Source organism: Brevibacillus sp. AY1 (genome assembly GCF_029870785.1).
In the GTDB taxonomy this organism is placed as follows: domain Bacteria; phylum Bacillota; class Bacilli; order Brevibacillales; family Brevibacillaceae; genus Brevibacillus; species Brevibacillus invocatus.
The window spans coordinates 1-47280 of sequence record NZ_JAFLPN010000029.1; the positions used below are offsets into that span (position 1 = coordinate 1).

43 protein-coding genes are annotated in these 47280 nt (G+C 49.6%); 5 read left to right on the forward strand and 38 right to left on the reverse strand.

Features of this window, described 5'->3' with window-relative positions:
• Positions 1-849 precede the first annotated feature (849 nt).
• From JZI27_RS18795 to JZI27_RS18820, 6 genes are all read right to left on the reverse strand, one after another.
• Complete coding sequence (locus tag JZI27_RS18795; protein ID WP_280208701.1) at positions 850-1614, reverse strand: type III pantothenate kinase; 765 nt, start codon at positions 1612-1614, stop codon at positions 850-852.
• A gap of 13 nt (positions 1615-1627) precedes the next feature.
• Entirely contained in the window at positions 1628-2473 is an 846-nt protein-coding gene (gene nadC / locus JZI27_RS18800; RefSeq protein WP_280208703.1) for a carboxylating nicotinate-nucleotide diphosphorylase, read from the reverse strand.
• A 51-nt stretch (positions 2474-2524) separates the two neighbouring features.
• Positions 2525-2950, reverse strand: a complete 426-nt coding sequence (locus tag JZI27_RS18805; RefSeq protein ID WP_122907008.1) for a Fur family transcriptional regulator — start codon at positions 2948-2950, stop codon at positions 2525-2527.
• A 36-nt stretch (positions 2951-2986) separates the two neighbouring features.
• Positions 2987-3826, reverse strand: a complete 840-nt coding sequence (locus JZI27_RS18810) for a metal ABC transporter permease (protein WP_122907009.1) — start codon at positions 3824-3826, stop codon at positions 2987-2989.
• A gap of 31 nt (positions 3827-3857) precedes the next feature.
• Positions 3858-4628 carry a metal ABC transporter ATP-binding protein gene (locus JZI27_RS18815; protein ID WP_280208705.1) on the reverse strand — a complete coding sequence of 257 codons (771 nt, stop codon included), beginning with the start codon at positions 4626-4628 and terminating at the stop codon, positions 3858-3860.
• A gap of 143 nt (positions 4629-4771) precedes the next feature.
• Positions 4772-5782, reverse strand: a complete 1011-nt coding sequence (locus tag JZI27_RS18820; protein WP_280208706.1) for a metal ABC transporter substrate-binding protein — start codon at positions 5780-5782, stop codon at positions 4772-4774.
• A gap of 179 nt (positions 5783-5961) precedes the next feature.
• Between JZI27_RS18820 and JZI27_RS18825 the strand changes: the two genes are divergently transcribed.
• The 3 genes from JZI27_RS18825 to JZI27_RS18835 all read left to right on the forward strand — a co-directional run bounded on the left by JZI27_RS18825 (position 5962) and on the right by JZI27_RS18835 (position 8297).
• Positions 5962-6465: a PCYCGC domain-containing protein gene (locus JZI27_RS18825; RefSeq protein ID WP_251244987.1), complete on the forward strand. Its 504-nt coding sequence runs from the start codon at positions 5962-5964 to the stop codon at positions 6463-6465.
• 171 nt (positions 6466-6636) lie between these two features.
• The gene (locus JZI27_RS18830) at positions 6637-6972 is read left to right on the forward strand and encodes a PadR family transcriptional regulator (RefSeq protein WP_251244986.1); all 336 of its coding nucleotides are present in this window, start codon (positions 6637-6639) and stop codon (positions 6970-6972) included.
• Entirely contained in the window at positions 6969-8297 is a 1329-nt protein-coding gene (locus tag JZI27_RS18835; RefSeq protein WP_251244985.1) for an FtsW/RodA/SpoVE family cell cycle protein, read from the forward strand. The genes JZI27_RS18830 and JZI27_RS18835 overlap by 4 nt, the downstream gene beginning before the upstream one ends.
• A gap of 49 nt (positions 8298-8346) precedes the next feature.
• Here the strand turns inward: JZI27_RS18835 and nadA are convergent, their stop codons facing one another.
• The 16 genes from nadA to JZI27_RS18915 form a co-directional block, all read right to left on the reverse strand.
• The gene (gene nadA / locus JZI27_RS18840; protein WP_251244984.1) at positions 8347-9294 is read right to left on the reverse strand and encodes a quinolinate synthase NadA; all 948 of its coding nucleotides are present in this window, start codon (positions 9292-9294) and stop codon (positions 8347-8349) included.
• Between the two features lie 90 nt (positions 9295-9384).
• A complete protein-coding gene (locus JZI27_RS18845; protein ID WP_280208707.1) occupies positions 9385-10248 on the reverse strand; it encodes an HAD family hydrolase in 864 nt (287 codons plus the stop codon).
• 81 nt (positions 10249-10329) lie between these two features.
• A complete protein-coding gene (gene ftsH / locus JZI27_RS18850) occupies positions 10330-12306 on the reverse strand; it encodes an ATP-dependent zinc metalloprotease FtsH (protein ID WP_122907017.1) in 1977 nt (658 codons plus the stop codon).
• Positions 12307-12375: 69 nt separating this feature from the next.
• Positions 12376-12915, reverse strand: a complete 540-nt coding sequence (hpt, locus tag JZI27_RS18855) for a hypoxanthine phosphoribosyltransferase (protein ID WP_122907018.1) — start codon at positions 12913-12915, stop codon at positions 12376-12378.
• Positions 12912-14342 carry a tRNA lysidine(34) synthetase TilS gene (gene tilS, locus JZI27_RS18860; protein ID WP_122907019.1) on the reverse strand — a complete coding sequence of 477 codons (1431 nt, stop codon included), beginning with the start codon at positions 14340-14342 and terminating at the stop codon, positions 12912-12914. Before tilS ends, hpt begins: the two co-directional genes overlap by 4 nt.
• Positions 14314-14766: a threonine/serine exporter family protein gene (locus JZI27_RS18865; protein ID WP_122907020.1), complete on the reverse strand. Its 453-nt coding sequence runs from the start codon at positions 14764-14766 to the stop codon at positions 14314-14316. The genes tilS and JZI27_RS18865 overlap by 29 nt, the downstream gene beginning before the upstream one ends.
• Positions 14767-14771: 5 nt before the next feature.
• Positions 14772-15521 (reverse strand): threonine/serine exporter family protein, encoded by a 750-nt coding sequence (locus JZI27_RS18870; protein ID WP_122907021.1) that lies wholly within the window; start codon positions 15519-15521, stop codon positions 14772-14774.
• A gap of 15 nt (positions 15522-15536) precedes the next feature.
• Complete coding sequence (locus JZI27_RS18875) at positions 15537-16472, reverse strand: serine/threonine protein kinase (protein ID WP_122907022.1); 936 nt, start codon at positions 16470-16472, stop codon at positions 15537-15539.
• Positions 16462-17220 (reverse strand): vWA domain-containing protein, encoded by a 759-nt coding sequence (locus tag JZI27_RS18880; RefSeq protein ID WP_251244981.1) that lies wholly within the window; start codon positions 17218-17220, stop codon positions 16462-16464. Before JZI27_RS18880 ends, JZI27_RS18875 begins: the two co-directional genes overlap by 11 nt.
• A gap of 66 nt (positions 17221-17286) precedes the next feature.
• The gene (spoIIE, locus tag JZI27_RS18885; protein ID WP_251244980.1) at positions 17287-19761 is read right to left on the reverse strand and encodes a stage II sporulation protein E; all 2475 of its coding nucleotides are present in this window, start codon (positions 19759-19761) and stop codon (positions 17287-17289) included.
• Positions 19762-20139: 378 nt separating this feature from the next.
• Positions 20140-20505: a S1 RNA-binding domain-containing protein gene (locus JZI27_RS18890; RefSeq protein WP_057134183.1), complete on the reverse strand. Its 366-nt coding sequence runs from the start codon at positions 20503-20505 to the stop codon at positions 20140-20142.
• Positions 20506-20547: 42 nt separating this feature from the next.
• Complete coding sequence (locus JZI27_RS18895; protein ID WP_183184731.1) at positions 20548-20859, reverse strand: septum formation initiator family protein; 312 nt, start codon at positions 20857-20859, stop codon at positions 20548-20550.
• Positions 20860-20879: 20 nt separating this feature from the next.
• Positions 20880-21452, reverse strand: a complete 573-nt coding sequence (yabQ, locus tag JZI27_RS18900) for a spore cortex biosynthesis protein YabQ (RefSeq protein ID WP_122907025.1) — start codon at positions 21450-21452, stop codon at positions 20880-20882.
• Complete coding sequence (yabP, locus tag JZI27_RS18905; protein ID WP_023558893.1) at positions 21449-21733, reverse strand: sporulation protein YabP; 285 nt, start codon at positions 21731-21733, stop codon at positions 21449-21451. Before yabP ends, yabQ begins: the two co-directional genes overlap by 4 nt.
• Before the next feature lie 160 nt (positions 21734-21893).
• Positions 21894-23936, reverse strand: coding sequence for a copper amine oxidase N-terminal domain-containing protein (locus tag JZI27_RS18910; protein WP_280208712.1), 2043 nt, complete (start codon positions 23934-23936; stop codon positions 21894-21896).
• A gap of 101 nt (positions 23937-24037) precedes the next feature.
• On the reverse strand, positions 24038-25819 hold the full coding sequence (locus JZI27_RS18915) for an SgrR family transcriptional regulator (protein ID WP_280208715.1): 1782 nt from the start codon (positions 25817-25819) through the stop codon (positions 24038-24040).
• 106 nt (positions 25820-25925) lie between these two features.
• On the opposite strand from JZI27_RS18915, the gene JZI27_RS18920 reads away from it, so the two are divergent.
• Positions 25926-27206 carry an MDR family MFS transporter gene (locus tag JZI27_RS18920; protein WP_280208717.1) on the forward strand — a complete coding sequence of 427 codons (1281 nt, stop codon included), beginning with the start codon at positions 25926-25928 and terminating at the stop codon, positions 27204-27206.
• Positions 27207-27276: 70 nt separating this feature from the next.
• Here JZI27_RS18920 and JZI27_RS18925 read toward each other — a convergent pair whose 3' ends face one another.
• The 12 genes from JZI27_RS18925 to glmU all read right to left on the reverse strand — a co-directional run bounded on the left by JZI27_RS18925 (position 27277) and on the right by glmU (position 42887).
• Entirely contained in the window at positions 27277-29409 is a 2133-nt protein-coding gene (locus JZI27_RS18925; RefSeq protein ID WP_280208718.1) for a GDYXXLXY domain-containing protein, read from the reverse strand.
• A 103-nt stretch (positions 29410-29512) separates the two neighbouring features.
• Positions 29513-29806, reverse strand: a complete 294-nt coding sequence (locus JZI27_RS18930) for an RNA-binding S4 domain-containing protein (protein ID WP_122907030.1) — start codon at positions 29804-29806, stop codon at positions 29513-29515.
• Positions 29803-31290: a bifunctional methyltransferase/pyrophosphohydrolase YabN gene (yabN, locus tag JZI27_RS18935; RefSeq protein WP_251244993.1), complete on the reverse strand. Its 1488-nt coding sequence runs from the start codon at positions 31288-31290 to the stop codon at positions 29803-29805. Before yabN ends, JZI27_RS18930 begins: the two co-directional genes overlap by 4 nt.
• Before the next feature lie 19 nt (positions 31291-31309).
• Positions 31310-32971 carry a putative polysaccharide biosynthesis protein gene (locus JZI27_RS18940; protein WP_280208721.1) on the reverse strand — a complete coding sequence of 554 codons (1662 nt, stop codon included), beginning with the start codon at positions 32969-32971 and terminating at the stop codon, positions 31310-31312.
• 227 nt (positions 32972-33198) lie between these two features.
• Entirely contained in the window at positions 33199-33741 is a 543-nt protein-coding gene (gene spoVT / locus JZI27_RS18945) for a stage V sporulation protein T (RefSeq protein WP_122907033.1), read from the reverse strand.
• A 240-nt stretch (positions 33742-33981) separates the two neighbouring features.
• Positions 33982-35064, reverse strand: a complete 1083-nt coding sequence (locus tag JZI27_RS18950; RefSeq protein ID WP_280208728.1) for a peptidylprolyl isomerase — start codon at positions 35062-35064, stop codon at positions 33982-33984.
• A 45-nt stretch (positions 35065-35109) separates the two neighbouring features.
• Entirely contained in the window at positions 35110-38658 is a 3549-nt protein-coding gene (gene mfd / locus JZI27_RS18955; protein WP_280208722.1) for a transcription-repair coupling factor, read from the reverse strand.
• Positions 38659-38821: 163 nt separating this feature from the next.
• Positions 38822-39052: an anti-sigma-F factor Fin gene (locus JZI27_RS18960; RefSeq protein ID WP_122907035.1), complete on the reverse strand. Its 231-nt coding sequence runs from the start codon at positions 39050-39052 to the stop codon at positions 38822-38824.
• Positions 39053-39124: 72 nt separating this feature from the next.
• Positions 39125-39691, reverse strand: a complete 567-nt coding sequence (gene pth, locus JZI27_RS18965; protein WP_122907036.1) for an aminoacyl-tRNA hydrolase — start codon at positions 39689-39691, stop codon at positions 39125-39127.
• Positions 39692-39814: 123 nt separating this feature from the next.
• Complete coding sequence (locus tag JZI27_RS18970; RefSeq protein WP_122907037.1) at positions 39815-40435, reverse strand: 50S ribosomal protein L25; 621 nt, start codon at positions 40433-40435, stop codon at positions 39815-39817.
• Positions 40436-40529: 94 nt separating this feature from the next.
• Positions 40530-41480 carry a ribose-phosphate diphosphokinase gene (locus JZI27_RS18975; protein ID WP_122907038.1) on the reverse strand — a complete coding sequence of 317 codons (951 nt, stop codon included), beginning with the start codon at positions 41478-41480 and terminating at the stop codon, positions 40530-40532.
• Between the two features lie 21 nt (positions 41481-41501).
• On the reverse strand, positions 41502-42887 hold the full coding sequence (gene glmU / locus JZI27_RS18980) for a bifunctional UDP-N-acetylglucosamine diphosphorylase/glucosamine-1-phosphate N-acetyltransferase GlmU (protein ID WP_280208724.1): 1386 nt from the start codon (positions 42885-42887) through the stop codon (positions 41502-41504).
• A 185-nt stretch (positions 42888-43072) separates the two neighbouring features.
• On the opposite strand from glmU, the gene JZI27_RS18985 reads away from it, so the two are divergent.
• On the forward strand, positions 43073-44086 hold the full coding sequence (locus JZI27_RS18985) for a CobW family GTP-binding protein (RefSeq protein ID WP_280208726.1): 1014 nt from the start codon (positions 43073-43075) through the stop codon (positions 44084-44086).
• 83 nt (positions 44087-44169) lie between these two features.
• On the opposite strand, the gene spoVG is transcribed toward JZI27_RS18985, so the two are convergent.
• The 4 genes from spoVG to ispE form a co-directional block, all read right to left on the reverse strand.
• The gene (gene spoVG / locus JZI27_RS18990) at positions 44170-44457 is read right to left on the reverse strand and encodes a septation regulator SpoVG (RefSeq protein WP_023558909.1); all 288 of its coding nucleotides are present in this window, start codon (positions 44455-44457) and stop codon (positions 44170-44172) included.
• A 184-nt stretch (positions 44458-44641) separates the two neighbouring features.
• Positions 44642-45028, reverse strand: coding sequence for a RidA family protein (locus JZI27_RS18995; protein ID WP_122907041.1), 387 nt, complete (start codon positions 45026-45028; stop codon positions 44642-44644).
• Between the two features lies 1 nt (position 45029).
• Entirely contained in the window at positions 45030-45878 is an 849-nt protein-coding gene (gene purR / locus JZI27_RS19000; protein WP_122907042.1) for a pur operon repressor, read from the reverse strand.
• 55 nt (positions 45879-45933) lie between these two features.
• Positions 45934-46821, reverse strand: a complete 888-nt coding sequence (gene ispE, locus JZI27_RS19005; RefSeq protein WP_280208727.1) for a 4-(cytidine 5'-diphospho)-2-C-methyl-D-erythritol kinase — start codon at positions 46819-46821, stop codon at positions 45934-45936.
• Positions 46822-47280 lie beyond the last annotated feature (459 nt).

A 47280-nucleotide genomic window follows, 5' to 3' on the forward strand; every position in this document is an offset into this window, starting at 1 on the left:
GAACCCACGAGACGAGTTGACCCCGCCTACACGATTTCCAATCGTGCTCCTTCGGCCGCTCGGACATCCATCCATTATGCGAGTTATGGGCCAATGCCCAATCACTACCCTGCAGAATCAAAATTCTATCACGATTCACCATAAAGCGCAATAGCTTTTTTAGTAAAGATGAAAAAGTTTAATTCTAAAACACAAAGTTCATCAGGCACAATAGCCATTCTAGCGCCCTGATTGGATAATGTCAAGATCAAGAATGAAATTATCTCGAAACAAATTACGCAATTATCAATTCCCAACGAAAGAAAATTAACCACTCTGCTAAACTAGGGCTCTTTCATGCTTTTCAACAGTAGCAAAACGAAAAGTTGTTTCTGTAAAAGGGATCAGACAAAAAGAATGCAGGCACCACACCGCGAATGGTATACTTTTCCTTAAGGCAAGATTGGCGGTGGTCGGCCACGGCGTAGCTCCTGAAAAAGGGGGTGACGCTGATGGTCACGCTCGGCACGCTCTACTTTTTCCTGAAAGTACTGGCAACTTTGCTCAGTCTTTGGTTTAGCAGCAGAAAGCTATACCGCTTATGGAAAAGAAGGCGTAACAAGCGAAAACCCACCGCCTAAGGTTGACCGCCCGACGGTGGATTCGCTGGTTTTCTAATCAAGCGCGCCGTGGGTGTTCCACAGCTATCTTGTCTCGGGGAGCCTGCCGCTGCAACGGCGGCTCCTTTATTTGTATGTCGAAATCAGCAATTGTTATACACCCATCTTATCACGCTGGTTTGTTTCATACAAGAAAGAAGGTCTTTCGTTCCCAGTACTCCCTAAGGAACACTGCGACTCCCCATTCCAATCATTGATTGCGCTCATAAATCAAGCGAAGCCCTTTCAGAGTCAGGTCGGGGTCAACGACGTGGATACATTCAGTCTCATTGGCTACCAACGAAGCTAATCCACCCGTCGCCACTACCTGTGGCTCCGCACCACTTTCCGCCATAATCCGGCGCACAATCCCCTCGACCTGACCCACAAAACCGTAGTAAATGCCCGACTGCATGGCGGCAACCGTATTACGCCCCACGACACTGGCTGGCTTGGCCATCTCGATGCGTGGCAATTTGGCAGTACGGCTCACCAAAGCTTCTGTGGAAATGCGAATACCAGGGGCAATCGCTCCCCCCCAGTACTGCCCCCGCTCATCAATATAGCAAAACGTCGTCGCCGTCCCAAAATCCACTACGATCAGCGGCGTGCCGTAATCGCGAATGGCTGCAACCGCATTGACGATCCGATCCGACCCTACCTCGCGCGGGTATTCATACTTGATATTGAGGCCTGTTTTAATTCCGGGCCCCACGATGAGCGCTTTACGAAGCAAATACTTTTCGCACATGCGTTCAATGGTAAAGTTCATCGGCGGGACGACCGAGGAAAAAATGACCCCACGCACTTGATGCAGAGCAAGCCCAACGCTGTCAAACAAACTCTTTACCAACATCCCGTATTCGTCTTCTGTCTTGTTGCGATCGGTGGAAAAACGCCAGTGATAGCGCAGATTTTCCCCTTCATACACACCCATGACGATATTGGAATTTCCGATGTTCATGACCACGATCATACATAGCCGCTCCTTATCGTTTACGCGTGTTCAAATCAAGGCTGATGTCAAACGCTTTGACCGAATGGGTCAAGGCCCCTACGGAAATGACATCCACACCTGTCATCGCAATAGAACGAATCGTCTCCAGATTGACACCACCCGAAGCTTCTACGATGGCCCTTCCCTGAATAAGCGCAACAGCTTGGGTCATATCCGCATTCGACATGTTGTCCAGCATGATGATGTCTGCACCGGCATCCAGCGCCTCCTGCACTTGCTCCAGAGTCTCTGCCTCCACTTCAATCGTCATGGTATGCGGAATTTGAGCCCGTGCAGCCGCTACTGCCTGAGCGATCCCGCCTGCTCCTTTAATGTGGTTGTCCTTGATCATCACCGCATCGTACAGGGCAAAACGGTGGTTGTGCCCGCCACCCACACGAACCGCGTATTTTTCCAAAAAGCGCAGGCCTGGTGTGGTTTTGCGTGTATCCACAACACGAGCCTTGGTACTGGATACAGCTTGTACATATGCGTTCGTCTGTGTAGCAATACCCGACAGCCGCTGCATCAGATTCAATGCCAGCCGCTCGCCGCTCAGGATCGACCGGACCGAGCCGCTCACTTCTGCCAGCTGATCCCCTTTTTTCACATGAGCCCCTTCTTCTACACTTGCGGTAAAGACCAAGGCGGGGTCCACCGTCTCAAAAACCTGCTGCGCGATGGACAAACCTGCGATCACACCACTTTCCTTGGCGTAAAGAATCCCGACTCCGTGCTCATCTGCTGGGATGGTACTCATCGTCGTTACGTCACCCGAGCCTACATCCTCTTGCAGCCATTCTTCTATTTTTCTTTGCAGTTCATGTCTATTCCACATTGGTCCCAGCCACGCTCCCCATCGACTGCTGTTTGAATCTTCGAATGCTCATTAATTGGCGTGACTGACACATTCCTTGCACATGCCATACACCTCGAATTTATGACCAGTCACTTGAAAATCCTCAGGCACGGACGCCATGACATTCATGGGACAGCCCGGCAATGAAGATGTTTTCCCACACTCGGTACAGATCACGTGATGATGGTGATGTCCGTCAGCCGAGCATGCGAGTCGAAATTTTCCTTCGCCGTCCAGCTCCGTCTCTTCCAGAATCCCCAGCTGTACAAAAGTGGAGATGTTGCGATAAACGGTATCAAAGCTAAGAGTGGGATATAGTTCTTTAATGCGTTCCATGATATCCTTCGCCGAGAGGTAGCGCTTTTCTTCCGCGCAGATGCGAATCATCTCCTCCCGTTTGCCGGTGTACTTGTATCCATGCTCCTTCAGGATTTGCAGCGCTTCTTCTACTTTCATCGTCAAACACTCCTTCCCTTTTGTCTCTTCGCCTCGTTATCGGAAAAGGACTTTCAGCTTTTTCACACCCAAAACCACCAGCAGGATAAGAACAGCCATCAAGACAATTGTACCACCAGATGCCCAGTCTAGCAGATAGGCAAAATACAGTCCTCCGAGCACGGACGTTTGGGCAAACACAATGGCATAGAGTATCGTCTGGCGAAAACTCCCCGAAATCTGCAAACTGGCTGCCACTGGCAAGGTAATCAGTGCCGAGATTAGCAGCACCCCTACGATCCGCATAGAAGCTGCAATCGTAAGTGCCACCAGCACCATGAACCACAGATTGATCGCTCGTCGTGAGACACCGGATACACGCGCGAACTCTTCGTCAAAGGAAACGGCGAACAGTTCTTTATAAATCAATAATACCGTTCCCAGTACGACAACAGCTACCCCTACGAGGGCATACAAATCTTCAATCGTAACCGTCACAATTTTACCGAAGAGATACGAGTACAGATCCGCATTAAACCCATCAGCAATACTGATCAGGACCGTAAACAGACCGAGACCGCCTGATAAGATAATCGGTATAGCCAAGTCCTGCTGTGAACGAAAAACCTTTCGAAGCCGTTCAATAAACAATGAACCGATCACCGAAAAGATCATGCCGAAAAACAGAGGATTGATCGCAGCAAAAAACGCCACCTTCTTCGATAACAGCATCCCTGCTGCCACACCGGACAAGGTCACATGAGACAAGCCATCCGCCATCATCGACAAGCGGCGAACAATCAAAAACGTACCCAGAATCGGGCAAATCAGCCCAATCAATATACCGGAAAACAAGGTATATCGCAAAAAGTCATACTGCCACCAATCAGCAAGCATGTTCATACTCCCTCTTTACCCTTTTGCCAGCTTAATGATGATGGGATAAAAGCTTCATCGACCCACCATACATTTGCTGCAAAATTTGTTCTTGGTTATGCTCAAAATCATGTGCTGTTCCGTGGAAGTGAATTTTCTTCTGCACACAGGCTACCTTGTTCACCCACTGTGTCATGACGCCTACATCGTGACTGACAATCATCATCGTGAGACTGTTTTCTTCCTTCAGGGAACGCAATAGACTGTAGAATTGCTCGATGGATTCCTGATCCACCCCAACGGTCGGCTCATCCAGAATCAACAGCTCCGGCTCGGCCACGAGTGCACGCGCAATGAATACTCGCTGCAGCTGACCGCCTGACAAACTGCCGATCCGCTGATCCAGCTTAGCAGTCAACCCGACTCGATCTACGGCCTCTTGCACACTGAAATGGTGATAGGCTTTCAATCGTCTAAACATCCCCACCTTGCCCACCAGACCAGATGCCACGACTTCCCTAACTGTTGCGGGAAAACCGCCAGCACCGTGTGCGACCTGCTGTGCTACATAACCAATTCGATTCCATTCGCGGAATTTCTGCAAAGGCTGCCCAAACAGCTCAACCTTACCCTTGGTCGGAGTCAGCAAGCCAAGAATCAGCTTCATCAACGTCGATTTTCCAGATCCATTCGGGCCGACGATGCCAACAAAATCCCCGCGATCCAAGGCAAAGTTGACGCCATCGAGCACCACTTTGTCTACATATTGGAAGGAAACGTCCGTGAGTTTCACCACGGCTTCTCCTTGTATCTTGTGTTCCATCCTAACCATCCTTTAAATCGGATTTGTTCTGATTTGTCATTCTCCATCCTACTACGATTTGGCCTACTTCACAAGGGCTGGAGTATACGAAAATCATTGAAAAAAAGATGCCGCACATGGGAAGCGACATCTCTTAGCATTTCCTATTTTAACGCCTCACGCAGCGTTTCCAGATTCTCACGCATGATCGACATGTAGTCCTTACCAGCCTGCACATCTTCCTGTGTCAAACCCTCCAGTGGATTCAAGGTAGCTGTTTTCACACCGGCTTCCTTGGCAATCACTTCTGCTACTTTTGGCGATACGAGTGTTTCGAACAAGACGTATGGGAGCTGATGCTCTTTTACGTGCTCCACGAGCTTCTTCATTTCTGCCGGAGACGGTTCATCTGCTGGGTTGACCCCAGAAATCGCTACCTGCTCCAGACCATACTGGTGTGCCAGGTAGTAAAAAGCACTATGAGAAACCATGAATTCCTTTCGCGAGGCTTGCGCAACCATCTCTTTGAATTCCTTGTCGAGCTGATCCAAATCAGTTGCCAGCTGCTCATAATTCTTTTCAAAATCTGCTGCATGAGCCTGGTCCTTTGACACCAACGCCTGCTTTACTTTGTCAGCCTGTTCCTTTAACAGAGTGGGATCAAGCCATACATGTGGGTCAAATTCTCCATGATCGTGATCATGCCCGTGATCATCGGCATGTTCTTCCATATGCTCATCAGCATGCTCATCGGCGTGGTCATCCCCATGCTCGCCAGCCTTCAACAGATTTAATCCTTCTGTCGTGTTGATGATTTGGGTACGATTCTTATCGAGGTTCTCCACGGCTTTATCTACCCAAAGCTCCAAACCACTTCCGTTATAGACAAAGAAGTCTGCTTCAGTCAAGGCAACCATATTTTTCGCTGTCGGTTCGAAGTCATGCGGTTCTACACCTGGCGGAACGATGTTGATCACTTCCACATGTTCACCGCCAATTCTCTTGGTCACATACTCCAGCGGATAAATTGTCGTAAATACTTTTGGCTTTTCACTCGCCGACGCTGCTTGTTCGGCTGGTTGCGGCGTACCCGTCGTTGCTGTCGGTGCTGCACCGCATCCGGCCAAAGCTGCTGCCGTTACTACACTTACCATAGCCAGTAGGCTTTTTCTCATTCTATTTCATCTCCCATCTCAATTCAAAATCATTCCGATTTACTTCCCGTCACCCATTATACGGACAGCTGCCCAGAATGTAAATAGGATTTATTACGATTTATTGGGTATAACTGCACATCGTCTTTTTTCTGCTCATTCCCCTATGCTACTATAGGTGGGAGGGGGTTAGTCCGAAAATGAAATGGAATCGAAAATCATGGTTGCCTATCGCGTTCCTTACAGCAGCCTTGCTCACAGGTTGCGCCTCTACCGATAACGCCAACTCGGGCGCAGAGGGTCACGATCATACCCAACACGCGCCAAATGGCGATTTGCAGGAAACAACAGCATCTGCCGATATTCTGCCGAGCTTCCTCGACAACCAGGACCCGGTCATTATCGAATCTTACAAAATCGCAGGTGCTAACCGCGAGCTGCTCAAATCCATTCCGTGCTTCTGTGGCTGTGGCGAAAGCGCAGGTCATCTGCATAACGGAAACTGCTTTATCAAAGAAGAACTGGAAGACGGTTCGATTGTTTGGGATGATCACGGAACTCGCTGCGGCGTTTGCATGGAGATCGCCGTTATTTCTTCCAAGCTGAAAGAAGCCGGAAAAACACCGTTGGAAATCCGCGAATACATCGATAGCGCCTATAAAGAAGGGTACGGAAAGCCTACACCTACCCCGATGCCTTCTTAATCTCACGTACATCACATACCACTCGAAGTCTGGCATGTTCATCCTGCCAGGCTTTTTTTCTCGTCCTGCCTGCCATAGTAAATCATACTTGCAAACTGACGAGCTAATGACTATATTTATACATAGATATCCAATGTATCGATTATCAAGGTAAAAGGAGGTCCAGTCCACTTGAAGATTAACAAAGAGCTCATGAAGGGAAGCACAGTCATCCTGATCCTCACCCTTCTGGATCGCAAGACGATGTATGGCTATGAAATGAGCAAAGAGATGGAAAAATGCTCAAACGGTGTGCTTTCTCTGAAAGAAGGAACGCTCTACCCCATCCTGCACACATTGGAGTCAGAGGGCATGGTCGAATCATACTGGAGCACAGGCGAAGGAGAGCGAAAACGGAAATATTATCAGATAACGAAAAAAGGGCAAGGACATTTAAAAGAAAAACAGCAGGAATGGGTCTCCTTTCGCACGGCTGTCGATCAAGTCTTGGGAGGTGGGCAAGCATGAGCAGACAAAATCGTATCGATGAATACATACAGCAAGTATGCCGTCATATTCGCAATAAGAACGTTCATGCCTCCATCTCACTCGAGCTGGAATGTCATCTGGCTGACAAAATGGAGGATTACGAATCGCAAGGCTACGACGAAGAGAACGCGATCAAACAGGCGATAGCCGATATGGGCGATCCCGAACAAGTGGGTAAGCAGCTCCATCACGCGCACAAGCCGCGTATGGAATGGAGCATCATCGCAATTGTTGCCGTCCTGATTGGTTTTGGGCTTCTCGTCATGTACTCGCTTAGCGGCACTCAGTCTGCCAATCACTTATCTGGATGGTCTTTCTTTGAAAATAAAGTTATCGGAACGCTCTTGGGGCTCAGTCTTTTCATTGCCGTTCTTTTTGGTGATTATCGCAAGTTGAAGCCTTACAGCAAGCATCTCTATCTGGGCGCGCTTTTGATTACGTTTCTTGCATTGTTTCAAGGCGGAACCGTAAACGGTTCAGCTTCTTATCTAGATCTTGGAATCATTCGCTTTGATGTAATGGGTATCACTACTCTGCTCACCATCATCGCGCTTGCCGGAATGTTTTCAGAGTGGAATTGGGAAAGTCGTGGGACATATGTTAAAGCCTTCGCAGCCTTCACTGCACCGTTTCTGATGATCTTGTCGGCTCCTGATATGCAATCCGCTTTTCTGTTGTTTGCTGGCTTCTTTGTCCTGATGATGACATCATCTGCTAAGAAAAAGGTGACCTTTACCCTGTTTGGTTTGATCACTGGTTCTATCGCTTGTCTCGCCTTTCTCTTCATCAGGCCATACCAGACTGGCCGAATTGCTGCGTTTCTCGATCCCTATGCCGATCCGAATGGAGCAGGCTATATGATCGTTCAATCGTTAAAGCTCGTACAGTCAGCCGGACTCTGGGGGAATGGCTTTGGAGCACGTGTCGACTCCCTTCCTACAGTAGAGTCGGAGTTCATTTTCACCTACATCGTTTATAGCTTTGGAATTGTCACCGGCTCAGTCATCCTGCTTCTAGGTATCGCCCTGTTGATCCGTCTTCTAAAAGCTGTAAAGGGTGTGCGGGATTCTTATGGATTCATGCTGATGGCAGGGCTGATGACACTCTTCTTCATCCCGTACTTCTGGAACATCCTGATGGTCGTTGGCCTTATGCCGATCACTTCCGTGAACCTGCCATTCATCAGTCATGGAAATGTACAATTCGTTCTGCAAATGCTGCTCATGGGACTTGTTTTGAATGTATACCGCAACAAAGACATTCAGCCCTGGACAGACAAAAGTATCCTGACCAAGAACCGCTAGTATGCAAAAAAAGGAGTAAAGCCCACTCAGGCTTTACTCCTTTTACGTTTTATGAACCAGGCGCCACTTCCAGCATGCGCTCCAAGGAAGCGCGTGCGGCATCGGCCACGTCCTTTGGCACGAAAATTTCCGGTTTCATGTTCTCCAGCGCTTCTACGCACTTCTTTAGGTTGTTTACCTTCATGTTGGGACAAACCAGATATTTGGATGCGAAAATGAATGTTTTGTCCGGGCTATCCTTTTCCAGCATGTAGCGCGTTCCATCTTCCGTTCCGATGATGAATTCCTTGTGCTCGGACTCGCGGCAGTACTTGAGAATACCGGTAGTTGAACCGACGTAGTCAGCGAGCGCGACCACCTCAGGGCGACATTCCGGATGTACGACCACGACAGCGTTTGGATGCTGCTGCTTCAGTGTGACGATATCTTCGACAGACAGCTGGTCATGCGTATTGCAGTAGCCCTCCCAGATAATCATCTTCTTGTCGGTAAATTGCGATACATAGTGGCCCAGGTTTTTATCTGGAACCCAAATAATCTCATCACTGTCTACCGACTCAATGACTCTCTTGGCATTGGAGGACGTACAGCAAATATGCGTCTCAGCCTTCACATCAGCAGACGTGTTGATATAGGCGACGACCTTTGCGTTAGGATGCTCTGCTTTCAGCTTGCGCAGACCGTCCACATTGACCATGTCCGCCATCGGACAGCCAGCGCGTTCATCCGGAATGATCACGGTTTTTTGGGGATTGAGAATTTTTGCACTTTCTCCCATGAAGTGAACTCCGCAGAAGAGGATGACATCTGCATCTGTTTCCTTTGCTTTTTGCGCCAGTCCGAACGAATCTCCGATATAATCAGCCACTTCCTGGATCTCAGGGCGTTGATAAAAATGAGCAAGAATAATAGCGTTTCTCTCTTTTTTCAGTTGAAGCAACCGTTCACGTAACTCAGCGTTGCGCTGGGCTTTTTTTTCAAGCGCTAAAGCGTCCATGTGAAAAGTCCCCCTACTAGGTGTCTTAATTTACGGTCATTGTAAGCGGATAACCGAGCAATGTCAATGAATGGAGTCTGGATGAAACAGCTACTCGCATTCCGTGATCTGTTGGCGAATAAATTGAGCCACGCCATCGTCATCGTGATGAGGTGCGATGTATTTCGCCAGTTCCTTGATTTCCGGGGACGCGTTTTCCATTGCTACAGCGTAGCCCGCTGCACTCAGAGCCTCCCGATCATTCTCTGCATCGCCAAAGACCATGACTTCCTCTGGACGAATCCTCCATTTGTTGCAAAAGTAAAGAAGACCTTCCCACTTGGACACGCCTTGGGGCAGCATCTCTACATTGTGTCTGCCGGATGAAGTAATGTTTACCTGGCTGTTCCAAGGCACCAGCTTCTCCCTGACCCATTCCAGCAGCTCAGGATTGCTATGCCAGATAAACAGCTTAACGATTTTGGTTTCTGCCTTGCTCAGCATCTCTAGCATTTCTTGCAGAGGAATTACTCTTGCTAGCTTGTAAAAGGCGAACTTGCGGATCGAGATCCCTTCCAGCGAAGTATCCTCCTCCAACATGGCCTCCAAACGTTCCCGATCCTCCTGAATCATCCAGCGATTGCTCGCGGTGTCGTGAAGCTCGTAGTAAAGAACCTCCTGACGCAGCGTAAGAATGGCATCGGCAACCAGGTCATTGGGTAGAAGCGTTTGGTGTACCATCTTTCCGTCGCTTTCAAATACAGTCGCTCCGTTGCTGCACACAAAACCGTCAAACGGAAAGGCATCAATCGGGATTTGTGCTGATCCAAAGGTACGTCCCGTCGAAAGCACCAGCTTGCACCCCTGCTGTTGCAGCTCCAGACATGCCTTTTTGGTAGTCTCCGTCATTTGGGATTCTTTGTTCAACAAAGTTCCATCCATATCAAAAGCAGCAAGGCGAGGTTTGAGTCCCATCCTATTTCCCCCTTAACAGGCATCTTGTACAGCAAGCGACGTATTCAAATAGTAGAAGAAAAGGAGCACCAGAGGCGCTCCTTATTGTTTCGGTTCATCGTTTTTAGCTTCGTCTACTGTGGTTTCCGCAGCGTCTGTCGCTTCTTTCACTTCTTCTTTTCCTTCATCTTTCTTCGGTTGAATGTTCACGACCACGTCTTGGTTGTTCGCTGGGTCATTGTCCATTTTACCGGTTTCGATCAGTTGTTTGATTTGCCCGGAGTCCAGTGTTTCCACACGGAGCAACGTAGTAGCAATCAGGTCGAGCTGATCACGGTGCTTGGTCAGCAAATCTCTACACTTCTCATAGCACTCGTTAATGATATTTTGCATCTCTTGGTCGATCTCATAAGCGATCTTATCGGAGTAGTTACGTTCAGTGCCGTAGTCACGCCCCAGGAAGACCTGACCTTGGGCTTTACCGAATTGCATCGGACCTAGACGACTCATACCGTACTCTGTAATCATGCTACGCGCAATAGCTGTAGCACGTTGGAAGTCGTTGTGTGCACCGGTACTGATATCACCGAGAACCAATTCTTCCGCCACACGCCCACCCAAAAGACCTGTTATCTTGTCAAGCAAGTCTGTTTTGGTAGCAAAGAAACGGTCTTCCTTCGGCAAGAACACGGTGTATCCACCTGCTTGGCCGCGTGGAATAATAGTGACCTTATGTACCATCTCAGCATTTTTCAAGTGGTAGCCGATGATCGTATGACCAGCTTCGTGGAAAGCAACCAGACGTCTTTCGTCCTCGCTGACGACGCGGGATTTTTTCGCCGGACCGGCAATCACACGGTCAATCGCTTCGTCCACTTCCACCATATTGATCATCTTTTTGTTTTTACGCGCAGTCATGAGCGCTGCTTCGTTCAACAGGTTTTCCAAGTCAGCACCTGTGAAGCCCGATGTACCGCGAGCAATCACGTCCAGCTTCACGTCGTCACCAAGCGGCTTGTTGCGGGCATGAACCTTGAGCACCGCTTCGCGACCCTTGATATCCGGGCGATCTACTGTAATTTGACGGTCAAAACGACCTGGGCGCAACAATGCCGGATCGAGAATGTCAGGGCGGTTCGTCGCAGCCACCATGATGATACCTTCGTTTCCGCCAAAGCCGTCCATCTCTACGAGCAATTGGTTCAACGTCTGCTCGCGCTCATCGTGACCGCCGCCGAGTCCAGCTCCACGCTGACGACCCACTGCGTCGATCTCGTCAATGAAGATAATGCACGGAGCATTTTTCTTCGCGTTTTCGAACAAATCGCGGACGCGGGAAGCACCCACACCGACGAACATCTCTACGAAATCGGAACCGGAGATACTGAAGAATGGAACTCCTGCCTCACCCGCAACAGCACGTGCCAGCAAGGTTTTACCTGTACCTGGAGGTCCGACAAGCAGTACCCCTTTTGGAATCCGGGCTCCCACCGCATTGAACTTGCGTGGGTCTTTCAGGAAGTCAACCACTTCCTCCAGTTCTGCTTTCTCTTCGTCTGCACCCGCCACATCGTCGAATGTGACGCGTTTCTTCTCTTCGTTGTACAGCTTCGCACGGCTTTTGCCGAAGTTCATCACTCGGCTGCCTCCGCCCTGCGCGTTGTTCAACAGGAAGAAGAACAAGATGAAGATGATCACGAACGGAATGATCGAGGTCAGGAACGTGAGCCAGATGCTGTTGCCCTCGGCTGGATTGACCTCTACAATTTTCACCTTTTGCTCATCGATCTTTTGTTCGATCAACGAGATAATATCGGATTGAGTCAGTGGAACGTTGGTAAAAAACTTGTTACTTTCCTGTCCCGGGGCTGGATTGGCCAGAACACCATCTACCCTGTATGTACCATTCTCAGGACGAATGGCCATCTCGGTGATGTTGTCGGCTTTCAAATGCACCCGGAAATCCTGATATGTAAGTTTCCCAACCTTATCAGTACCGGAGAGGATGAAATTTACGATCCCGACCGTGACAAGAAAAATAAGTAGGTAGAACCCGGTATTACGAAAAAAGCGATTCATTCCTTACCTCCTCTCACGAACAGACACTTTTGACATTTTACCATATTAAGCAAGGTCTTCACAACAAAGCTACTTGGTGTAAACCTCAGGCTTCAGCACACCAATGAACGGCAGATTCCGATACTTTTCGGAGTAGTCCAGACCGTACCCCACCACGAATTCGTCAGGAATATCGTAGCCGCTGTAATCCGGAGAGATATCCACCTTGCGACGCTCCGGCTTGTTCAGCAGTGTAACTACTTTCACTGACGCCGCTTCGCGATGACGCAAAAGCTCAACCAGTCGGCTCAAGGTCAAACCGCTGTCCATGATGTCTTCTACAACCAGTACATGCCTGTTTTGCACAGAGGTATCCAGGTCCTTCAGGATTTTTACCATACCCGAGGACTCTGTACCGCTTCCGTAGCTGGAAACTGCCATAAAGTCCATTTCACATGGAATATCCATATGACGGATCAGGTCAGCCATGAATACAACGGCACCTTTCAATACGCAGATGACCAGAGGGTTTTTATCTCTGTATTCTGCTGCCAGTGTTGCACCCAGTTCTTTTACCTTTTCCGCGATCTGCTCCTCAGAAAGCAAAATCTTCTCGATGTCTTGATTCATTCAAAAACCTCCCGCCAATCTTCTCCAAACTCTACCCGCACGTGCAAAAAACGCCTAGTCTGTTCTCGTATCGGCGCTACGGCGGAACGACGCACACCCGGCACCCAAATAACCTGATCTTCGGCAGTCAAAAGAGGGAGTTTGTCGCGCCAGTCTCTTGGAACCTTGGCATCGATCAACAGCTCTTTCAGCTTTTTCTCCGATTGAAAGCCCATCATCGAGAGACGATCACCCGGTTTTCGGTTGCGCACATATAGCGTATCAGGCAGACAATCCGCATCAAAAATCGCTTCATTGTCTAAAAGCAGCTTCCAGTCCACTGGACCATTCAGGTAAGACGTATGTACAGCAGCCTTTCCTTCCGCTATCCAAGTAACCCCCGGAACAGCGAGCTTATAACAATAAGTATGTATGTCCTCTGTACGTCCATTACACCGAAAATGAATTTGTCCATAAACCCTTTTTACCACTAGGTTTTTAGGCAAATGCAGCTCCGAAGAAGGACGCGTCCCCCTTGACATGTACAAAACGGTCTCCACATGCTGCGAAGACCACTCGGTTTGCTTTGAGAGATAACTTAATATTAGAGTAATCATTCTCCTTTGTAAAGCAACGTCACAACTTTGAAACTTGTCGTTGTCGATTCCAATCCAATTCGAATTTTGCCCGATTATCAACTGTTTCAGCTGTTCCTTGGCGAGTCGTTCCAGCAGCGATTCGTCTTGTCGAATCGCCTCGGCTGCCTGAAGAATATGCTCCCTGTAACGACTGTTGACCTCCTCCAAAAGAGGCATGACCTCCAACCGAAGCAGGTTTCGCTTGTACTTTCTGGATTGGTTGCTGCTGTCTTCTCGTGGCTGCAAGCCATGATCCCGACAATATCGTTCCAGTTCTTTCCTCGTTTTATGCAAAAGAGGACGGATTAGCTCGACATGATTCGTTCTTTCCATCGGACGCTTTTTGGGCATGCCTGCAAGTCCGTGAAGCCGCGTTCCGCGAATCATGCGAAACAAGATCGTCTCCACCTGGTCATCCGCATGGTGGGCCAGCGCCACTTTGGTCGCGTGGACCTTCTCCGCAACCTCCCGATACAGGCGATAACGGAGCTCTCGACTCGCCTCCTGAGCGCCCATCCCCGTCTCCTCCATGTAAGCCGGGACATCGCGTTCAAAAAGATGAAAGGCAACGCCCAGCTGATGACACAATTCTTCAGCAAACAAAGCGTCTTGTCGGGCCTCTTCACCTCGAAAGCCGTGATTCAAATGAACCGCATGCAGCTTCCAGCCGTATTGATAGTTTTGATTTAGTGTCACCAAGATATGCAGGAGAGCTGTCGAATCATTCCCCCCCGACAATCCGGTCACAATCGTCTCACCTGGGAGGAGCAATGCGTGTTGTTCAATCTCGTTGTGTACGCTTTCCAGCATAACGGGCTCCTTTCCAGATCGTCAGGACCGAGATCCCAAATATCAAGCCCGAAGCAATCGCCCCTGCTACCAGCAAGGTTTGTGTAGCCAGCGTGATGCCTCCCACATAATCATTATTGACAAAGGCAAGCATGGATTTGTAAGCCAACGATCCAGGAACAAGGGGGATGACGCCTGCTACACTGAAGTTGGTCGAAGGTACACGAAGCAGGACGGAAAGGAGCTGACTCAGCAACGAGACGACGGATGCTGACACCAGCGTAGAGAGCAACACCTCTGCCCCAAGCATAGGGAGAAACGAGAAGACCAGCCATCCGACCATTCCTGCCATACCACCTGCCAAAATCGTCCGAACTGGGACATTAAACAAAATGCACCAGGCAGTAGAAGAGATCAAGCTAAGTGCCAATCCTTTTATTAACATCGTACTCACCTCATAAACCAGAGAATAATCGCAGTGGCCACCGCTACGGAGACAGCAGTCAGCATCGCCTCCACTCCACGCGATACACCAGCGACCAAATCACCCGCCATCAGATCGCGAAGTGAATTTGTGATCGCGATACCTGGAAATAAAGGAAGCATGGCACCAATGATCAGAATGCTCATGTGCAGCTGAGGAAAAAAGGTGACAAATAATAAGGCAACAAGACCACCCAAGAGGGCGGCTGAAAACTCGGTGAAAAATTTCATGTGAACAAACCTTTCGAAATATTCCATGCTCAGATTCACAGTCAATCCGGCTAGGGCGCTAGGGCCAAGATCCAGCCAAGTGCCTCCAGCCAGCATGGAAAAGGCGCCGCTGGCAGTAGCGGCTGCCATATGCTGCATCCACTTCGGATAAACCGGCTTCTTTTGATCAATCTCGCGAAGTGTACGATATGCTTCAGACAACGTAATGCCTCCGCTGACAAAACGTCGGGAAACATCATTGACCAACGTAATCTTGTTCAGGTTGGTCGTCCGCTTGGGAGTGCGAACCATGCGTGTATGGTCCTGTCCTTGGCAGCGAAACGAAAGAATCACACTCGTCGGCGTAGCAGAGCTGTTCACGTCGTCCATCCCTGCCGCTTGCGCGATACGAGTCATCGTCTCTTCCGTTCGATAAGTCTCTCCCCCGCTTTTCAAAATCATGGTCCCTGCCAACAGACATGTATCCATCACCAAATCTGCGGACACTCATCGTCACACCCTTCATAAAAACCATGCATAGTAAAGTGTGCCAGCCAGCAGCAGCATCGATGCAACGAACAAACTGCTGATCCACTTGCCTCCTGTACCCGATCCTTGTTGCTTTGTCGGTGCTGGGGAAGCAGGTGCTACTGTCGATTCACGCAAAATAGCCAGCATTTCTGCCCTCATCTCATGGGCAGTGGCATATTTCCCGTGAAATGCCTTGATCAAAGGCACTCGATAGGGGTACAAGCTGTCACTTTTTCGTATTATATCACAGAGTATCTGGGTCTGACGCGGTTCGCCCAAGCTCATGTGCCAAGTCTGTGAATCCACGACGAGCCTGACCATCATAACTGCTGTCGAAAACAGATCGTAGCTGACCTCGGAACGTCTGTCTCCGGCATGCCAATAAGCGCGGTCATACTCTTCCGTAAACTGGCGGACAGCGTTGCCGAGCTTGGTCACTCCACCAAAGTCGATCAGACTTACCTGCTTGTCCTGGCGGGTGACGATCACGTTCTCTGGCTTCAAATCGCCAAAGGTCCAACCATGCTTATGAAGGATGTCAAGGCGGGCCAAAAGCTGAACGATCAGTACAGGAACCCACTCCACCCCTGCCTTTTGGATATAGTCATCCAGCTGATCGCCATCCAGGTACTCCATGGCGTAAAAAGTACACGGTCTTCCGTTTAAAACGAGATCGTCTACGTCACACAGGAGCGGTCCCACTCGGGAATCCCGCCCCTGTTGCAAGCTTTTTAACACATTTACTTCCATCAATATATCCATGCCCTCGAAACCAACCTTGACCGCTCTCTTGACGCCACCTTGTGTGGTCAAATAGACGGCCCCGTTTGCACCACGCCCCAACTCCCGCAGAACGTGGTAAACGTTTTTGTTCCACTTCCCATGAAATTGGCGGGGCAGGTCGGGTGTGGCCACTTTAAAAGACATGGTCACGCAAATCTCCTTCACCGTCTTCAACATTCGACTCGCGATAACGCTCAGATAGTGCTTGAGGGAGTTTGATGTGTTCGAATAAAGCGATCGCTTCGACAATCGCTGGGCCTGTAGGTGTGATTCCGCTCATCGCCAAATCAGGTGTTAGCTGGTGCGCCTGCTCGACTTTATCCGTCCAAGGAATTCGCACATCGAGATGCTGATGTTTCCCAGGAAATGAGCAGACCGCCATACGGCTTTGCCCACTCCGCGAACGAAGGCTGATGCTGAAATCGTGAATGGCTTGCTGTACAGCGGATATTTTCGGCTTCATACTCCCCGAGGTATCCACCAGCATCACGACATTCAGATTGCTTTTCTCGCCCAGTTCGTCCACCATTCCGGCTACCTGTACGCGTTTGGAAGGCGCTAGTTCTTCGATTCCTGAATCACCGAGGATTTCTTGCAATTCTTTATTTACGACCTGATGAATCGTTCGGGTCATCGCTTTGCGCGTCAGCATCTGCACCGTTTGGGCCAACTGCTGCGGATAGACGATATCACATAATCCGCCCCCTGCTTCCGCAATGTCGCGGATCTCCGTTTCCCCCTTTTCACCAAGCTCACTTTTGTCAATAACGCCAATCACATTCACCGTGATTCCCTGTTCTCTCGCCAGCGCTGCAGCTGCCACCGGACTCATACCGGAATTGGAGCAGCCATCTGTTACAACCAGAATCTGTCGAAGTGTCGCTTCTTTCACAAATAATCTCCCCATTCTGCCTGTTTTAGCAACAGTATCGACGCGCAGAAGGGAAAACATACCTTCCTAACTCACAATCCTCGGTCGTTCCAGCTTTTGCATGCCGTGAACCTGGATAGCCGACCATTGTGGCACAAAACGATCGATGCGCGCCACAAGCACGGTCATGTCGTCTACGATCTGTCCGGAATGCTGCCGGATGACCTTTTCCAAAAGCAGGTCCGCCACCTCCTGGGGGTTGTCTGTCTCCAGCTCTGCGATGATTCGCTTCATCCATGCCTGCCGATTTTCGATATGGCGCGGCGCCTCATAAATGCCATCCGACATCATGATCAGTAGATCTCCCGGCTTTAGCATGCGGGATACGACATCCACCTCGATTTCCTCCAAGATCCCTACCGGCAAATTGTTCGCGGTAATGGTGATTACATCCGGTCCGCGCTTTACAAAGCTGGGCGTCGAACCGATCTTCACAAAGCGTGTATGCGCCGTCTGCAGGTCGATCAGGGCCAGGTCCACCGTAGCGAACATCTCGTCCGTAGAACGAAGGGCAAGGACCGAATTGACGGTCTTGATCGAGAGCTTCTCGTCAATACCGGAGCGCAGCAGCTGCTGCAGCATGTCCAATGCGGACTGGCTCTCGAGGAAAGCGCGTTCACCATTGCCCATGCCATCACTGATTGCCAAGGCCATCTTGCCATTGCCCAGATCCATCGTGCGGAAGCTGTCTCCAGAAAGCAGCTTCCCATCCTTTGCCGCACCAGCGATGCCTATGTCGATTTCAAACGTTTTGGCTGAAGCCAGGCACATCGTGCAGGAACCATCTTTCTGCGCTTCGCAATGCCGCTCCCGGACGATGATGTTCTCACCCAGAATCTCTGTCAGCATCGGGGCCACAATTTTGGCGCATTCATCTCGTCCGTAGCAGGATGGCTGGCTGATCTCGATATCTACCTTTCCTTCCTCCAAGCTGTGTATATCCACGCGGCGCACAGAGAGTCCCAACCCTTCCAGCGCCTTCGATACCTGTTTCTCCTGAAAGCTCAGCTCCATGCCTTCACGCTGGATCTCCTGGGCAAAATCGCTCATCACCCGGGAGACACCCGAAAGCTGATCTGCCACCAGCTTGCGGCTCTCCTTCACTTGTTTTTTCAATAGCTCAAACGATTGCTGACGGTCGTATTCCTGCTCCATGACAGTGAACACCTTGTCTGTCTTGACGCATTTGCGCTCCCAATCCCGAGGTGGCGTAACCCCCGCCAGCGTGCCGTTTTCATGTACTTTTTCCGCCAGCCAACGCATCCCCTCGTAGGTCGATTGCATGTCCTTCTCCCAGCACTGCTCCTTCTTAAAGCACTTCTGGCAGGTGAACTCGGTGACTCTGCTGAGAAAAGCATCAGCCTGCTCTTCGATTTCCTCCGGATCAGCTGTTTGGGCAAAGCTGTGTGACAGCTGAGTAAACAGATCTGAGAACTGCTGAATTTTCCCCGCCGTCACATCGCGCACCCTGCGCATGTACTCCTGATGAGACTGCTGATTTTCCGGAGTGCCCGGAATAAAGCGGGCGACTTTTTTCCATAGGACTGCTGGCGTCAGGATGAATAGGACGATCGCCAGTGACGTTTCTACCAGTGAAAGATAGAGGGTTTCCTCTGCCCCTCCGTATATAGCTAAAATCGCAGTACCGATCAGCAGCCCCGCCGATACGCCGACTTTTCCGCCTTCCTTCAGCAACCCAGCCAACAGCCCGGAGAAAGCAAGCAGATTGATCTGCTGCAAGGCTCCTACATTCGCGAGACTGAGAATGAGGCCGGTCACCACACCGACTGCAGCCCCAACCGTGCCGCCACCGACGAATGCAAAGAGGAGCAACAGGTACCGCGACAAGACGTGTTCCATCGAGATTCCTTCTATAACCCAATCCACTGTGCCCGTCATCAAAGAGGCCAGCAGAATAACCAATGAGACAATTTCCTCGGTCTTCAGCGGTTCATAAGGCTTGGCCATATAGATGATCGACAGCGATTGGATGAAAATCAGGGTCAGCACAAAACCCAGTACGGCTTCAACCCCGACCATCACCAATTCAAAGGTATTGACCTGATTAGTCAGCACCTGATAGAGCAAATGGCTGATAAATACGGTCACCATCACGAGCAAGGGAGTTCGGGAAAAGTCCTTTTGCCTGAATCGCTCGCTTAGCTTGCAGGCAATCAACGCCAGCACGATACCGAGTGTCGCCTGCAGACCCACTGGCACGGATTGCGTGAACGCACCTGCGATCAGGGCAAGCCCCGTGGCCATCATACAATCACGACGCAAGTAGAACATGACCATAAAATACGGAATGACAAACGGCGTCAATTCTTCTAGGATCAACGCACGACCCAACAAAAATCCCATCAACAAGGGAAGCACATTCCACTTCTGTACGGTTTGGGCCACTTTTTCAGTCCACGTAGTTGCTGTTGTATTCACTTGTTCGGATACTTGACGAGTCCATACCTGACCCGTTCCTGATACATTCTTGTTTGCGATCATTTGCGCACCACCCCGTTCTTGTTCATTTCGGTTTTCTCATTATACGAAGGGGGTTATGTAAAATTTGTCAAAATACCAAGTCGTATTCCTAGAATCGTGCGACAAAAACATTGACATGTTTGGACATGAAAGCACGAAAAAACCTCTTTGCGCGCGTCTCTGGTCTTGGCAGACACGGCAAAGAGGTTGGTTGAGGCCTTCCTATCTCAGAATAGAAAAAAGCCGACGTTATGGCGGACAACGTCGGCTGACAGGTGATTCGCGCTTAGCGAAACGGGCTTATATTACCTATTCGTCATTTCCACCAAATGACCTTCCTCGTTTATTAGAGAAAATACATAATCTATAAAGAAAGAAAAGTCAAAATTTTTAGATTTATTAACGGTGACGTCCTCGCTTCTCCGCATTTTTTTTGCGCGTTGACTGACGTTCTTCGCTCTCTTTTAGAAACCGGTTCAGCTTATCTTCAAAGCCCTCTCCACGCTCCCGCGGACTGCGCGGAGGACGCTCCTGTTCCTTGGCTTTTTTGATCGACAAACCAATTTTTCCTTCACGCAGACTTAGAACTTTGACTGTCACCACGTCCCCTACCTTCAGAAACTGGTGAATGTCTTTGACGAACGTGTCTGCGATTTCGCTAATGTGAACCAGACCGGTTGCTCCCCCTGGCAGTTCCACAAATGCGCCGAATTTCGTGATACCCGTCACTTTTCCTTCAAGTTTGCTCCCGATCTCGACTCCCATGAGCTGGAAAGCCTCCCTCTGCTTGAAGATCCGATGCACACTCTATTCTTCTGGAATCACGTATATGCTTTCCCCTGGTTTTGTAAAGTAAATACGTTTGCGTGCCAGCTCGGCCAGGTAATCCTGATCGTTCAACCGACTCGCCTCGTATGTAAGCTCCTCCCGCTTTTGCTGAAGCACTGCTGTCTCCTGCTGCAGCGTCTCCAACTCTGACTTCTTCTGGGCAAGCACCCCGCTTTGGAGGTACAACGTATAGCCAGTCCAGATGAAGCAGCATAGGATCACAAAGAAAAACAGCCGAATCCTACGCTTCTGTCCTTTTCTGTTTGATGGAGAGGAAACTGCTTTGCTCACTTTGCTCACCTCAGAACTTCTTAATCCTGCTTTTTCTTCGAGTGAAACCAATTCTTCCAATTCTTCCAAAATCCTGTTGTTTTGCCGAACATTTTTTTCCCCAAATGTTGACCCCATCTGGCAAAAGGTGATGTGACAAATCGCGTCACCTTCCACACAAAACCTATGATGGCCAGCAACACCGAATAGAGAAACACGAGCAGCATCAGGATCACTCGATAGAAAAACAGAATGGGCCGCACTACAATCGTGTCGATCACAAGTACAGTGGTACGATATAACCACTGTGAAAATTTTATCATGCGGTTCAGGAAATGAATATACTTCTTACTACCTAGTAAAAAATACATCCACGCGCCTATAATCACGGCAAAAAAGATAGGGAAACGGATGAGTCCGTCGTTTACTTTGACTAAAATCAAGAAGACTAGGGCCATACTCCCGACCCAAAACAAGAGATCGAAAATAAATACGATCCAACCAGGCATCCTGCTTCTGCCCTTGAAAACGTGATACGTGTCAAACCCCATTCCCATCAATGCTCCACACGTCAACATGGCCATCACCGTCTGAAGCTGAACACCGATACTCACTTGAACAGCTTGCCGAAGAATCCTCTCGAACGATCCCCGACCTGTCCTTGCTCCAGATAGGCCATCTCGTGTACGAGACCCTCGATAGCCACTTCTCCGGTTTCTAGGCTTAAATTTTTCATGTGCAGATTTTGGCCACGTATGGTTAAAAAGCCGCCTTCCGTCTCCAAGAGGAATTCCTCGCTGTCAAAGCTTTCGACGTTTTTTACTCCTGAAATCGCCAAACTGCGTCGATTGATCATCACGACTTCGTGCCGAGGTCGTTTTATGTGCTCGTTCATGATAACTCCCCCCTAAACGTACCCTTCTTGTACCATCGTATGGGAGGGGATGTCCTTTTATGATTTTCATTTGCAAAAAAGAAAGGAAAAGACCCGCGAGATGAGCACTTGGTACAAGCGTTCATCCTGCGGGCCGCAGCTTTAGTACTGCCTTTGTCGATTATTTATACACAATGTAGTTTCCATTGACATACACGATTTGATAGCCGGAACGATCCATGACAAAGCGCAGCGGAATCGTCGGGATGTTGTTTTTCAGTTGAACGGCAGTAGGCAATGTAATGTTTTGATTGTTCACAGTCGCCACATTGGAGCCTACTTTAAACTGCATGGTGGTATTTCCGCTTACGATGCGAGCTGATGTGTTGTTCCAAGTCACAGACAGACCCAGTCCATCGCGGTAGAAGGAAGCTGGCATCAGCGTATGTCCATTGACCGTATACGGTGCCACCGCCAATGCAGTCGTCTTGCCGTCTTTCGTAAAGGACGCCACATTTGCTTTAAATCCTACTCCATTCAGAGCCACGATGTTAATGGGACGCGCAAACAGCAACCCTTGCTCCTCAGAGGTGTATACCGAAATGCTGTACACACCGGTCGTCGCTGGATTCACAATACTTGCAGACTCCAGAACATTCACATTTACGGCTGTTTTTGCCGGAATATCCTGTGCTGGGAAGATGACCAGGTTTTGTCCACGTACGCCAACGTAATTGGCTGCCACGCCATTCACCGTCACAGCATTTTGCGGGATGTAAGCAGGTACGCGGAAACCGGCAGGCATGACGACCTCAATGAAGTCTTTTCCTTTGGTTAACGGCAGGCCCAATCCCTTGATTCCTACTTGCAGACCAGCAGGCGTAGAAGCGGTCGCTCTGGTCAGTGCGATGGTTGCAGTCGTGTTGTCCACTACCGCTGGTGGAACTACGCTAGCATTACCTACCTCGAACTTTTTGGAGCGATAGGTTTTGCCATCCACCTTGACGACCATTTCGTAAGAACCTGCTGTACGCGGGTTGATCAGGTACGCTTCATGAGCAAATTTGATGGTAAGAGAGTTCGTGCTGGAAAAACCGCTTGGCGTGCGGAAGGAGACTCTGTTTCCATTTACAGCAAGGCCGGATACCTGATCTCCATTCACGGTTACGTTGTAGCTGGAAATGACCGGCGGAACCATCTCGATGCTCGGGAATTCTACCGAGATATCTGTACCCGAATAGAACTTGGTGGATAGATCCAGATCCATCGTATAGCTTGTGCGTGCTCCGGCACTGCGGTCGGACAGCGCGACATCAAACGTTGCGGAGGAGCTGGAAGAGGAGGAAGAATCCTTGATCTCAAAGGTTTCCGATCTGTATGTCTTTTTGTCGTACTCTACTTCATACGTGTAAGATTTGCCAGCGGAAGACGGGTTCTCGATGCCAGCAGAAGAGGAGAACTCCAGCTTCAGCTTTTTGTCGCCGTCTACATCTTCTGGGATTTCAATTCTCAGAATCGTGTTGCTTGATATGGATACGCTCTCCGCTCTTTCTCCATTCACTTTCACATCCGAGCGACTGATGCTCTTCGGCAGCATATCCTTGGCCGGCATGGTCACGTAGATGTATTTGCCTTCTTTTAGGGCGGAGCTTAGATTGAATTGTCCGAGTGTTACGGATGTGTTGTCTCCAGCTGTTGTTTTGCCGAGGGACACGTCAAAACGGCTGCTGCTACTACTGCTACTCGACGACTTTCCAATCGTGATTTCTTCGGTATCGCCTTTGGACTCACTCGAAGTGACGATGGTGATATCGTAATCGCCTTTGCTCTTCGGATTGGTGACGTAGTCGATGGTCAGAACCAGTACAGTGTTCTTGCTGATCCTTTCACCCAGCTCGATCGTCACATTACGACCACTTACGCTTACATCGTCGATCTCAATTTCATCCCCGTCATCATTTTCCAGGGATACGTCCCGCGTTCTCAGATTCTTGTCCACTGTAAACCCAGAAGGGAATCTTACGGTGATTTCATCGCCGGACGAGAGTGCTTTTTCAATTTCAAATTCAAACGTATATTCAGTTTCTTCTTCGGTATCCGTATCGTCAGCCGATACATCTTCGATTTCAAGAGCATACGCGGCTTGGGGCAACACTACGATTGGACTGGCAAGTACAGATGTTGCCAGCAGTACAGACATTCCAGTTTTTAAGCTTTTGCGCAAGATAAACGCCTCCTTTTCCCTGCAATCTCCACTATGATAAAGAAAAGCTTGCGGGAAAGGGTTACAGACTGGTAACGAATGGGGAATTGGTGAAAATCAGGTCATTTTACCCACATTTTCGCAAAATCCCCCCATCCAAAGGAGTCCATCGTCACACCTTGCAGGGCAGGATGAACATTGTCCGTTCGCTTGATATGGACATGGAACAACAGCCACAGCTCTTCGTTCATTTTATCCTCGATCAGGGCAAGTGCCTGCATCCGTTTCTCTCGATCTGGCAGGCGAAGCACTTGGGACAAGCTCCGCTCGACAAAATCCCGTTGTTCATCACCCATAAAGCGGTGGACCATCGTGCAGGTATTCTTATAGACCTCGAATAAGCCCAATTCAACATCTCTTTGCAGAACTTCCCCCATCATCACCATATCGGCCTCCTCAACCATCCGATTGGTTGGAGACAGGTACTCTTCCTTTCTTAATACTTCAATCTTGATCTGCAGACCGATCTGTCGACAACGTTCCTGCACCCATCTAGCCTCCAGCATATGCGTATAGCCCTCGCTGACAAAAAAGGTGAGCATCTCTCCTTGATAGGCGCTCTTTTTCAGCCAGGCTGCGGCATCCTCCAATGAGGTCGATGCAAAGTTCATGGTCTTGCTCTTCTCCGGCAAAAAGCTGCTTGCCGGTGAGTATTCCTTTTCCTGGTGCGCCTGATTATCTGCTATAAACTGTTTGCGATCCATCATCAGACGCATGGCCTTGCGAAAAGCATAGTCATGCTGAACACCCGGACGCCGGAAATTGAAGCCCAGGTAATAACAGCCTACCTCCTGATACTCCACACCTTCTCTCCTGCCCAACGAACTGGCAGATGAACCGATTTCTTCGGGAAGCAGATACCGTTTGTGGGGATAGGACGATTCGGGTACTATCCAAATCTCCACGCGATCCAATAAAGCTCTCTCCCGGTAGTAGTCTTCAAAGGCTTCCAGAACCAGTCTCTCACTGGTAAATTCGGCCATCCGAAACGGTCCTGTACCGATCATGGAGCGTTCCGAGAAAGGGACATCATGCGGCAGGATGGACATCGCAATCGAACCTGCCAGATGTAGAAAAAAACCGTTGGGCTGGCTCAGGTGAAAAGTGATTTTCCTGTCATGATGCTGCTCCATTCGGACCACATCCTCCATCTGCCAGCGATAGGGCGAGTCCTGCTGTTGCAACCGTTCCACGGTATAGACAACATCCTTGACTGTAAGCAGACGGCCGTGATGAAAGCGAACCCCTTTTCGCAGGTAAAAGGTCCAGGTGTCCATCTCCTCATTGCACTCCCAAGCGTGAGCGAGTTGAGGAATGAATTGCTGTTTCTCCACGTCAAATTCGATCAACCGATGACAGATTTGCTGGACAAAATGGCTCTCAGCCGCTACCGCAACGAAGATCGGGTCCAGCGTACTGAATGCTCGGGATCTTGGAATCCGCAGTACGTCCGTACTCACCTGCTCTGTCTCTTCTGCAATGAAACCAAACTGATTGTTCCATACATCCTGGAGCATTCGTTTGGCTTGTGCGGGCAGACGTTGATGGCTGATCAATTCGATGGCTTCTCCCACTTTTCCATCCGTCAGCAAGCGTCGAAAATGTGCGATCAAAAAATCAGTGGTATCGCACAAAATCGTGAGTGTGGAATGATTACCGCGCCCCACGCCTGCCTTCCACCTGAGCAAGCCCTCTTTTTCCCACTTACGTAGAATCAATTTCACGTTGCGGGGAGTACAGCAAAGCAGCTGGGACAACTCTTCAATCCCAATAACCTGCTCGTGTCCACGCTCCCAATCGGTAAGACCCAATAACATTTGCATGAAGTGCTCGTGGCTTTTCATTTGCCTGATCCGCCCTTTTAAAAGATGAAATTACTCATGTGAACTTACACTTTTTCTTCCTCTTTTATTCCGTAAAAATGATACCAAAGAGAAAGGAGAAATGCACATGGGCTTTTTTCAACTGCATCCCAATATCCGCATCCGCATTGTCACTTCTTTTTTAACCCGAGTGGTGGGTACGATGATCTTTCCGTTTATGGCGATTTATTTTTCCGACAAGCTCGGGCAGGCTTTGGCGGGTTTTCTATTATTTATGTCGATCATTGCTCAGATTCTGACGAGCTTTTACGGCGGGTATATCGCCGATCGCTGGGGAAGAAAAAAGGTGTTGGTTTACGGGCAATTGATTCAATGTGGCGCGTTCTCAATCATGGCGCTCGCCAACTCGCCGCTCCTGGACTCTGCCTGGCTGACATTTGCCATGATGCTTGTACAGAGTGCGAGCAATGGCTTGATCAACCCTGCTGCTGACGCCATGCTGATCGATGTCAGCACCAAAGAAAATCGGACCTTCATGTACAGCATCAGTTACTGGGCATCCAACCTGTCGATTGCCATCGGCTCTGTCTTTGGCGGACTGTATTTCGCCACCCATCGCTTTGAATTGCTGCTGATCCTCACGTTAATCGGTGTATTTACATGGGCGCTTACCCAATTCTTCATGCAGGAATCCTATCAGCCATCCTGCTCACAGCGCGAGCTACCCAAGGGCAGCAGGCTACTTTCTGATCTGGTGGTCAGCTACAGGCAGGTGTTGAGGGATCGCCGATTTTTGCTTTATTCGCTGGGAGGCCTCTTCATCTTTGCCCTAGAATTTCAAACCTCCAACTACATCGCTGTCCGTCTGTCCCAGGAATTTATTCCACAAACGCTGCATCTGTTTGACTGGTTTTCTATCCAGATCACAGGCATCAAGGTATTCAGCCTCATCCAATTGGAAAATACGTTGCTCGTTGTAGGGTTGTCCTTATTCGTCACTCGGTTGATCGGCAAGGCACGCCCTGCGACTGCCATGTATCTGGGCGCACTGCTCTATATTGGCGGCTATGCAATCACGACCTACAGCAATACGCTTTGGGTCATTATTCTCACCATGTTCCTGGCAACCGTAGGGGAGCTGATGCACATCCCGACGCGTCAAACCTATCTGGCCGAGATTGTTCGCGACGATGCCCGCAGCTCGTATATGGCCGTCAATGGCCTCGTTCTGCAAGGAGCCAAGCTGAGTGGTGCGATTGGAATCAGCCTGGGTGCTATTCTCCCCTCGTACGCGATGGCGTTCTTGTTTGCAGGCTTGGGGGTATGTGGTCTCTTGCTCGTCCGAATCGTCGTTCGTGAGCTGGAGCAGTCTGGTCACACTACCTCGGCACCTGCTCTGCATGGATAAAAGGTTCCCTATATAAAGAAGAAGCTGCCCTTATACGTTGGCAGCTTCTTCTATCTTCCATTCCATGTTATTAATGCTCGGACAGGCTTTCCAGAATGGCGTCTCCTTTTTTGCCGACCTTCACAAAAGCAAACCTGGCATTCCTTTCTACCTCCAGACCGGTGCCCTCAGGAACAAAGTAACTTTCGATCCCATATTCGACCCTTTCCCCGCCCAGTGTCGTACCATTGATCACCACATCCTCGGGCATGGCCTGGTATTCCTTGTTCCAGACTCCATTCAGCTCGTAAAAGCCACTGAAACCGTACAAATCATCTTGTTGCTTTCTCAATACGACTCGTATCTTCTCGCCATGTGCTACATCGTGCTCACCCAAATTGGATATGGTGTAGCTCAGGCGGACGTAATCCCCTTGCAGCAGGGAACGAGGATCGACTGGCTGCAGCTCCAGCTTGACGAGTGTGCCTTCTGCCAAAATGGTTTCACTGCTCCAGACCTGATAACCCAGTATTGCCAATTGGAGTACGATGACAGGAAGAAGCACCAGCCGTTTGGCAGCAAAAATGGCTGGACTGCCAGTCGACCCGTCGAATTTACCCCGTCGATCCAGCCAGTAGCTGACTGCAAAGAAGAGCACACTCAACAACAGCAGACTGAAAGACTTGTGCAAAAGACTCCAGAAAAAGTCGTAGTATTTCATGACGATAAAAGCAAACCAGAACCCGAGTGAGATGCCGAATTCCCATCTGCTCCCACGCTGCAACGTCCAGTACACCAAAAACGTGCTAAGTGCGAAAAAGCCGAGATTGACGACCACCGTAAAGCTCGTGTTGAACGTCGATTCCGTCAGGATCAGCAGGAAAAGCAGCGCGTAGCATAGCGAACTGTTGCGCAAGACCGGAGAATGCCGCAAAAAGAAGTACATCGCCATCTGAAAAAGGAAAAACAGCAGCAAGATCCATTCATTTTCGATAAGATCGATCAGTTTGATGTACAAGACAACAAGGAAAGTCAATTGCGACAATAATCTTCCAGGTATGCTTGGCCGGATGATCCAAATCACGATGACCACCAGCAAAAAGAGCATCCACAACCAATTGTCCAAGTATAGCGCTGAGGAGGCGCCGAGCAGGTACCCCATCATCAGCAGCGTGTAGCGAATCGTAGGATTCATCTCAATGTAGAACACTACAGGCATCAAAAAGCCTAGGATAGCCAGGAAAAAGACCGCATATCCCACGTCGTCCTCGATCATCAGAAAAAGCAGTCCCGTAATCGAGGCAGAAGCAATGAGCGAAGCCACCGTAGTGACCAGTACCATAAATGCTTCCTGAATGATGCGAATCCATAATTTATCCTGATGACTCGACGCTTTTTTCAGCCATTTCGCAGCCTCCACAGCCCCCCATACCAGAGCAGCTGCTGCCAACAGGCTCAAGACCAGGAATCCTTCCGAGAAGTACTCCGCCATATACCAAAAGAAATTCGCCAGTAAAAACAAGGCAAGAAATGCTAACGTAGCAATCAGCAAACCCCGGCTAGGCATCCATTTCAAAAAGGCAAAAAACAGGAGTGCTCCGACCAGCATGTAGAGAAGCTCTGGAAAGGGACCGTAGACATCTACAAAGGAAGAGGCAAATAGCGCCACGGAAAAAACAGAGAATGACAAATAGCGTATTGCCGAAGACTGCAGGCGATTGGTGGAAGTAAGCCAGAACATCATGAGATTCAGCAGCGCGATGATCCAGAAGACCATATACCACCACTCATCGGTGCGTACAACCTGAACCACGGAAGGATCGAGAAAGAACCAGAGCGCCAGATGTGCAAGTACATAGCTCAGAACGTAAAAGGGCTGATATCGCGTCAAAAAGGCAAACAGGATACTTGGCAAGAACCAGACCACAAAAAGCATGTAGCTATCTGCGTGGGAATTGTAGATTTGCCCAAGTAAGGCAATGCTGACCCCGAATGAAAGACAGCCCGCTAGCAACAGCCAGTTACTGATAAACGGTTGCCTTTTTAACAGCAGGGCCACCAGGTACGAAGCCAGATAAAAAAGCACCATCACAGATATGCTAATCCCAATCTTTCCCCAACGTTCCAAGGCAGGCCAATTCGATGCAAAAAAATACAAGAGAGCAGAGAGCAATAGAGAAATCCCTAACAAATATCCAAGTCGTACGACATTGACATTCTTCATTTCTTACACACCCCTTCTGATCTGTATCCGGGTACCACTATTATATCCTTTTTTTGCCACAAAAAAGAGACTGCTTTTGCAGCCTCTTTGACGAATCGATAGCCTAGCCTTTCAAATAAGCGTCCTCTTCCTTTTCATCGCGAGGTACCGGCACTTCACCAAGCACACTGTACAGGGATGCTGCTTCTTCCTTGCGTGGGTTTTCCTTGATGTCTTCGACTTTCACAGTCACGATCTTTTGACCAAAGCGAATCGCCAGCTTATCGCCAATCTTGACGTTGCTGGATGCCTTGGCTGGACGGTCATTGATTTCCACCCGTGCTTTGTCGCATACCTCTTTGGCTAGCGTACGACGTTTGATCAACCTGGATACCTTCAGATACTTGTCCAATCTCATTTTCCATCTCCCCCTCGTTCGTGGTGTTTGGCTTCCTCCCACCACTTGTCCATCTCCTGCAGATTGGTCTCGTCAAAAGAGCGACCTGCTTCCTTCAGCTTTGCTTCTATATAGGAAAAGCGGCGTTTAAACTTTTTATTCGTCATGGCGAGCGCTTCTTCCGGGTCCAGCTTGAGGAAGCGTGCCAGGTTGACCACTGCGAAGAGCAGATCCCCCAATTCCCCTGCCCGCTCTCCTTCTGAAGCTTCACGCAGCTCGCGGTACTCTTCCTCCACTTTTCCGTAGACGTCCGCCACATCGTCCCAGTCAAAACCGATCTGGGCCGCCTTTTTCTGGAGCTTGTAAGCGTACATCAGTGCAGGTAGATCGCGCGGGATGCCAGCCAGATGGGATTGGTTGTCCACGTCAATGCCCTTTGCCGCTTTTTCCTGCGCTTTGATTTCCTGCCAATTGGCCAATGCCTCTGTCGCATCATCCGCACTTTTTTCACCAAACACATGCGGGTGTCGGCGTACCAGCTTTTCGTTTAACCCGGCGACGACATCGTCTACTGTAAAGTACCCTTCCTCAGCAGCCATCTGAGAATGAAGCATGATCTGCATCAGCAGGTCGCCCAGCTCCTCGCACATGGCATCCGGGTCTTCATCATCGATCGTCTCCAGGACTTCATACGTCTCTTCAATCAGATTTTTACGGATGCTCTGGTGCGTCTGCTCGCGGTCCCACGGACATCCGTCCGGACTGCGAAGAATCTCAACAATCTCTTTCAGGTAGGAGAACTGTCGATACGAGATGCGCTCCTCTTTGGTCGGCGGTACGTAGACCAAAGACAGATTGCCGAAGTGGTCCAGTCGATCCAGCTCATACAAAGGAACGGTCTCGATTCGCTCCTGGCCAGCTACGCCAACCGCTGTCGCTACAGTCACCTGATAGTCATCCGGCAGGACTTCCATGAGCGTCAGCTTGACATCAGATGCGACAAACGCATCGTATACCTGCGCAATAATCGTGTGCAGGCCCACAGCGATCTCATGTGCTTTGAGTGCTGTTCCGTCCAGCAGGGAAAAGCCCTCGATCGGGTCTATTTGCAGTCTCGCAAACAAAGGATCGATAAAGCTTTGTCCCCCGCCGATCTCGATCTGAACACCTCTTGCTTCTCCCTGTTCCAGCAGAAGCTGTACAGTACGCTCTGCCACCAGCGGATGACCAGGTACAGCGTAGACAAGATTTCCTTCTGTTTCAGCCGCGGTAAACAGTCTTTCGACGATGTCAGCATACACGTCGGCAAACGACTCGTGCTGTTCATAAACCTCATCGAAGGATTCCATCGCGATGCCTTCTGCAGTCAACTGCGTAACCACAGGGTGCTCCTTTGTCCGCAGAAAAAGGTGGCTCGCCTGTGTCAGCTTGCGATAAATCCCGTAAGGCAGCTGATCCAGGTCTCCGGCTCCCAAGCCTACTACGGTAATCGTGCTTTTCTTCATGTCCAATCGTCACATCTCCTTACGCGTTCTCAACATGATCCTTGCTCGGAGGCAGCAAGCGAAGTCGGGTGAGCAAGGAAGCAATACGCTTTCCTTTTGGCAAAAAGTGAATATCGTTCTTGGTCAAGCCACCTGTCTTCAGCAGCGCCAGCAGATAGACGATCGCCCCTGAACCCACTGCCAAAAGACCAACCAAGGTATGCAAGAGACGCTCCGACTGGATGACTCCGCCGAAGAGAACAAGTCCCGCCCACTCGACAGCCAGTACAACAACCGCCATGATCAACACAGAGATCGTAGGCTTAAGTGCTGTTTGACGCAATCCAATTCGTGCACCCGTATATTTTTTGACTCCGAGGACATTGAGGCCCATCGCCACCAAATAGGCCAACACCGTAGACACCGCTGCCCCTGTAATCCCCCAAAAAGGAACCAACAAGAGATTGAACACGAGCTTTACAATAACCCCTATCGTCAGGTTGCGAGCAGGGCGCATAACTCTCCCCAGTCCTTGCAAGATCCCAGCGCTCGCGATACTCAGCGTAGCGAACAGAATCGTAAAGGATTGAACGGCGATCGCTTCTGTCCCGTTGCTGTCTCCATACAGCATCACATTGATCGGCTCAGCCAAAAGCGCGAGTCCGAAGGAAGCTGGCAGACCCAACAAAAAAGTAAGGCGAATCGCAATCTCGGAACGGGTGGCAATCAATTGCTTTTGACGCTGGGCAGCTGCCTCACTGATCGCTGGAACCAAAGCAAGCGAGAGTGAAGTTGCAAAAAACGTCCCAAATTGGATCAAAGGCTGACTGCGGTCAAAAGCTCCTTTTAACAGCTTGGCCGCATGCTCTTCCAGCCCGCTCCATTGCAGCATGTTGATGACTGTAATAGAGTCGACCAACGGTATAAGCGGGAGCACCAGAGCTCCAATACAGATCGGCAGCGCGTATTTCAACAAGCTATTCAGGATTTGCCGATTGCTCCAGTTGCTGATGCTGGCAGATTGCTCCACCTCAGCTACCTGTGCTGCCCCTTTCTGCTTGTCCCGTCTCCAATACCACAACAAGACCAGTGCAGCCGCCACGCCGCCAGGAAATGCTGCAAATACTGCTCCCGTACCGGCCATATAGGCATCTTCATAGATGTACATCGCCACATAGGCGGCAATCAGGATGAAAATCACGCGGACAAACTGTTCGATGACCTGTGAGACACCTGTCGGCATCATGTTCTGGTGACCCTGGAAATAGCCGCGCAGGATCGCTACCATCGGAAGTAACGGCAGTGATAAGGCAACTGCGCGCAATGGAGTGGTCAGATGATCGTCACCCATGAATCCCGCAATCAAAGGCGCTCCCCCATATAAGACGAGGAAAAAAAAGAACCCGAGAATGAGCAAGGCGATGCTGGCTACACGAAATGATTTTCGTGCTCCCCCTACATCCCCAATAGCCATGCGCTCTGAGACGATCTTGGAAATCGCGATGGGAAAACCAGCCGTAGCCAAGATCAGCAGTGTGGTATACAACGGGTATACTTGCATATATACGTACAATCCGATGTCACCGGCGATGTTTTGATAAGGAATACGATATACCGCTCCCAAAAGTTTGGAGACAAGACCGGCTACCCCGAGAATCGCGGCGCCTTTCACAAACAGTAAAGATGTCTTTTCTTGAGCCATATACGTGAACGTTCTCCTCTCCAAGCTGAAACTTCGTACATTATACCACAGGCATTTGCGTATTAGAAAAACTGGACATGCTCCCCTATTCGACTGGTTGATCCATTCCAGCGGTGCGAGAATCATTGTCGAGCACGTACGAAAACCATTAAACTAACTTTTTTACACGTACAAAAAAGCAGCCCCATGATGTGGTGGCTGCTTTTTCGAACACCTTCCTGCTCTCGCTATTGCTCCATCTGTTTTGCCAAGAATCCTGCAGCTGTCTCAGACATCTTCATTTCCAAATCGCTCATCTTGGTCGATTCGTTTTTGTTGAGCAAGATTACCGAACCAATCGGGTCACCGCCTGCGACAATCGGTGCGACAACGAACGAACCATAGGTCTCATTCACATCGCGACAAATTTCGTACGTTCCCGAATTTTTCTCCAACCGCGTTTTGCGCTCTTCAAGACATTTCTCTACGATACTGCCAATCGCTTTTTCCAAGTATTCCTTTTTGGACGCTCCAGCTACGGCGATTACGCTGTCTCGGTCTGATATCAACACAGTATGGTTCAAGCTCTCATACAGAGAGTCAGCGTATTCTTTTGCAAAATCACCAAGTTCTCCAATGGGCGAATACTTCTTGAGAATAACTTCTCCGTCACGGTCTACGAAAATCTCAAGCGGATCGCCCTCACGAATGCGAAGTGTACGGCGAATCTCCTTGGGAATCACGACCCTACCGAGGTCGTCAATTCGACGAACGATACCAGTTGCTTTCATGTCTTGTTGCCTCGCTTTCCCTAAAGAAGTTGGGTAGTGAATAGGTGCTTGGTGGTTGGATACCTGTATTTTTTCCTGAAATTCTAATTTTACCTATGCGTATTGGCAGCAACTTTTTCCAACTCGTCTTGATTACTCTCCCCCGGGCGGTAGCGAGTGATTATAGTATTTGTTCCTGTTTCAAGAATATGCGAGAAAACGAAAAAACAGGGAGTGCTCCCACCCCCTGTTTTTTCATCCTTATTTCGTCGCCGGTTGCTTCGGCTCCGGAATATTGTAATTGCTGATCAGCTTGTCCAGATCATTCTTGCTGAAGGCATCGTAAGCCTTCTCCAAAGCTTGCGCACGAAGCTGCTCTTTCATCTCATCAAAAGTCTTCTCTGTGCGCTTTTCCACTTTTACGATGTGGTAGCCGTAATCGGTTTTGACAGGCGGCCCCACTTCGCCAACTGGTTGGGTCAGCGCAGCTTCTTTAAATTCAGGAACCCATTGCGTCACTACAGTATCCTCATACAGACCGCCCGTTTCCTTGCTGCCTGGGTCGTCTGTAAATTCAGTTGCCAGCTTGGCGAAATCTTCACCCTTTTTCAGGCGAGCTTCCAGATCCTGAGCCAGTTTCAGCGCTTCCTCTTGTGGGCGCTGTTCTGTAGAAATCAGGATGTGGCGAACAGATGCCACAGTCCGGTTAGCCTTATCCAGTGCATCGAATTCTTTCTTGAGATCTTCATCGCCAATTTCCTTCTTCAGGACATTGATTGAATCGTTGATGATCGCCATTTGACCTACGATCATCTCCTTGGATACAGCTTGCCCTTCCAGGAACTTCTCAAACTTGGCTTCGTCCTTGCCAAAGAATCCAAGATACTGCCCTTTTATTTTCTCGAAGGTTTGCTCTGCCATGTCCTTCGATTCCTTTTTGATCGCTTCGTCCGCACGCCCAGACAAAATTTTCGTAGCCGTGTACTCACGTGCAAAGGCTTTGAGCGCATCCTTGTCGGCGATCTCGATCATGCTTCCCTGCTGTGGATTCATGAAGTTGATGGCACGCAGGAACTCTTCAAACTCTTTTCCTGTCAATTTACCGCCTTGATATTCGACAATCGTAGCATCGGCTGCTACGGTAAACGGCATGTCAAGCTTTGGAAATTGAGCCAAAGGATCGTTGGGATCAGCTGCAGGTGTCTGCTCCCCATTTTGTCCAGCCTCGGTCTGATTGGACGGTGTTTGTCCGTTAGACTGCTCGTTTTCTTTGGCATTGCCGCATCCGGCCAGCAATGCTATTGCTAATGTAACAGAAGATAAAATCGCTAAAGAACGTTTCATTTTCATATGTGGATCTCCCTTTCTGGGAAGCCCGCAGTCACCACATCAGGAGACTGGGCTTTCCTTACCCGTGTCTTTGCGCACCTGGTGAAATTGCCGCAACAGTTTTTCAACCAACTGAACGCCCTCATCTTCTTGCAACCCTTTTACTTTAACAGTAATGACGATCTGTTGTCCACCTGAGAGACCAACCCTTCTGCCCCAGCCACTGGTGAGCGCGAACAAGGCTCCTCCATCGATGTTCTCGTTCTGACTGGTATGCAGGTACAGCTTGATCTCGTCCGGATTTTTTTGACTGATTTCGGTGATGTGGTGCTTCAGGGCATAGACACGCAATCGGGATATCGTCAGCAAGTTCTCCACAGGCTTTTGGACGGGGCCAAAACGATCCAGCAATTCTTCGGCCAGATCATCGACATCCTCCAAAGTAGAAACGGCAACGAATTTTTTGTACATCTCGATTTTTTGTCGACTGTCGGTAATGTAGAGCGAAGGAATATAGGCATCCAGCTGCAGGTTGATCTCGACTGGCGTCACAAGCTCCTGCCTTGGTTCACCTTTCAGCTCGTCAATCGCTTCCTTCAGCATCTGGCTATACAGATCAAAACCGACAGAGTTGATAAAGCCGTGCTGTTCCGCTCCCAACAAATTACCGGCTCCGCGGATGGACAAGTCGCGCATGGCGATCTTGAATCCGGAACCCAACTCCGTAAATTCCTTGATCGCTTGCAGACGCTTCTCTGCTACTTCTGTCAGTACCTTGTCACGCTGATACGTAAAATAGGCATACGCGATCCGATTGGAGCGACCTACCCGTCCACGCAGCTGATAAAGCTGGGACAAGCCCATTTTATCAGCATTGTAGATAATCAAGGTATTGACGTTGGGAATGTCCACCCCGGTCTCGATAATCGTCGTGCTGACCAGGACGTCGTAATTCCCTTCCAGGAAATCGAGAATCACCGCTTCCAGCTCACTCTCGTTCATCTGACCGTGCGCGACGGCAATTCGTGCATCTGGAACCAGCATCGAAATCTGCTCTGCCATCTGCTCGATCCCTTGCACCTGGTTGTAAAGGAAAAACACCTGACCGTCTCGTGCCATTTCTCTTTCGATGGCCTCACGCACCAGCGCCGGGCTGTAATCCATGACATAGGTTTGGACAGGAAAACGATTTTCCGGCGGGGTCTCAATAACAGAAAGGTCCCGCACCCCAAGCATCGACATGTGCAAGGTCCTTGGAATCGGTGTAGCCGTCAACGTCATGACGTCTACATTGGTTTTCATTTGTTTCAGCTTTTCCTTGTGGCTGACGCCAAAACGCTGCTCCTCGTCCACTATCAGCAGTCCCAGATCGCGGAACGTCAAATCTTTGGAGAGCAATCGATGTGTCCCGATTACGACGTCTACGGTGCCTTCCTTCAAGCCCTTCAAGCTTGCATTTTGCTCCTTGCGTGAACGAAAGCGACTCAGCACCTCGACGCGAATCGGATAGTCGGCGAAGCGCTCCCGGAACGTCTCGTAATGCTGCTGAGCCAGGATCGTCGTCGGTACAAGCACCGCTACCTGCTTTCCATCCATCACGGCCTTGAAAGCAGCGCGAATCGCAACCTCCGTCTTTCCATAACCAACGTCCCCACATACGAGACGATCCATCGGTCTTCTTCGTTCCATGTCTGCCTTGACTTCACTGATCGCTTTGAGTTGGTCGACGGTCTCCTGATAAGGGAACATCGCTTCAAATTCACGCTGCTCCAAGGTATCCGCAGAAAAGGAATGACCGACTGCCGATTCGCGGGAAGCGTACAGCTTGATCAAATCCTCGGCAATATCCTTGACCGAAGACTGCACCTTGTTCTTGACGCGCTTCCATTCATTTCCACCCAGACTGTATATTTTCGGTTGTGCTTCCTCGCTCGCCACGTACTTTTGCACATGGTCGATCTGGTCGATCGGCACAAACAGGCTGTCTCCAGCCGCGTATTGAATATGCAAGTAATCTTTATGAATTCCGAGTATTTCCTTGGTTTCGATCCCCAGATACTTCCCGATCCCGTGATTCACGTGAACGACGTAATCACCCGGCTTTAGCTCCAGGTAGTTTTTGATGCGTTCTGCGTTGCTCATCGTCGACTGCACTTTGCGCGCTTTGCGCTGCTTGGCTGTAAAGACTTCACCCTCGGTTATGACGACAAGCTTGTTGAGCGGCAGTTCAAATCCAGACTGCAGGTTGCCCAGAATAATGGTCGGACGTCCAGGTGGTACCGTTTCCACAGAATCCAGCAGCAAATCCGCTTCCATCTCATAGTCGTGCAAAACGCGCTCCAGACGCTTCGCTCGCTCCTGGTCGGCAGCGACAAAAATGATCTGATCCTGGGACTTTTTCCAGCGAGCCAGCTCTGTTTTGAGCACATTCATTTGCCCATGGAAATTTTGCATGCTGCGACAGGTCAGATTGACGATATTTTGCGGCTGCGTCTTAGGAGACTGCCTCAAGAACAACGACAAGTAAATCATCTGTCGTTTCTTTGCAGAAAGTAGCTCGTCATACGTGCGAGACAGCGTCAGGTTGGACATGTACTCGCCTTGGATGATACGCCCGGTCAGCCATTCGCCTTCTTCCTTTTGCAATTGTGCCGCAGTATCCATCACGCGGGAAGGCTCATCCATGATCAAAATAGTGTCCGACGGCATGAAAGACAGCAGCGTGTCCTGCGTAGGGTAGATCACGGAAATGTAGGCGTACAGATTGGCAAAGCGCTGCCCTTGTGCCATGCGTTCTACGTCTGAACCAATCCGCTCTACGACTTTTTCCTTGGCAGCCCCGTCCTTGAGCTTGGCTACCGTCTCTCCGAGCTTTTGCTCCAATCGGACAGCGGCTTCCTGCAAGAGCGGTGTAGAGACGATCATTTCCTTCGCTGGGCCAAGCAAATATTTCTGAACAGAGGTCAAAGAGCGCTGAGACCCCATGTCAAAGGTACGAATAGAATCGATCTCCACGTCAAACAATTCAATCCTTACCGGCCACTCGGAATCGATCGGATACAAGTCGATGATTCCTCCGCGAACGCTGAGCTCGCCCTTTCGCTCCACCATATCCACCCGCTCATAACCGAGCTCGATGCACTTGAGCAGGAACGAATCAATGTCCAATTCCTCTCCGACTTTTAGCTCGATCTGGGCATTTTTCCATATGTATGGAGGGACGACCAAGCGGCGCAAACCAGCAAATGGCGCAACCAAAAAACCCGTAAAGCCCTGGGCCAGACGGTTGAACACATGGATGCGCTGCTCCAGCATTTCCGGACTGGCGACAGCAAGCTCTGAGCCGATCAGCTCGTTGCCCGGATACAGCAGCACTTGATCGGCTGGTACCAGCTCAATCAAATCCTCGTATACTTTTTGTGCTTGATACATGTTATGGGTGACGACGCAAACCGGACGATTCGTCATCTCCTTCAATGCGGCCATGAGCGTCTGCCTAGCCGAGCCAGCCAGCCCTGAAACAAGCTGTTCATTCAAGCCTTGTTCCAGACCCGCCACAATCGTCCCGACATTGACGTCCTGTTTCATCGGGTTAATGATGACTTGCATTCACTAATCCCCTCTCTAGTTCTACTGTCGTACGGCGTATTCATTCCTCTAAACCATCACAAGAGATGGGGCTTTGGATCAACCATGCGAAAAGAAGCCTTAGCTCCCCAAGCTAAGGCCTTCATGGCAAGCCTTCTTCCTATCCCTGTACATCCGCCTCAGGTTATTGCAGCGGATTTCCGACGAGTGAAAGCTCCGGGTTCCAATTCAGTGCTTCACGGCAGTAGTCGCATGTAATGCGGACCACCGTATCTCCACTTTGTTCTCTCGATATTATAAGAGCCCGTTCTTCTTCGGTCAAGGAATCAAACCCGAGCTGATTTTCCGTTACCTGTGATTCATCAAATTCGGCAATTTTCATACCGCAACAACGACACGTGTAGCGTATGCTCATGTATATGCCACCCCCACACCATTTATCGATAGTATGGTCGTGAGAGTGGAAAATCATACTAGAGGGCACACGCTACTTCAAACTATTGTAATGGTTCATCACCTTGAGAAAGGGCTCTTTGACCCACATCGCAGCTGCTTCGGCAGCCAGGCTGACCGCCTCGTCAATCGCTTTTCGCTCGGCAGCAGGGAAGGTTTGCAGCACATAATCACTCACGCTTCTACCTGGCTCCGGTCGTCCAATTCCTACCTTGATGCGTTTGAACTCTTGTGTGCCCAGATGCTGAATCATCGATTTGATTCCGTTGTGACCGCCTGCACTGCCCTTTTCCCGCAGGCGCAGCTGTCCAGTAGGCAAATCCAGGTCGTCAAAAATAACCACCAGTTCATCTGGAATCAGCTTATAAAAATGGAGGATCTCTGCGACCGATTCACCCGAGAGGTTCATATAGGTCTGCGGTTTGACAAGCAGTACCTTTTCTCCCTCCAGTCGGCCTTCTCCCACAAGCGCACGAAACTTGTTCTGCGTAACGGGAATACCCCACTTCTCGCTAATTGTATCTATGGTCATAAAACCAGCATTATGTCTCGTTTCCTCATATTTTTTCCCTGGGTTACCCAGTCCGATGATTACTTTCACGCCGTTTCCCTCCTACTCTTTCCCCATTGTACCGGAAAAAGCCCGATTATCAAGCCTCGGGCAAAGCGGATCCTGGCAAAAGAGAAGCAAAAAACCCCCGGTGACGAGACCGGGGTGCTTCACCTACACTTTTTTCGCTTCTTCTGTCGTTCCAGCCTTCTCGGCTACAGCCTCTGCTTCATCCTGCGCTTCGAGCGACTCTTCCGATGCCGCTTTTACTGGCAGAATGCTGATCAGCACTTCCGTACCATCCAGCCCTACTTCTACTCCAGCCGGTATTTCCAGATCCTGAACGAGGATGACGTCTCCTATGTTGAGCCCATCGACATCGACTGTAAAGGACGCTGGGATATTGCCAGGCAGACAGCTCACCTCCACACTGTGACGAACCAGCGTGGCCACACCTAGCTCAGGATCACCCGTCATCAGAACAGGAACCGTCGTGTCGATTTTTTCATTCATGCTGATTCGTTTAAAATCAGCATGCAAAATATTCCCAAACAAGGGATGGCGTTGCAACTCGTACACCATCACATCTTGTGTCTGACCAGCTACTTCCAAACGGAACGGTTTGTTGGTCGCCTGATTGCGCAATGCCGCATCCAGCTCCCGGCCTTTTATCTGGATCGTCTGATTGTTGAAATTTGTGCCGTATACTACAGCAGGTACCCAGCCGTTGCGCCGAAGCTGTCTGACATAGTTGCCTGATTCTTTGGCACGCACTTGAGCCTGTATCGCTTCCACAAAAAAACCTCCTTAAGGCAGCTAGTAAAAGTTTCCTCACTAGCTTGTCCATTGGAGGTAATTTCATTCCCCAAGCAAAGGGGGCATGTCGTTTTTAGTCGAACAATTTGCTTACAGACAGCTCTTCGTGTACGCGAATAATTGCTTCGCCGATGATTGGCGCTACGGACAGAACGGTAATTTTATCTGTGATTTTCTCTTCTTTCAGAGGAATCGAGTTGGTTACGATCAGTTCCTTGATCTTGGAATTCGTAATCCGTTCGATGGCAGGGCCAGAGAGAACCGGATGTGTACAGCATGCGTACACTTCGCGCGCGCCTGCTTCCACCAGCGCATTAGCCGCCAGTGTAATCGTTCCAGCTGTATCAATAATATCGTCAATGATGATGGCTGTTTTGCCCTCAATGTGACCGACAATGTTCATCACTTCTGCTACGTTTGGTTCAGGACGGCGCTTGTCGATAATCGCAATGGGTGCTTCCAAGCGCTCTGCCAATTTACGGGCACGCGTAACTCCACCATGATCGGGAGACACCACCACGATGTCTTGAAGGCCTTTTTCAGCAAAGTGCTTCGCCAGGATTGGAACACCCAACAGGTGATCAACCGGGATGTCGAAGAAGCCCTGGATTTGGGTAGCATGGAGGTCCATCGTGATGACACGTTGAGCCCCTGCTGTCTCAATCAGGTTGGCAACCAGTTTCGCTGTGATCGGATCGCGAGCACGAGCCTTGCGATCTTGACGTGCATAGCCGTAGTATGGAATCACTACGTTGATGCTTTTGGCGGAAGCACGCTTCAATGCGTCCACCATTACCAGAAGCTCCATCAAATGCTCGTTAACGGGAGCAGATGTCGGCTGAATGACAAATACGTCACAACCGCGAACGCTTTCATTCAGTTTAATTTGGCACTCTCCATCGCTAAATTGCACAGCCTGTGCATTTCCGAGCGGTACACCGATGTGTTCAGCAATTTCCTTTGCCAGCTCTGGGTTGGCGTTGCACGTAAATACCTTCAGTTTTGGGTCGCGGTAGTTAGCCATGATCTTCTCAAGAACCTCCCGTTATGATTGCTTTTTGCCCTTGCGAGGCATTCTGTTGGCGTAATCCAGTTTGTTGACTTGTCTCTCCCGTGCGATAGCGAGCGCATCGTCCGGCACATCCTGGTGAATAGTCGAACCCGCTGCTACATACGCATTCTTTCCTACCTTCACAGGTGCGACCAGATTGGTGTTGCACCCCACGAACGCGCCGTCGTCTACCACCGTCTTGTGCTTGACAGCGCCGTCATAATTGACCGTAATCGTTCCACAGCCGATGTTGACACCTGCTCCTAACTCGGCGTCTCCTACATAGCTGAGATGAGGAATTTTGCTACCTTCCCCGATTTTCGCATTTTTCAATTCCACAAAATCGCCGATCTTCACACCAGGTCCGATCTCGGAGCCTGGACGTACATAAGCATAAGGGCCGACTGTTGCCTGTGCAGCGACACTCGCCTCTACCATTACTGCATACGTAATGCTTACATTGTCTTCAACTTTTACATCTGTCAGATCTGCTTGCGGACCAATGACACAATCTGTACCAATGGTTGTCCGTCCCCGCAGAAAGGTTCCCGGTTGGATTATGGTATCGGCGCCGATGCTGACATCCGTTTCAATATACGTGGAGCTTGGATCGATGATTGTCACGCCATTGCGCATATGCCCAACCACAATTCGACGGCGCAAATAGGCTTCCGCTTCTGACAATTGCACGCGATCATTAATCCCCATCGTCTCATCCGGATCGTCAGCGGCAAAGCCAACCACTTTTTCCCCTTGATTCCGCAGTATACCGACACAATCTGTTAGATAGTATTCACCTTGAACGTTGTCATTTTTCACTTCCTTCAAGGCTTTCCACAATTTCAGATTGTCAAAACAGTATATGCCTGTATTAATTTCCTGGATCGCCCGTTCCTCAGAGCTGGCGTCCTTGTGTTCCACGATTCGCAATACTTCGCCCGTCTCATTGCGAACTATCCGTCCGTAGCCAGTCGGGTTCGGAAGTACAGCAGTCAAAACCGTAGCTGCTGCCTGCTGCTCTTCGTGATAGCTGCGCAGTGCTGTCAGTGTTTCCACAGACAGAAGCGGAACATCTCCGTACAGAAGAAATGTAGTACCTTCTTTATCTAGTAAAAACGGCGCCGCCTGTTGGACAGCATGTGCCGTGCCCAACTGTTTTTCTTGTCGTGCATATGTGACACCATCGCCTAGCTCAGCTTGGACGGCATCAGCACCATGACCTACGACGACAACGATATCCTCAACCTGCATGGCAGCCAGCGTATCCACTACATGCTGGACCATCGGCTTCCCGCACACAGGATGCAATACCTTGTGCAGTTTCGATTTCATCCGCGTCCCCTGACCTGCAGCCAGGACCACGGCATGGATCTTAGACATGTCAACCCTCCATCGTAGAAGTTCCACAATGACTATATCTTAATCATATGTGGATTTCAAGACAATCGGTACAGGATATCCTCGAATATCTAGAGATTGACATACATCCGACAACATTTAATATTCGGACAAAACTGTGATATATTGTTGAAAAACACGGGTAATGCGGGAGGAGGCAAGATTCGATGAGTACGCACGTATACTTGCTGACTGGCTATTTGGGGAGTGGAAAAACGACTCTCTTGCAAAATTTGCTTGGATCCTTGCGAGAACAGGATGGCGAAGTTGTCGTATTGATGAATGAAATGGGAGAGGAAGATATTGACGGAGAACAGCTTCAGGGATTTGGCTTTCCTGTAAAAAAGATGCTCGATGGCTGCATCTGTTGTTCGATCCGCGGTGAACTCACCGAAGGATTAAAGGAAATACTTGCTTCTCTAAAACCAGATAAAATTCTCATCGAGACCACAGGTGTAGCGGATCCAATCGATGTCATCGACGGCCTGACACACCCCGAGCTTTACGACCGGCTGGATTTAAAAGGCACGATCAGTGTCATCGATGCCTCGCGCTTCCTGGACCTGAACTCCCGTTTTCAATCGACTGGCTCTTTGGTGAAGACGATCCGCAATCAGGTGAGGTATGCCGATCTGCTTTTGGTCAACAAGACTGATTTGACCACTCCTGACGTCCTCCAAAAGGTCCAGGCGAAGCTGAGAGAATTGAACCCTCACGCTCCTCTGTACGAAACGATACGTAGTGAAGTCGATCTGAACCTTCTTTTGTCAGTCAAACGAATCACCCCGCCAGAGCGAGAAGAGCAGCCCCAGACGGTTTCGGTACAAAAGAGCATCGGACGTCTTTCTCCGATGGACAAAATCAAGCAGTCACTTGGTATAAAAACAAGCCAGCCCTCACTCTACAATAGCATCGAAACCTTTGCCTATCCTTTCACTGCGCCTGTAGACGGCGAGAAGTTTGAGGACTTCCTGTACGACCTGCCCAAGAACGTGTACAGGGCCAAGGGATATGTGCTGTTTCACGGCAAAAAAGAACTGATTTCCTTTCAGCATACGGACAATCAGGTTCTCATGTTCCCTTTTGAGAATTTTGGTCCAAAAATGGTGGCCGTGTTCATCGGGGAAGGAATGGATCAGGAAAAAATCAAGCAGGATCTGGAGAAATGCTACGTGGAATAAGACAGGCTACGTGGGAAAGACAGGCTACGTGGGAAAGACAGTGAAGCACCCTGCCAAGTGACAGGGTGCTTGTTTGTTATTTCTTATGCACCAGCTTCGATGGTGCTTTCTTCTTCTTGTCCTACGCGATCGTACTCATTCAAAACAGCTGCTTGAATTTTTTCGCGGGTTGTCGAAGAAATGGGGTGGGCAATATCGCGGAATTCGCCATCGGGTGTACGCTTGCTTGGCATCGCCACGAACATGCCGTTGTTTCCATCGATGACACGGATATCATGAACCACGAATTCATGGTCAATTGTAATGGACGCAATCGCTTTCATCCTACCATCCGTATTCACGCGGCGAAGTCTAACGTCTGTAACTTCCATCGAGTTCACTCCCTTTATCTATAAAAAACGTTTAGGAGTATTTCCACCCTCTGGGTAAATATTCCTGCTAACTTTATTTAAATTTTTCAAAAAAATATATTATTCAACACAAGACATGCATTTTTTTGCAAAAACAGCCCCATGCACGATCGTACATCGGGCTGTTTCTCCTGTATCTTATCAACTATTTCTCTTCAAAATAAGCCACAAATTCAATCTCTACCTTTACATCGCGCGGCAAACGAGCTACTTCGACTGTGGAACGGGCAGGCTTGTGATCGCCAAAATGCTTGCCATACACCTCGTTCATTTGCGCAAAGTCGTTCATGTCCTTGATAAAGACTGTTGTCTTCGCGATGTTGGACAAGCTGCCGCCTGCCTCAGCCAATACGGCTTTGATATTAGCGAGAACCTGCTCCGTTTGGGCAACAATGTCTCCTTCTACCAGGGTTCCGTCTGCGCGAAGAGGAATTTGACCAGATGCAAACAAGAAAGGGCCTACCTTTGCCATCTGGCTGTAGGGACCGATCGCCGCCGGAGCCTTGTCCGTCGATAAGAATTGGATTGCCATATTAATTGCTCCCCTCTATACCGTTTTCTCTTTCAAAAAAACTGCCCAGCTCAATCTCAATCTGCTTGCCTTTAATATCTACATCCTGCAGCTTGGCCAGAGAGACGTAGTCGTCGATCAACCGCTCAGAGACGTCCGCCGTCGTTTCAACCAGGACACCGCAGCCAACCACCGTCGCACGGAACTCTTGGAGCAGATCAATCATCCCTCGCAAGGTTCCTCCCGCTTTCATGAAATCATCTACGATCAGAACACGAGATTGTTCTGCCAGACCGCGTCTAGCCAGTGACATTGTCTGGATTCGCTTGCTCGAACCTGACACGTAGTTAATGCTTACAACCGATCCCTCTGTCACCTTGTTGTCACGTCTGACTATCACCACAGGTACATTCAAAAACGTCGCTGTCGCATAAGCCAGTGGGATTCCCTTGGTTTCTACAGTCATCACCACGTCTACGTTCTTGTCCGCGTATGCTGTCGCAAACAGTTTGCCGATCTGCGCCATCGTGGATGGATTTCCGAGAATATCAGACATGTACAAATAGCCACCCGGCAAAAGACGTTCCGGATTTGCCAATTGACCAATCAATACGCGCATGAAGTCAAGCGCATCCTCCGTCTTCATTTGGGGGATATACTTCACTCCGCCAGCCGCTCCTGCCACCGTCTTCAACAAGCCTACACCCTGGACTTCAAACGCTTCCTTGATGATCGACAAGTCTTCGCTGATGGATGATTTCGCCGCACCATACTGTTCGGCAAAAAGAGTGAGCGGAATCAGCGTATGAGGATGGGCAAGCAAGTGCTGCGTCATATCCACCAGACGAGCACTTCTACGCAATTTCTTCATGGCTCTTCCTCCAAAACCGAATATTATGGTGCTAATGTATCACTTTTATACGTGTTCATGCAAGCATTTCCCCATCTTGTGCCCCTAACATTCGGGCTACGAATACATCTTTTACAAAACCTCGCAGGGCATTGTAGATTCGATGCACCTTCGCTTCTTTTTGTACCAGCGCAAATACCGTCGGACCGCTTCCGGACATCAAGACGCCGTCCGCTCCCGAAGCTATCATCAAATCTTTGATTTGGCGCACTTGCGGCTGCATGTCGAGGGTTACGTTTTCCAGAACGTTGCCTAGCGATTGGCACATCAAGGAGAAATTTTGTTCCTCGATCGCCTTCAGCATCTGCCCGGTCGGGGGATGTGAAACGATTTCATCAACACGTAATTGACCGTATACATCAGCGGTAGAGACTCCTACAGGCGGTTTGGCCAGGATCACCCAACATGCTGCAGGCGTCCCCAGGTGCACAATCTGTTCACCCCGGCCTTTGGCCAGAGCCGTGCCTCCATAAACACAGAACGGTACATCAGAGCCGATCTCCGCTCCTAGCTCAGCCAGTTGGTCTTGTGAAAGCTGCAATCCCCAGAGCTGGTTCAAACCGCGCAGTGTCGCTGCAGCATCGCTGCTCCCACCTGCCAAGCCGGCTGCCACAGGGATTTGCTTGTCGATATACAAATGAACGCCTTGGCTCACCTGATAGCGCTCTTTCAGGAGCACGGCAGCCTTGTACGCGTGGTTACGGATATCATCAGGTACGAAGCTGGCAGAGCAGTCCAGCGTGATCTGGCCATCCTCGCGCAGAGTTAGGTCTACACGATCTGCCAAGTCTACGGTGGTCATCACCATTTCCACTTCATGATAACCATCCGGCCTTTTGGCAAGTACGTCGAGAGTTAAATTAATTTTGGCCGGCGCTTTGACCGAGATACGCACGTTTTTCACCTCTGCCTACGATCTTAAATGACTCGTTCTTTTAGTATCAGAAAGTATATACTTTACATCATTTTCTCTTTCAGGAACAACAAGAATATACTTTCGCTATTTCACGGTCGCCCATCCTTGAATTACCTCAGATATAGAGGTTTTCTTACAGGATCGGACTGAATCAACTTCTCTTGATTTGTCATCCCGGTTCTGCAAGAATAACCTTCCGCTAATTCGCGGTCGCCCATCCTTGAATTACCTCAGATATAGAGGTTTTCTTATTGTAGCATAGGGATTCTCTTCCATGCCACTTGCAGCCATAAAAGATATACACGGGGGAATGAGTATCTTTCCATTGGGCGCTCCAAAATTGATAGGCTTGACGCTTATATATTCCTATACGTTTAGAAAACTTGGCTACGCCAAGCTTTTGGCGGAGCCTTAGTTGCACTTATACTATCTTCCGCTAATCTTTTT

Excerpts from the sequence above, each read along its gene's own strand:
- JZI27_RS18795 (WP_280208701.1), bottom strand. The coding sequence starts at position 1,614 with ATGATCGTGGTCATGAACATCGGAAATTCCAATATCGTCATGGGTGTG.
- nadC (WP_280208703.1), bottom strand. The coding sequence starts at position 2,473 with ATGTGGAATAGACATGAACTGCAAAGAAAAATAGAAGAATGGCTGCAA.
- JZI27_RS18805 (WP_122907008.1), bottom strand. The coding sequence starts at position 2,950 with ATGAAAGTAGAAGAAGCGCTGCAAATCCTGAAGGAGCATGGATACAAG.
- JZI27_RS18810 (WP_122907009.1), bottom strand. The coding sequence starts at position 3,826 with ATGCTTGCTGATTGGTGGCAGTATGACTTTTTGCGATATACCTTGTTT.
- JZI27_RS18815 (WP_280208705.1), bottom strand. The coding sequence starts at position 4,628 with ATGGAACACAAGATACAAGGAGAAGCCGTGGTGAAACTCACGGACGTT.
- JZI27_RS18820 (WP_280208706.1), bottom strand. The coding sequence starts at position 5,782 with ATGAGAAAAAGCCTACTGGCTATGGTAAGTGTAGTAACGGCAGCAGCT.
- JZI27_RS18825 (WP_251244987.1), top strand. The coding sequence starts at position 5,962 with ATGAAATGGAATCGAAAATCATGGTTGCCTATCGCGTTCCTTACAGCA.
- JZI27_RS18835 (WP_251244985.1), top strand. The coding sequence starts at position 6,969 with ATGAGCAGACAAAATCGTATCGATGAATACATACAGCAAGTATGCCGT.
- nadA (WP_251244984.1), bottom strand. The coding sequence starts at position 9,294 with ATGGACGCTTTAGCGCTTGAAAAAAAAGCCCAGCGCAACGCTGAGTTA.
- JZI27_RS18845 (WP_280208707.1), bottom strand. The coding sequence starts at position 10,248 with ATGGGACTCAAACCTCGCCTTGCTGCTTTTGATATGGATGGAACTTTG.
- ftsH (WP_122907017.1), bottom strand. The coding sequence starts at position 12,306 with ATGAATCGCTTTTTTCGTAATACCGGGTTCTACCTACTTATTTTTCTT.
- hpt (WP_122907018.1), bottom strand. The coding sequence starts at position 12,915 with ATGAATCAAGACATCGAGAAGATTTTGCTTTCTGAGGAGCAGATCGCG.
- tilS (WP_122907019.1), bottom strand. The coding sequence starts at position 14,342 with ATGCTGGAAAGCGTACACAACGAGATTGAACAACACGCATTGCTCCTC.
- JZI27_RS18865 (WP_122907020.1), bottom strand. The coding sequence starts at position 14,766 with ATGTTAATAAAAGGATTGGCACTTAGCTTGATCTCTTCTACTGCCTGG.
- JZI27_RS18875 (WP_122907022.1), bottom strand. The coding sequence starts at position 16,472 with ATGTCTTTTAAAGTGGCCACACCCGACCTGCCCCGCCAATTTCATGGG.
- spoIIE (WP_251244980.1), bottom strand. The coding sequence starts at position 19,761 with ATGATCGCAAACAAGAATGTATCAGGAACGGGTCAGGTATGGACTCGT.
- JZI27_RS18890 (WP_057134183.1), bottom strand. The coding sequence starts at position 20,505 with ATGGGAGTCGAGATCGGGAGCAAACTTGAAGGAAAAGTGACGGGTATC.
- yabP (WP_023558893.1), bottom strand. The coding sequence starts at position 21,733 with ATGAACGAGCACATAAAACGACCTCGGCACGAAGTCGTGATGATCAAT.
- JZI27_RS18915 (WP_280208715.1), bottom strand. The coding sequence starts at position 25,819 with ATGAAAAGCCACGAGCACTTCATGCAAATGTTATTGGGTCTTACCGAT.
- JZI27_RS18920 (WP_280208717.1), top strand. The coding sequence starts at position 25,926 with ATGGGCTTTTTTCAACTGCATCCCAATATCCGCATCCGCATTGTCACT.
- JZI27_RS18925 (WP_280208718.1), bottom strand. The coding sequence starts at position 29,409 with ATGAAGAATGTCAATGTCGTACGACTTGGATATTTGTTAGGGATTTCT.
- JZI27_RS18930 (WP_122907030.1), bottom strand. The coding sequence starts at position 29,806 with ATGAGATTGGACAAGTATCTGAAGGTATCCAGGTTGATCAAACGTCGT.
- yabN (WP_251244993.1), bottom strand. The coding sequence starts at position 31,290 with ATGAAGAAAAGCACGATTACCGTAGTAGGCTTGGGAGCCGGAGACCTG.
- JZI27_RS18940 (WP_280208721.1), bottom strand. The coding sequence starts at position 32,971 with ATGGCTCAAGAAAAGACATCTTTACTGTTTGTGAAAGGCGCCGCGATT.
- spoVT (WP_122907033.1), bottom strand. The coding sequence starts at position 33,741 with ATGAAAGCAACTGGTATCGTTCGTCGAATTGACGACCTCGGTAGGGTC.
- JZI27_RS18950 (WP_280208728.1), bottom strand. The coding sequence starts at position 35,064 with ATGAAACGTTCTTTAGCGATTTTATCTTCTGTTACATTAGCAATAGCA.
- mfd (WP_280208722.1), bottom strand. The coding sequence starts at position 38,658 with ATGCAAGTCATCATTAACCCGATGAAACAGGACGTCAATGTCGGGACG.
- JZI27_RS18960 (WP_122907035.1), bottom strand. The coding sequence starts at position 39,052 with ATGAGCATACGCTACACGTGTCGTTGTTGCGGTATGAAAATTGCCGAA.
- JZI27_RS18975 (WP_122907038.1), bottom strand. The coding sequence starts at position 41,480 with ATGGCTAACTACCGCGACCCAAAACTGAAGGTATTTACGTGCAACGCC.
- glmU (WP_280208724.1), bottom strand. The coding sequence starts at position 42,887 with ATGTCTAAGATCCATGCCGTGGTCCTGGCTGCAGGTCAGGGGACGCGG.
- JZI27_RS18985 (WP_280208726.1), top strand. The coding sequence starts at position 43,073 with ATGAGTACGCACGTATACTTGCTGACTGGCTATTTGGGGAGTGGAAAA.
- spoVG (WP_023558909.1), bottom strand. The coding sequence starts at position 44,457 with ATGGAAGTTACAGACGTTAGACTTCGCCGCGTGAATACGGATGGTAGG.
- JZI27_RS18995 (WP_122907041.1), bottom strand. The coding sequence starts at position 45,028 with ATGGCAATCCAATTCTTATCGACGGACAAGGCTCCGGCGGCGATCGGT.
- purR (WP_122907042.1), bottom strand. The coding sequence starts at position 45,878 with ATGAAGAAATTGCGTAGAAGTGCTCGTCTGGTGGATATGACGCAGCAC.